General features: G+C 73.7%; 36 protein-coding genes, 1 rRNA gene and 1 other RNA gene (1 of these 38 running past the window's edge). 31 read left to right on the forward strand and 7 right to left on the reverse strand.

Annotated features, from left to right (window positions below; translation table 11 throughout):
- A 5S ribosomal RNA gene (rrf, locus tag POF43_RS25040) occupies positions 1-105 on the forward strand; the annotation flags it as partial.
- A 686-nt stretch (positions 106-791) separates the two neighbouring features.
- Here the strand turns inward: rrf and POF43_RS25045 are convergent.
- A complete protein-coding gene (locus POF43_RS25045) occupies positions 792-2,180 on the reverse strand; it encodes a DUF7847 domain-containing protein (protein ID WP_282704764.1) in 1,389 nt (462 codons plus the stop codon).
- A gap of 183 nt (positions 2,181-2,363) precedes the next feature.
- Between POF43_RS25045 and mtnA the strand changes: the two genes are divergently transcribed.
- From mtnA to POF43_RS25080, 7 genes are all read left to right on the forward strand, one after another.
- Positions 2,364-3,449 carry an S-methyl-5-thioribose-1-phosphate isomerase gene (gene mtnA / locus POF43_RS25050; protein ID WP_271324456.1) on the forward strand — a complete coding sequence of 362 codons (1,086 nt, stop codon included), beginning with the start codon at positions 2,364-2,366 and terminating at the stop codon, positions 3,447-3,449.
- 673 nt (positions 3,450-4,122) lie between these two features.
- On the forward strand, positions 4,123-4,800 hold the full coding sequence (gene mtrA / locus POF43_RS25055; RefSeq protein ID WP_271315220.1) for a two-component system response regulator MtrA: 678 nt from the start codon (positions 4,123-4,125) through the stop codon (positions 4,798-4,800).
- 32 nt (positions 4,801-4,832) lie between these two features.
- Positions 4,833-6,977 carry an MtrAB system histidine kinase MtrB gene (mtrB, locus tag POF43_RS25060; RefSeq protein ID WP_271324455.1) on the forward strand — a complete coding sequence of 715 codons (2,145 nt, stop codon included), beginning with the start codon at positions 4,833-4,835 and terminating at the stop codon, positions 6,975-6,977.
- A 304-nt stretch (positions 6,978-7,281) separates the two neighbouring features.
- Positions 7,282-9,108, forward strand: a complete 1,827-nt coding sequence (locus POF43_RS25065; protein ID WP_271324454.1) for an LpqB family beta-propeller domain-containing protein — start codon at positions 7,282-7,284, stop codon at positions 9,106-9,108.
- Positions 9,109-9,194: 86 nt separating this feature from the next.
- A complete protein-coding gene (locus POF43_RS25070) occupies positions 9,195-10,385 on the forward strand; it encodes a ComF family protein (protein WP_282704765.1) in 1,191 nt (396 codons plus the stop codon).
- 339 nt (positions 10,386-10,724) lie between these two features.
- Positions 10,725-11,417: a ribosome hibernation-promoting factor, HPF/YfiA family gene (gene hpf, locus POF43_RS25075; RefSeq protein WP_372516118.1), complete on the forward strand. Its 693-nt coding sequence runs from the start codon at positions 10,725-10,727 to the stop codon at positions 11,415-11,417.
- Positions 11,418-11,730: 313 nt separating this feature from the next.
- Positions 11,731-12,459, forward strand: a complete 729-nt coding sequence (locus POF43_RS25080) for a response regulator (protein WP_271313389.1) — start codon at positions 11,731-11,733, stop codon at positions 12,457-12,459.
- A gap of 508 nt (positions 12,460-12,967) precedes the next feature.
- Here POF43_RS25080 and POF43_RS25085 read toward each other — a convergent pair.
- A complete protein-coding gene (locus POF43_RS25085) occupies positions 12,968-14,158 on the reverse strand; it encodes a winged helix-turn-helix domain-containing protein (RefSeq protein ID WP_271313390.1) in 1,191 nt (396 codons plus the stop codon).
- A gap of 161 nt (positions 14,159-14,319) precedes the next feature.
- Positions 14,320-14,919, reverse strand: coding sequence for a GNAT family N-acetyltransferase (locus POF43_RS25090; protein ID WP_271324052.1), 600 nt, complete (start codon positions 14,917-14,919; stop codon positions 14,320-14,322).
- Between the two features lie 220 nt (positions 14,920-15,139).
- On the opposite strand from POF43_RS25090, the gene secA reads away from it, so the two are divergent.
- On the forward strand, positions 15,140-17,914 hold the full coding sequence (secA, locus tag POF43_RS25095) for a preprotein translocase subunit SecA (protein WP_271324053.1): 2,775 nt from the start codon (positions 15,140-15,142) through the stop codon (positions 17,912-17,914).
- A 235-nt stretch (positions 17,915-18,149) separates the two neighbouring features.
- Here the strand turns inward: secA and POF43_RS25100 are convergent, their stop codons facing one another.
- A complete protein-coding gene (locus POF43_RS25100; protein WP_271324054.1) occupies positions 18,150-18,632 on the reverse strand; it encodes an Rv3235 family protein in 483 nt (160 codons plus the stop codon).
- Between the two features lie 322 nt (positions 18,633-18,954).
- On the opposite strand from POF43_RS25100, the gene POF43_RS25105 reads away from it, so the two are divergent.
- The 4 genes from POF43_RS25105 (at position 18,955) to POF43_RS25120 (ending at position 27,451) form a co-directional block, all read left to right on the forward strand.
- Positions 18,955-19,461: a DUF6912 family protein gene (locus tag POF43_RS25105; protein WP_271324055.1), complete on the forward strand. Its 507-nt coding sequence runs from the start codon at positions 18,955-18,957 to the stop codon at positions 19,459-19,461.
- A gap of 443 nt (positions 19,462-19,904) precedes the next feature.
- Positions 19,905-20,567, forward strand: a complete 663-nt coding sequence (locus POF43_RS25110) for an HAD family hydrolase (RefSeq protein ID WP_271324397.1) — start codon at positions 19,905-19,907, stop codon at positions 20,565-20,567.
- 464 nt (positions 20,568-21,031) lie between these two features.
- The gene (locus POF43_RS25115; protein WP_282704766.1) at positions 21,032-26,020 is read left to right on the forward strand and encodes an NAD-glutamate dehydrogenase; all 4,989 of its coding nucleotides are present in this window, start codon (positions 21,032-21,034) and stop codon (positions 26,018-26,020) included.
- A 309-nt stretch (positions 26,021-26,329) separates the two neighbouring features.
- A complete protein-coding gene (locus POF43_RS25120) occupies positions 26,330-27,451 on the forward strand; it encodes an acyltransferase family protein (RefSeq protein WP_271316263.1) in 1,122 nt (373 codons plus the stop codon).
- Positions 27,452-27,472: 21 nt separating this feature from the next.
- Here POF43_RS25120 and POF43_RS25125 read toward each other — a convergent pair whose 3' ends face one another.
- Entirely contained in the window at positions 27,473-30,817 is a 3,345-nt protein-coding gene (locus POF43_RS25125) for an FtsK/SpoIIIE domain-containing protein (protein WP_282704767.1), read from the reverse strand.
- 405 nt (positions 30,818-31,222) lie between these two features.
- On the opposite strand from POF43_RS25125, the gene POF43_RS25130 reads away from it, so the two are divergent.
- The 4 genes from POF43_RS25130 (at position 31,223) to POF43_RS25145 (ending at position 38,034) form a co-directional block, all read left to right on the forward strand.
- Complete coding sequence (locus tag POF43_RS25130) at positions 31,223-32,992, forward strand: serine/threonine-protein kinase (RefSeq protein ID WP_282698982.1); 1,770 nt, start codon at positions 31,223-31,225, stop codon at positions 32,990-32,992.
- A 374-nt stretch (positions 32,993-33,366) separates the two neighbouring features.
- On the forward strand, positions 33,367-35,610 hold the full coding sequence (locus POF43_RS34985) for a protein kinase domain-containing protein (protein WP_308217302.1): 2,244 nt from the start codon (positions 33,367-33,369) through the stop codon (positions 35,608-35,610).
- A 23-nt stretch (positions 35,611-35,633) separates the two neighbouring features.
- Positions 35,634-36,740: a peptide chain release factor 2 gene (gene prfB, locus POF43_RS25140; RefSeq protein ID WP_271315426.1), complete on the forward strand. Its 1,107-nt coding sequence runs from the start codon at positions 35,634-35,636 to the stop codon at positions 36,738-36,740.
- A 307-nt stretch (positions 36,741-37,047) separates the two neighbouring features.
- On the forward strand, positions 37,048-38,034 hold the full coding sequence (locus tag POF43_RS25145; RefSeq protein ID WP_271323881.1) for a hypothetical protein: 987 nt from the start codon (positions 37,048-37,050) through the stop codon (positions 38,032-38,034).
- A 185-nt stretch (positions 38,035-38,219) separates the two neighbouring features.
- On the opposite strand, the gene POF43_RS25150 is transcribed toward POF43_RS25145, so the two are convergent.
- Positions 38,220-38,411: a hypothetical protein gene (locus POF43_RS25150; protein ID WP_271315428.1), complete on the reverse strand. Its 192-nt coding sequence runs from the start codon at positions 38,409-38,411 to the stop codon at positions 38,220-38,222.
- A gap of 294 nt (positions 38,412-38,705) precedes the next feature.
- Here POF43_RS25150 and ftsE point away from each other — a divergent pair, with 294 nt between their 5' ends.
- The 8 genes from ftsE to POF43_RS25190 all read left to right on the forward strand — a co-directional run bounded on the left by ftsE (position 38,706) and on the right by POF43_RS25190 (position 48,754).
- Entirely contained in the window at positions 38,706-39,395 is a 690-nt protein-coding gene (gene ftsE / locus POF43_RS25155) for a cell division ATP-binding protein FtsE (RefSeq protein ID WP_271315429.1), read from the forward strand.
- A 45-nt stretch (positions 39,396-39,440) separates the two neighbouring features.
- Positions 39,441-40,358 (forward strand): permease-like cell division protein FtsX, encoded by a 918-nt coding sequence (ftsX, locus tag POF43_RS25160; RefSeq protein WP_271315430.1) that lies wholly within the window; start codon positions 39,441-39,443, stop codon positions 40,356-40,358.
- Between the two features lie 57 nt (positions 40,359-40,415).
- Positions 40,416-41,780, forward strand: coding sequence for a S41 family peptidase (locus POF43_RS25165; protein WP_271323880.1), 1,365 nt, complete (start codon positions 40,416-40,418; stop codon positions 41,778-41,780).
- Positions 41,781-41,798: 18 nt separating this feature from the next.
- Positions 41,799-42,278 carry an SsrA-binding protein SmpB gene (gene smpB, locus POF43_RS25170; RefSeq protein WP_271315432.1) on the forward strand — a complete coding sequence of 160 codons (480 nt, stop codon included), beginning with the start codon at positions 41,799-41,801 and terminating at the stop codon, positions 42,276-42,278.
- A 306-nt stretch (positions 42,279-42,584) separates the two neighbouring features.
- Positions 42,585-42,966, forward strand: a transfer-messenger RNA (tmRNA) gene (gene ssrA, locus POF43_RS25175).
- Positions 42,967-43,876: 910 nt separating this feature from the next.
- On the forward strand, positions 43,877-46,186 hold the full coding sequence (locus POF43_RS25180) for a HelD family protein (protein ID WP_271324280.1): 2,310 nt from the start codon (positions 43,877-43,879) through the stop codon (positions 46,184-46,186).
- A 444-nt stretch (positions 46,187-46,630) separates the two neighbouring features.
- Positions 46,631-48,073, forward strand: a complete 1,443-nt coding sequence (locus POF43_RS25185) for an NAD-dependent malic enzyme (RefSeq protein WP_271324281.1) — start codon at positions 46,631-46,633, stop codon at positions 48,071-48,073.
- Positions 48,074-48,472: 399 nt separating this feature from the next.
- Complete coding sequence (locus POF43_RS25190; RefSeq protein WP_271312901.1) at positions 48,473-48,754, forward strand: HU family DNA-binding protein; 282 nt, start codon at positions 48,473-48,475, stop codon at positions 48,752-48,754.
- Positions 48,755-49,100: 346 nt separating this feature from the next.
- Here the strand turns inward: POF43_RS25190 and murA are convergent, their stop codons facing one another.
- Positions 49,101-50,435 (reverse strand): UDP-N-acetylglucosamine 1-carboxyvinyltransferase, encoded by a 1,335-nt coding sequence (murA, locus tag POF43_RS25195; RefSeq protein WP_271312902.1) that lies wholly within the window; start codon positions 50,433-50,435, stop codon positions 49,101-49,103.
- Between the two features lie 366 nt (positions 50,436-50,801).
- On the opposite strand from murA, the gene POF43_RS25200 reads away from it, so the two are divergent.
- The 6 genes from POF43_RS25200 to POF43_RS25225 form a co-directional block, all read left to right on the forward strand.
- A complete protein-coding gene (locus POF43_RS25200) occupies positions 50,802-51,380 on the forward strand; it encodes a YqgE/AlgH family protein (protein WP_271312903.1) in 579 nt (192 codons plus the stop codon).
- Between the two features lie 55 nt (positions 51,381-51,435).
- Positions 51,436-51,738: a DUF3039 domain-containing protein gene (locus POF43_RS25205; protein WP_271312904.1), complete on the forward strand. Its 303-nt coding sequence runs from the start codon at positions 51,436-51,438 to the stop codon at positions 51,736-51,738.
- A 175-nt stretch (positions 51,739-51,913) separates the two neighbouring features.
- Positions 51,914-53,530, forward strand: coding sequence for a beta-N-acetylhexosaminidase (locus POF43_RS25210; protein WP_282704769.1), 1,617 nt, complete (start codon positions 51,914-51,916; stop codon positions 53,528-53,530).
- A gap of 296 nt (positions 53,531-53,826) precedes the next feature.
- On the forward strand, positions 53,827-54,708 hold the full coding sequence (locus tag POF43_RS25215; RefSeq protein ID WP_271312905.1) for an FAD binding domain-containing protein: 882 nt from the start codon (positions 53,827-53,829) through the stop codon (positions 54,706-54,708).
- Entirely contained in the window at positions 54,705-56,693 is a 1,989-nt protein-coding gene (locus POF43_RS25220) for a (2Fe-2S)-binding protein (protein WP_271324147.1), read from the forward strand. The genes POF43_RS25215 and POF43_RS25220 overlap by 4 nt, the downstream gene beginning before the upstream one ends.
- Positions 56,690-57,671, forward strand: the start of a protein-coding gene (locus tag POF43_RS25225) for a xanthine dehydrogenase family protein molybdopterin-binding subunit (RefSeq protein WP_271324146.1). It continues 1,364 nt past the right edge of the window; only the first 982 of its 2,346 coding nucleotides appear in the window; it begins with the start codon at positions 56,690-56,692; its stop codon lies beyond the right edge, outside the window. The genes POF43_RS25220 and POF43_RS25225 overlap by 4 nt, the downstream gene beginning before the upstream one ends.

Raw genomic sequence — 57,671 nt, forward strand, 5'->3', positions numbered from 1 at the left:
GGCGATGGGGAAACGCCCGGTTACATTCCGAACCCGGAAGCTAAGCCTTTCAGCGCCGATGGTACTGCAGGGGGGACCCTGTGGGAGAGTAGGACGCCGCCGAACATTTTTTGGGCCGTTGGCTCCAACAGATTTGATCTGTTGGAGCCAACGGTCATTTTTGCGTTCAGGACTGCTGGCGTTTTTGTCCTTGGGCCTCTTCCGACAGCGGATTCTGTTGCGGGGCTACCGGGCTGTTCGGGCGCGGTGGACGCTGCTGCTGGAGCCGGGTATCGGCGGACGGGACCGGGCGCGAAGCAGTAGAACGTGCGCCCGGTGAGTCAGCCCCGGGCCCCGAGCCCTGGACCCCCGGGCGCGGTCCGCGGAGCGGCCATCCGGGGGCGATTCACAGGCACCGGAGTGATGGTGGCCGGCGGTGCCGGTGCGGTCGAGCCCGGCGCCGGTGCGGCCGAGGCGGACTCCTCCGGTGCGGTGGCCGACGCGGGTGCGGTCCAGCCGGCACCGGTGCGGTGTCGTGCGATGCGGTGCGGCGGAGCCGAGGCTGAAGCGGTCGAGTCCGGCGCCGGTGCGGTGAGGGCGTGGTCCCGGTGCCGGGCAGACGGTGGTGCCGGTGCGGTCGGAAGCGCCGGTGTGGTGCAGAGCGCCGTGTCGGCGTGGTGGAAGCGCGGGCACCGTGGGAAGCGCCGTGCCGCCGCAGCGGAGAGCGCACCGGGACGTGGAACGGCCGAGGGGCCGGCCCGTGACGTTGGTCGGGGCCGGCCCCTCGGCCGTGGTGGTGGACGCGGTGTGGGTCAGTGGGCCGGTGGGGCGGGGACGCCGGCGGCCTGGGCCAGTTCCACGTCGAGCGCCTCGCGGCGGATGCGCTGGTCCATGTAGAGCAGGGAGGTGACGCCGGCGTTCATCGGCATGACGAAGAGCGAGGCGATGACCGAGCCGATGCCCATGAGGATGATCGCGGTCCAGGACGGCACGAGCACCGTCTGATGGGCGTTGACCATGCTGAAGGGGTTGCCGCCGGCGCTCGGGCCGCTGGTGAGGGAGCCGGTGATCGCCTGGAGGACCGCGCTGACGACGTAGGTCAGCAGCAGGGAGAGCAGCTGGATCCCGGAAACCCGCCACCAGGAGTGCCGCACGAGCTTGAAGGAGCGGGCCAGGGAGGCGAACACGCCCTGGCGTTCCAGGATCAGGGCCGGTGTGGCGAGGCTGAAGCTGATCCACAGCCACACGGCCACGCACATGGTGACGAGCACGCCGAGCACCATCAGCCCGGCGCCCCCGGCCGGCGAACCGGTGACGGCCACCACGGCTCCCGGGAGCAGGCCGACGCCGATCAGGCCGCCGACGATCAGTCCGGTCATCACGACCAGCCCCAGCAGGCGGGGCATCCGCGGCAGGGCGTCGCGCCAGATCTCGCCGACGGTGGCGGTCCGGCCGAGTACCGCCCGGCTGACCAGCATGATCAGCATCGCGGTGGCGACGGTCTGGCCGACCAGCACGATGACGAACTCCAGCAGGCCGCTGACCGCCACGTGGCTGAAGTCGTTCATCAGTTCATGGGCCGTCGGCTGCCGGCCGCCGGTGATCCGGGTATAGGCCGCACTGCGCATCATCCGACCGCTGACGGCGGTGGAGACGGCGGAGGTGATCAGCGCGACCACCGCGGAGATGCTCAGCGCCGGCCGCCAGTGCCGCCGGATCGTCGCGAAGGAGCCCTCGAAGATGTCGCCGACGTTCAACGGCCGCAGCGGGATGACGCCGGGCTGCGGCGCGGCCGGCGGCGGTGTCCAGGCCCCGGGACCGCCGGGGAAGCCGTACCCGCCCGGCCCGGGACCGTAGCCCGCGCCCGGCCCGTAGCCGGGGCCGCTGCCGTATCCACCGTTCCCCGGGCCGTAGCCGCCGGTGCCCGGGCCGGGACCGGGGCCGTTGCCGGGAGGCGGGCCGTAGCCCTGGCCGGGGCCGTAGCCGTAGGCGGGGCCGGGAGGTGGCGGCGGGACCTGCGGACCGGGGGCCTGCGGTGGGACGCCGGCCGGCGGGGTGGTGCCGGTCTCCGGGGTGGAGGCCGGGGTCTCGTCGGCGGGCGGACCGGCCTGGCCGGGCAGGCCGGGGGGTTTCGACGGGCCGGAGTCCGGCGTGCCGGAGTCCTCGGAACCGGGCTTGGGCCGGCCCGGAGAGTCGTTCATCCATGCTCCTTCGTGGCTGCGCGCGGGTCGCCGCGCGTCAGTGACCGGTCAGGTCCGCCGACATGGTGTCACGCGGGTCGAGCGAGTACTCCCGTCGTGTCACGTTCGGGAGGGTTCGGGCCGCCGCGACCGAGGAGGGCGGAAGGGGTTCGGTGCGGGGCCCGTATCGGGCACACTGGGTCGATGGATGATCACGGCATAGCCCTTCCCCTCAGCCCGGCGTTGCGTTGGGAGAACGACGCGGACGGACCGGCGGTGGTGTTGCTGGACCAGACGCGGCTACCGGCCGCGGAGACGGAACTCGCCTGCCGGGACGTACCCGCCCTGGTGGCGGCGATCCAGACGCTGGCGGTGCGCGGCGCGCCGCTGCTGGGGATCGCCGGCGCCTACGGGGTGGCCCTCGCGGCGGTGCGCGGTGACGACGTGGAGGCGGCGGCGGCGCTGCTGGCGGACGCCCGGCCCACCGCCGTCAACCTGGCCTACGGCGTCACCCGGGCGCTCGCGGCGTACCGGGAGGCGCTCGGGGAGCGTGGCGACCTGGCGGCGGCCGCCTCGGTCGTGCTGGAGGCGGCGCGTGAGCTGCACGTCGAGGACGCGCGGGCGGCGGCGCGGATGGCCGGCCACGGCCGCGGGCTGCTGCGCGAGCTGGTGCCGGGCGACGGCTACCGGCTGCTGACGCACTGCAACACCGGTGTGCTGGTCTCCGGCGGCGAGGGCACGGCGCTGGGCGTCGTGCTGGCGGCGCACCGCGACGGCGCGCTGGCCCGGCTGTGGATCGACGAGACGCGTCCGCTGTTGCAGGGCGCGCGGCTGACGGCGTGGGAGGCGGCGAGATTCGGCATGCCGCACACGCTGCTGGCGGACAACGCGGCCGGTTCGCTGCTGGCGTCCGGGCAGGTCGACGCGGTGCTGGTCGGCGCGGACCGGATCGCGGCGGACGGTTCCACCGCCAACAAGGTCGGCACGTATCCGCTGGCGGTGCTGGCCCGGCACCACGGCGTGCCGTTCCTGGTGGTCGCGCCGACCACGACGGTCGACCTCGGCACGCCGGACGGCGGGGCCATCCACGTCGAGCAGCGCGACGCCGGCGAGGTCACTCACCTGCCGGTGGCCCCCCGCACCCCGGTCGCCCCGGCCGGCACGCTCGCGTACAACCCGGCGTTCGACGTGACCCCGCCGGAGCTGATCACCGCCATCGTGACGGAGAACGGCGTGGCGTCCCCGGTGAACGGCAAGACGCTGGCGGCGCTGGTCGACGCGGGGGCCTGAGGGGGGTTCCTCCGGCGGCCGGCGGGGCGGGCTCTCCGGGTGTTCGGCGGAGAGCGGCGCCGCCCGCCGGCCGCCGGCCGCACGGCGCCGCGCGGCCGGCCGCCGCTGGGGTGCGGTGACCGGCTTACCGGCTCAGGCCGTGGACGCGGCGGGCCGGGGCCGCGGCATGTCCGCGGCGTCCCCCTTGCGCCGTCACCGGGTGCGCGGCGCCTCCCCGGCACTGAATGGGCGGCCCTTCGGCGCGGGACCTTCCGCTCCCAGTGGTCGGGGATGCGCAACGGGGGGCGGGGATGCGCCAAAGTGTGCGCGTCGTCGCCGGGTAGGCGTTCCCGACCGTCGCGCCGGTGGTGAACGTCGGCGGGCCGGCGCCCGGGAGGCCGTCCCGGTCCGGGTGGCGGGGCGGGCATCCTCGCGCTCACCTGCGCGTGCCCGGCCGCGGCCGTGGGCGAGAGGCGATGCACCGGCTCACCCGGAAGGCGGATACGGTGTGAGCCGGGGCACACGGCAAGTGATGGCCAAGGGTGCCGACGTAGACGGGGGCTGACATCGATGCCTGACATCAACGGCAGTGGATCGCGGTGGACGGACGTGGACGGAGACGTGCGTCACCGCAGGTCAGTGAGCCTGGTCACGCAGGTCCACGTCTCTGAGATGAAAATGGGATGATGTCGATATGAAGGGACGCGTCCTTGTCGTCGACGACGACACCGCACTGGCCGAGATGCTCGGCATCGTGTTGCGTGGAGAAGGTTTCGAGCCGTCGTTCGTAGCGGACGGGGACAAGGCGCTTGCCGCCTTCCGGGAGACCAAGCCCGACCTGGTGCTGCTCGATCTGATGCTGCCGGGTAGGGACGGCATCGACGTATGCCGGCAGATCCGCGCCGAGTCCGGCGTGCCGATCGTCATGCTCACGGCGAAGAGCGACACGGTGGACGTGGTGGTGGGCCTGGAGTCCGGGGCCGACGACTACGTCATCAAGCCGTTCAAGCCGAAGGAGCTCGTCGCGCGGGTCCGGGCGCGGTTGCGCCGGGCCGAGGAGCCGACGCCCGAGCAGCTGACCATCGGTGACCTGGTCATCGACGTCGCCGGGCACTCCGTCAAGCGGGAGGGGCAGCCGATCGCGCTGACCCCGCTGGAGTTCGACCTGCTGGTCGCGCTCGCCCGCAAGCCCTGGCAGGTCTTCACCCGCGAGGTGCTGCTGGAGCAGGTGTGGGGCTACCGGCACGCCGCCGACACGCGGCTGGTCAACGTGCACGTGCAGCGGCTGCGTTCCAAGGTCGAACGTGACCCGGAGCGCCCCGAGATCGTGGTGACCGTGCGCGGCGTCGGCTACAAGGCCGGGCCGGGCTGATCGCCGGGATGGCGCGAAGCGGGGGGTCCGGCATGTCCGGGCCCGGGCAGGAGAGCGGTTCCGCACGGCGGAACGGCGCGCTGCCCCCTGCCCGCGAACCGGCCGCCCCGGCGCCCGGTGCGGCGCGGCGGCCGGTGGCCGACCTGCTGCGCGACCTGCTCCCCGTGCTGTCGGCCGCGTGGCGGTGGGCGCGGCGTCCGCTGCTGCCCGGCCTGCGGCTGTGGCGGCGCAACATCCAGCTGCGGGTGGTCGCCACCACGCTGCTGATGTCGGTCGGCGTGGTGCTGCTGCTCGGCGTGGTGGTCATCGGCCAGGTCCGCAACGGGCTGCTGGAGGCGAAGACCAAGGCCGCGCAGGGGCAGGCGCTGGGCGGTTTCAGCGTGGCGCAGAGCCAGGCGGTCAGCGACCAGGAGCCCGGCACCGACGGTTCCGGCGCGACCTCCGGCGGCGGTTCCGCGGCCGGCGGCACCGCCGGGCGCGGTCAGGTCGACCCCGGCACCTGGCTGACCGACCTCGTGCAGCAGCTGGCCAGCGGCGGCCAGGGCGTCTACTACGTCGTCGCGCTCACCTCCGAGTCCGACCAGCAGTCGTTGCAGTCCGGCAGTGCCGAGACCCACGGGCCGCGCGCCTCGGGCGACGTGCTGCCGGACAACAGCGTGCCGTCGGCGTTGCGCGACTCGGTCGTCCAGCGGGGCGGCGTCTACCAGCTCGACACCCGGATCATCCGGGCGGGTGACCCGGGGGGCCAGCCCGGCCTGGTCATCGGCAAGCGGCTGAACGACGAGAGCGGCCGGTCCTACGAGCTGTATTACCTGTTCCCGTTCACCCAGGAGGAGAAGACCCTCAGCCTGGTGGAGACGACACTCGCGACCGCGGGGGTCTTCGTCGTCGGCCTGCTCGGCGCGATCGCCTGGCTGGTGGTGCGGCAGGTGGTCACCCCGGTGCGGATGGCCGCGTCGATCTCGCAGCGGCTGGCCGACGGTGTCCTCCACGAACGGATGAAGGTCAGCGGCGACGACGACATCGCCCGGCTGGGTGAGGCCTTCAACAAGATGGCCCACACGCTCCAGACCAAGATCCAGCAGTTGGAGGAGCTGTCGCGGATGCAGCGGCGGTTCGTCTCCGACGTCTCGCACGAGCTGCGCACCCCGCTGACCACCGTGCGGATGGCGGCCGACGTCATCCACGACTCGCGGGAGGACTTCGACCCGGTGACCGCGCGCTCGGCCGAGCTGCTGCAGAGCCAGGTGGAACGCTTCGACTCGCTGCTGTCGGACCTGCTGGAGATCAGCCGGTTCGACGCGGGCGCCGCCGCGCTGGACGCCGAGCCGATCGACCTGCGCGACGTGGTGCACCGGGTGGTCGACGCCGCCGAGCCGCTGGCCGAACGCAAGGGCAGCCGGCTGGTGGTCCGCGGCGACGAGCAGCCGGTGGTCGCCGAGGCGGACGCCCGCCGGGTGGAACGCGTGCTGCGCAACCTGGTCGTCAACGCCGTCGAGCACGGTGAGGGCCGCGACGTCGTCGTGCGGCTCGCCACCGCCTCCGGCGCGGTGGCCGTCGCGGTGCGCGACTACGGCGTCGGGCTCAAGCCCGGCGAGGCGACCCGGGTCTTCAACCGGTTCTGGCGGGCGGACCCGGCGCGGGCCAGGAACACCGGCGGCACCGGTCTCGGGCTGTCGATCGCGGTGGAGGACGCCCGCCTGCACGGCGGCCGCCTCCAGGCGTGGGGCGAGCCCGGCGGCGGCTCCCAGTTCCGGCTGACGCTGCCGCGCACCGCCGGCGACAGCCTGCTGCGTTCGCCGATCCCCCTGGAACCGGAGGACTCCCGGCGCCGCCGGGCCGCCGCCGCCCAGCGCGACCCCTCGGGCGGCACCGGCCGGGCCGGCTCCAGGGGGTCCGGCACCGGCGCGGGTCCGGCCGGCACGTCCGGTGCGACGGGGGCCGCGGGCACCGGGCACTCCGCCCAGGCGTCGGCCGCGCTGCCGTCGGCCCGTTCGCCGATACCGCCGGTGCCGACGAAGACGCCGCGCCCGCCGTCCGCCGACCCCGCCGCGCTGCCGGGCAGCGGCGCACGCGTCGTCAGCACCCGCACCGGTGGCGACTCCGCCGTACCCGACCCGGACCGCGCGTCCACCGTCGGCCGTTCCACGCCGGGGAAGGACCGTCCCGACCGATGACCGGTCCCCGCCTGCCCGGCGCCGCCCGGCGCGAGCCATGCCCGCCGCCCGCCCCTGACCGCGCGACGCCGCACGTCACCGCCCGGCGGCACGCCGCACCGCCCGGCACCGCGCCCCACCCGAGAACCGCGGACGCCGCGGTCCCTGATCGCCCCGGAAACCGCACGGCCCCCCGACAACCGCAGACGCCCGCCGATCGCCACTGATCACGACCGATCAACGCCGATCACCACCGCTCAACGCCGATCAACGCCAACGTCCCCGACCGCCGTAACGGCCGCGAGGGCCGGAGGAGGACGACCGAATGCCGCACGCCGACCGCCGCATGCCACCGGGCGCGCGCCGGCGCGCGCTCGTCGCCGTGGGCGCGCTGCTCAGCGGTGTCCTGCTGCTGGCCGGCTGCGCCTCGATGCCGGACAGCGGTGATGTGAGCAAGGTCGGCCAGAGCCCGCGTGACGCGTCCGATCCGCAGGTGCGGGTCTTCGGTGTCCAGCCGCAGGCGGGCGAGGGGCCCAAGCAGATCGTCGAGGGGTTCCTGGAGGCGGTGACCAGCGACGAGGCGAAGTTCCAGACCGCGCGCGACTACCTGGCGGGCGCCGCCAAGAAGTGGAACCCGTTCACCAGGACGACGATCATCTCGGGCAAGCCCGACCTGTATACGCCGCGCACTCCCACCAACCGCACCGAGCCCGGTATGACCATCGCCATGTCCACCTCCCAGGTCGCGGTGGTCGACAAGGACGACTCCTTCGCCCCCGCCGCCCAGCGGTTCCGCACCGCCTTCCACCTCGGGCAGTACCAGGGCCAGTGGCGTATCGACGATCTGTCGCCCGGTCTGATCATCGAACAGTCGGACTTTCAGCGGATCTACCAGTCCGTCGGTAAGTACTACTTCGCCAAGCTGGGACCGCAGAGCGGCGACAGCCCGCAGGGCCCGGACACCATGGTCGCGGATCCGATCTACGTACGGCGCCGGATAGACCCGGTGTCCGCCTCGATCCAGGCCCTGCTGTTGGGGCCCAGCAGCTGGCTGAGCCCGGTGGTGACCACGGCGTTCCCCACCGGGACCAGGCTGGCCGGGCCGAATCCCGCCCTGGACGACAACGGCAGGCTGCGGGTCCAGCTGGCCGGGCTGCCCGCCGGGCTGTCGCAGGACGTCTGCCAGGACATGGCCGCGCAGCTGATGAACACCGTGCAGGACCAGTCGTCCGCGCAGGTCACCTCGGTCGAGATCCACCGCTCCTCCGGCGCGACGGCGGTCTGCACCCTGAACCGTCAGCAGGCGCAGGCGTACTCGCCGGCCCGGCTGTCCGGCAGCGGCGACCAGCAGTACCTGGTCGACGCCGCGCACCGGATGGAGAGCGTCCCCTCGCAGAGCGACAGCACCAAGCACGTGCTGGGCCCGTTCGGCGAGCCGCAGGCGGAGCTCCAGACGGTGGCGGTCTCGCGCGGTGACGAGGTCCAGGCGGCCGGGGTCAGGGTCGGCGGCCGGTCGCTGGAGATCGCCCCGCTGAGCGCGGCCGGCAAGGTCAAGACCGTGCTGAGCGGCAAGGCGGACCTCAGCGCGCCCAGCTGGGACGGGCTGGGCGACCTGTGGGTGGCCGGCCGCGACCCGGTCACGCCCCGGCTGTGGATGTACGACACCGAGGGCCACGTCATCCAGGTCCGGGTGCCGGGTCTCGGCGGCGACCGCGTCCAGTCGGTGCGGGTGGCGGCCGACGGCGTACGGGTGGTGCTGCTCGTGGAACGCGACGGCCACACCGTCCTGGAGATCGGCCGCGTGCAGCGGACCGGCACCGCCGACCACCCCGTCGTCTCGGTCGCCGGACTGCGCATCGTCGCTCCCTCGTACGAGGACGTCCAGGCGGTCTCGTGGGCCGGCGAGAGCCGGCTGGTCATGGTCGGCAAGCAGTGGAAGAGCGTGCAGCAGCTCCAGTACGTGGACACCGACGGATCGTCGGCCTTCACCCCCACGCTGCCGGGCATCAGCACGGTCACGTCGGTGGCCGCCTCCGAGGACCAGAGCCGCCCGCTGCTGGTCGCCGACAAGGAAGGCGTCTACCGGCTGCCGACCGATTCGTACTGGACGGCGATCTCCGGGAACAGTACGGCTCCCGTCTATCCCGGGTAACCCCGGTGGAAAACCCCCTGTGGACAACCGCGGCCGGTTGTCCACAGGGCTGGCGGAGCCGTTCGCCGCGCGGCACAGTCGACGGCATGAACGGGTGGTGGCGGGAGATCGCCGATCTGGTGCTGCCGGTCGACTGCGCGGGCTGCGGACGCCCACGCCGGGGCGGCTGGTGCGAGGGGTGCCGGGCGCGGCTGTCCGGGCCGGGCGCGGTGCGGCGCGTACGGCCCCGGCCGGTCCCGCCGGGCCTGCCCCCGGTGTGGGCGGCGGGTGCCTACCGCGACGAACTGCGCGCCGCCCTGCTCGCCCACAAGGAACGCGGCGCCCTCGGACTCGCCGCCCCCCTCGGTGACGCACTGGCGGCGGCGGTGCGGGCGGCTCTCGGGGCTTGTGCGGAGGCGGAGCGCGGGGCGGGGTACGGGGCTCTCGCGGAGGCGGGGCATGGGGCGGCGGTGGAGTTGCCGGGCGGAGGCCGGGGCGGCGGTGCAGTGGCTGGCGCCGACCGCGCCGGAGCGATGGCGGGCGCTGGTTGGGGCGCCGGTGCGGTGGGGCGGCCGGGCGGAGGCTGGGACGCCGGTGCGGTGCCGGGCGGAGGCCGGTGCGCCGGTGCGATGGCGGGCGGGGACTGGAGCGCCGGTGCGGTGGAGTTGCCGGGCGGGGGCCGGTGCGGCGGTGCGATGGCGGGCGGGGACTGGAGCGCCGGTGCGGTGGGGCGGCTCGGCGCCGGCCGTGCCGGCGGTGCCGTGGTCGGCGGCTGCCACGCCGGCGCGGTGTCGCGGATACCGGTGGTGTCGCTGGTGCCGGTGCCCTCCTCGCGGGCGGCGACCGCGGCACGGGGACATGATCCGGCCAGACGGATGGCCTGCCGGGCGGCGCGCAGGCTGCGGCGGGCGGGGCCGGCGGTGCGGATGGTGCCGTTGCTGCGGCAGCGGCGTGCGGTGGAGGACCAGGCGGGGCTGACGGCGGCGGAGCGGCTGGCGAACCTCACCGGTGCGCTGGCGGTCGTGCGCGGCGGTGAACGGCTGCTGGCGGAAGGACCGGTCGTCGTGGTGGACGACCTGCTGACCACGGGGGCGTCGCTGGCGGAGGCGGCCCGGGCGGTGCGGGCGGCCGGCGGCACGGTGCTCGGCGCTGCGGTGGTGGCCGGGCCGCCGGGGGCGTACGACGCGGCACCGGTGGCGGGCGCGCCGGAACGGTGTCAGGGGGCCATGGTGTCAGGGGGAGCGGAACGGTCCGGGGGCGGGCCCGGGGCTGGTCGTCGGCGGAAAACCGGTCGGTAACGGAGGCGGCCGCCCCGAGGGGGTGCCGGATGTCACCGGGGAGGGCTATGTTCAGTTGTGAGGAGTCTCGGGTGCTGTGTCATCGAATCTCCGGTCGCGCAGCTTTCGTTCCCCGGTCAACCCCTCGCGTCGTACGTCCTCCGAACGTGCTGGAAAAGGGGGGGTTCCGATCCTTCCCACGGGGGAGGAGGAGATGAAAGCCGCGACTCCGCAACTCCGGAGGCGTCCGGGGCTGAAGGGGGTGGCGGCGAACGCAGTGCCGATGGGCCCAGTGCCGGTCGGCCTTAGCTCAAAAGGGTGAGTCCACCCCAGGTGGGCAACCCGGGAACGGAGTTCTGCGTGGACATCGTCGTCAAGGGTCACAGGACTGAAGTGCCGGAGCGCTTCCGCAAGCACGTGGCGGAGAAGCTGAATCTGGAGAAGATCCAGAAGCTGGACGGCAAGGCGATCAGCCTCGATGTCGAACTCACCAAGGAGCACAACCCGAGGCTGCACGACCGCTGTGACCGGGTGGAGATCACCCTCCGCTCCCGGGGACCGGTGATCCGGGCCGAGGCGGCGGCAAGCGACCCCTACGCGGCGCTCGACGCGGCGACCAGCAAGCTCGACGCGCAGCTGCGCAGGCACGCCGACAAGCGGCACCTGGCGCGGCGCGGCGGCCGTGCGGCGGTGAGCGTGGCCGAGTACACCGCGCCGCTGGCCGAGGTGCCGGGCCAGGACGGCGCCGAGGCGGACGCCGACCGCGTCCCGCACACCAAGGCCGGGCCGCTGGACGTCGAGGGCGAGGGCCCGCTCGTGGTCCGGGAGAAGACCCACGTGGCGGCTGCGATGTCGCTCGACCAGGCGCTCTACGAGATGGAGCTGGTCGGGCACGACTTCTACCTCTTCGTCGATTCCGAACGGAACCAGCCAAGTGTGGTCTACCGCCGGCACGGCTACGACTACGGCGTGATCTACCTCAAGGAGGACCCGTCGGCCATCGGGCTGGTCGCCGGGGCCGCGGGCGGCGCGGGCGGCGCGCTGCGCCGGTGATCGGCTGACCCCGGCCCACGACCGCGTACGGCGCCCCCGGAGCAGCTCCGGGGGCGCCGCGCTGTCGCGGGCCGGGCCGCCGCCGGGGGCGAGATCGCACCGCCGGGGGAGCGGGCGCCGGGCGCGGGCGGACCGGGTGTCAACCGCGGTCCGGTACGGCCACCCGGCCGGGCCGGAATCGTCAGGGTGTCGTACGGGCATGAAACTATGTGCGGAGAGTCAACCGTCGGGCGGCGCGGTCGTGTTGGCCCCGGGCCGAGGGGCGCCCGTGTCGACAGGGCGGGGCGTTGTCCGGCCTGAGGGGGAGGAAACCATGCCGGACAGCTTCGAGGCGGCGGTGGTCGGATGCGACGACGTGCGGGGGCCGGGCGGGCGGTCCGCGGAGCCCATCAGGGTGCTGGTCGTCGACGATCACGCGCTGTTCCGCCGCGGGCTGGAGATCGTGCTCGCGCAGGAGGAGGACATCCAGGTCGTCGGTGAGGCGGCGGACGGCGCCGAGGCGGTGGACAAGGCGGCCGACCTGCTGCCGGACATCGTGCTGATGGACGTGCGGATGCCCAGACGCGGCGGGATCGAGGCGTGCACCGCGATCAAGGAGGTGGCCCCCAGCGCGAAGATCATCATGCTGACGATCAGCGACGAGGAGGCCGACCTCTACGAGGCGATCAAGGCGGGCGCCACCGGCTACCTGCTCAAGGAGATCTCCACCGACGAGGTCTCCACCGCGATCCGCGCGGTCGCCGACGGCCAGTCGCAGATCAGCCCGTCGATGGCGGCGAAGCTGCTGACCGAGTTCAAGTCGATGATCCAGCGCACCGACGAGCGCCGGCTGGTGCCGGCCCCCCGGCTGACCGACCGCGAGCTGGAGGTCCTCAAGCTGGTCGCCACCGGGATGAACAACCGCGACATCGCCAAGGAACTCTTCATCAGCGAGAACACCGTGAAGAACCACGTGCGCAACATCCTGGAGAAGCTCCAGCTGCACTCCCGCATGGAAGCGGTGGTCTACGCGATGCGCGAGAAGATCCTGGAGATCCGCTGACACCGGCGGTCGCGCGCCGGCGCGTGCGCTGACGGTCTCCGCCCCCGGGTCTCCGGCCCCCGGGCTCTGTCGCCGGCGGCTGGCGGGCGCCCTCGCCGCCGTCCCGTGGACGACGGCCACGCCGGGCGCGTTCGACCGCCGGGTGTCGCAGGGCGCCGGGCGTCCCAGCGTGTCGGGTGTCCCAGCGTGCCGGTTTCCGGGGTGCCCGGGCGTGACACCGTGCCGCGCGCGTCAGGCCGCCGCGCAGGTCAGGGCGCGCCCGGCGGGCGAGGGTGCGCGCGGGCCGGGCGGCCGTCATGCCGCGGGTCGACCTTTCGCGCCCGGTTCCGTGCGAACGCCCGCGGCCCTCAGGCCGGCAGCCGACCTTCCGTGGCGAGTTCCGTGGCGAGTTCCGGGCGGCCCGTCCTGCCGAGAGCCGATCCCCGCGGCCGGTTGCGTGCGGACGTCCGCAGCCGTTCTGCCGGCAAGCGATCCCCGCGGCCGGTTCCGTGCGGACGCCCCGCAGCCGTCATGCCGACAGGCGTCCCTCCGCGGCCAGTTCCGTGCGGACCGCGTCGGCGAGGCGGGCGTTGTCGGAGCGTTCCACCCGGACGGTGTCGCAGCCGACCCAGGAGGCGGCCTCCAGCAGGGCCCGGGTCATGGGGGCGACCGCGGCGGGACCCGACATGGACAACTGCCGGGCCACCAGGGTGCCGCCGTCGCGGGCCGGGTCGACGCGGCCCAGCAGCCGGCCGCCGGACAGCAGGGGCATCGCGAAGTAGCCGTGCACGCGCTTGGGCTTGGGGACGTAGGCCTCCAGCCGGTGCGTGAAGCCGAAGACGCGTTCGGTGCGGGCCCGGTCCCACACCAGGGAGTCGAACGGGGACAGCAGGGTCGTGCGGTGCCGGCCGCGGACCGGGGCGGCCAGGGCGTCCGGGTCGGCCCAGGCGGGCTTGCCCCAGCCCGCCACCTCGACCGGGACCAGGCCGCTGTCCGCGATGACGGAGTCGACCTGCTCGCCCTTGAGGCGGTGGTAATCGGCCAGGTCGGAGCGGGTGGCGACGCCGAGGGAGCGCCCCGCCAGCGTCACCAGGCGGCGCACGCACTCGGCGTCGGACAGGTCGTCGTGCAACAGCGCGCCGGGCACGGCACGTTCGGCCAGGTCGTAGACGCGCTTCCAGCCGCGCCGCTCGACGCAGACCACCTCACCGGTGTCCAGCAGCCACTCCACCGCGATCTTCGTCTCCGACCAGTCCCACCACGGCCCGCCGTTCTTGGCACCGCCGAGGTCGGTCGAGGTCAGCGGGCCCTCGGCGCGCAGCCGGTCCAGGATCGCCGCGCAGGAGCGCTCCGGGTCCTTCATCACGTGCCAGCGGTGCCCCCGGGCCCGGAAGGCGCGGCGGCGGAACGCGAAGTGCGGCCACTCCTCGATCGGCAGCACGCACGCGGCGTGCGACCAGTACTCGAAGGCGTGGCCGCCGCTCCAGTACGCCGCCTCCACCGCGGGCCGGCCGACCGCGCCGAGCCGTGCGTACGGGATCAGCTCGTGCGAGCGGGCCAGCACCGAGATCGTGTCGAGCTGGACGGCGCCCAGGTGCCGCAGCAGCCCGCGCACCCCGCCACGCCGGTCCGGCGCGCCCAGCAGACCTTGCGCCCGCAGCGCCAGCCGCCGGGCGTCGTCCGCGGAGAGGGTCGTCACGGGCGGGGCGTGCTTCGTCATGCGCCTCACCCTAAGCGCCCGCACCGACAACACCCCCGGCCCCGGAGGTCACCCTCCGCACCGGCAGCCCCCTCGCACCGCCGGCACCCTTTGCCCCGGCAGCCCTCTCGCCCCGACAACACTCCCGGCCCCGGAGGTCACCCTCCGCACCGGTGCGTTCATCACACCGCTGACTTCTCCTCGTACGGCAGGTACGCCGTCCGCTGCGGCAGGCCGAGGTCGGACGGGAGCAGCGAGCCGAGCCAGGCGTCGCGCCGGGTGCCGCGGTGGACGATGTGGGAGCGCATCGTGCCCTCCATGACGAAGCCGATCCTGCGGGCGACCGCGCGGGAGGCGTGGTTGCCGGCGTCGGCGACCCATTCCAGCCGTTCCACGCCGAGGTCCTCGAACGCCCAGCGGCAGATCTCGCGGCCGGCCTCGGCGGTGTGGCCGCGCCGGCGGTGCTCGCGGACCGTCCAGTAGCCGAACTCCGCCTGCCGTCGCGGGCCGCGCAGCGACGCCAGCCGCAGCAGGCCCATGGCGCCGACCAGCGTGCCGCCGTCCCGCAGGCAGACGGCGAAGTTGTACTCGGTGTCGCCCGCCCAGCCGCCGGGGACGACCGTGCCGACCCAGGCGCGCGCGTCCTCGGCGGTGTACGGCGACGGCACCGGCGTCCAGCGCGATATCTCCGGATCCTGGCAGGCGGCGCGGACCGCTTCGGCGTCGTGCGGGGTGAACGGGCGCAGCACGAGGCGTTCGGTATGCAGTGTTACGGGGTCCATTCGGCGATTGTTCCGGAGGGCGTACCGTCACGGACAGGGAATTTCCGTCACCGTACCGGGTGACGAATACGTCGTCCGCGGGGCCCGGGTGCTTACGGACCTCCCGATGAAGAGCCCGGTTCGCTTACGATGGCCGGTGCGGCAGGGCCCAGTAGAACGGAGCCTTGCCGGCCCAGCGCGAAAGACCGTGCCAGGCCCGACCGGCAAGGAGCCAGCCTACGTGTCCGTCTTCGGCAAGATCCTGCGCGCAGGTGAAGGAAAGATCCTGCGCAAGCTTCACCGCATCGCGGGTCAGGTCAACTCCATCGAAGAGGACTTCGTCAACCTGACGGATGCCGAGCTGCGTGCCCTCACTGACGAGTACAAGCAGCGGTACGAGGACGGCGAGAGCCTCGGCGACCTGATGCCCGAGGCGTTCGCGACCGTCCGTGAGGCCGCCAAGCGAGTCCTCGGCCAGCGCCACTACGACGTCCAGATCATGGGCGGTGCCGCGCTGCACCTCGGTTACGTCGCGGAGATGCGCACCGGTGAGGGCAAGACGCTGGTCGGCACGCTGCCGGCCTACCTCAACGCGCTCTCCGGCAAGGGCGTGCACCTCATCACCACCAACGACTACCTCGCCGAGCGCGACTCGGAGTGGATGGGCCGGGTGCACAAGTTCCTCGGCCTGGAGGTCGGCTGCATCCTGGCCAACATGACCCCCGCCGAGCGCCGCGCGCAGTACGCGTGCGACATCACCTACGGCACCAACAACGAGTTCGGCTTCGACTACCTGCGCGACAACATGGCGTGGTCGGCCGAGGAGCTCGTGCAGCGCGGGCACAACTTCGCGATCGTCGACGAGGTCGACTCGATCCTCATCGACGAGGCGCGCACCCCGCTGATCATCTCCGGCCCGGCCGACCAGGCCACCAAGTGGTACAGCGACTTCGCCAAGCTGGTGCTGCGCCTGAAGATCGACCGCGACTACGAGGTCGACGAGAAGAAGCGCACCGTCGGCGTCCTGGAGGAGGGTGTCACCCGGGTCGAGGACTGGCTGGGCATCGACAACCTCTACGAGTCGGTCAACACCCCGCTCGTCGGCTTCCTGAACAACGCCATCAAGGCGAAGGAGCTGTACAAGAAGGACAAGGACTACGTCGTCATGGACGGCGAGGTCATGATCGTCGACGAGCACACCGGCCGGATGCTCGCCGGCCGCCGCTACAACGAGGGCATGCACCAGGCGATCGAGGCCAAGGAGGGGGTGGAGATCCAGAACGAGAACCAGACGCTGGCCACCATCACCCTCCAGAACTTCTTCCGGCTCTACGACACGCTGTCCGGTATGACCGGTACCGCGATGACCGAGGCGTCGGAGTTCTACCAGATCTACAAGCTCGGCGTGGTCCCGATCCCCACCAACCGGCCGGTCTCCCGGCTGGACAAGGCGGACCTGATCTACCGCACCGAGGAGTCGAAGTTCGACGCGGTCGTCGACGACATCGCGGAGAAGTACGAGAAGGGCCAGCCGGTCCTGGTCGGCACCACCTCGGTGGAGAAGTCGGAGTACCTCTCCCAGCAGCTGGCCAAGCGCGGCGTGCCGCACGAGGTGCTCAACGCCAAGCAGCACGACCGGGAGGCGACCATCGTCGCCCAGGCCGGCCGCAAGGGCGCGGTCACCGTGGCCACCAACATGGCCGGCCGCGGCACCGACATCAAGCTCGGCGGCAACCCCGACGACCTGGCCGAGGCCGAGCTGCGGCAGCGCGGCCTGGACCCGGTCGAGCACGTCGAGGAGTGGGCGGCGGCGCTGCCCGAGGCGCTGGAGCGCGCCGAGGCGGCGGTCAAGGCCGAGTTCGAAGAGGTCAAGGAGCTCGGCGGCCTGTACGTGCTGGGCACCGAGCGCCACGAGTCGCGCCGGATCGACAACCAGCTGCGCGGCCGTTCCGGCCGGCAGGGCGACCCGGGCGAGTCCCGGTTCTACCTCTCCCTCGGCGACGACCTGATGCGGCTGTTCAAGGCGCAGATGGTCGAGCGCGTCATGGCGATGGCCAACGTGCCCGACGACGTGCCGATCGAGAACAAGATGGTCACCCGGGCCATCGCCTCGGCGCAGGGCCAGGTCGAGCAGCAGAACTTCGAGATCCGCAAGAACGTCCTGAAGTACGACGAGGTGCTCAACCGGCAGCGCGAGGTCATCTACGGCGAGCGCCGCCGGGTCCTGGAGGGCGAGGACCTCCAGGAGCAGATCCTGCACTTCATGAACGACACGATCGACGACTACATCAAGGCCGAGACCGCTGACGGTTTCGCCGAGGAGTGGGACCTCGACCGGCTGTGGAGCGCGTTCGGCCAGCTGTACCCGGTCAAGGTCACGCTGGACGACCTCGACGACGAGGCGGGCGACCGCGCCGGGGTGACCGACGACCTGATCTCGGAACTGATCAAGGACGACATCCACCAGCAGTACTCCGCGCGCGAGGAGCAGCTCGGCGAGGAGATCATGCGCGAGCTGGAGCGCCGGGTCGTGCTGTCGGTGCTGGACCGCAAGTGGCGTGAGCACCTCTACGAGATGGACTACCTCCAGGAGGGCATCGGCCTGCGGGCGATGGCGCAGCGCGACCCGCTGGTGGAGTACCAGCGCGAGGGCTACGACATGTTCAAGGCCATGATGGACGGCATCAAGGAGGAGTCCGTCGGCTACCTGTTCAACCTGGAGGTCCAGGTCGAGCAGCAGGTCGAGGAGGTCGAGGTGCCGGCCGACGCGCTGCCCGAGCAGGCCGCGCAGGAGCCGGCCGTCCCGGTCGGCGCCGGCCGTCCGGAGATCCGGGCGAAGGGCCTGGAGGCCCCGCAGCGCCCGGACCGCCTGCACTACTCGGCGCCGACCGCCGAGGGCGGGGTCGTCGAGGGCGACTTCGAGCAGGAGGACGACGGCAGCGCGGTGGAGTCCGACGGAACCACCCGCGCCGAGCGCCGCAAGGCCCAGAAGGGCGGCCGCCGCCGCAAGAAGTGACGGCCCCGCCGTCCGTTCGGCCCCGGAGCCGGGTTCCGCGTCACGCGGAGCCCGGCTCCGGGCGTTCCCGGGCCCGCCGGCACCGGTACGGGCGCCGGCGCCGGCGCGGACCACGGCCGCCGGACCGCCCCTGCGCCGGTGCCGTGCTCACGCCTTTCGCTCCTGCGCCGGTGCCGTGCTCACGCCCTCCGCCCCCGTCCCGCTCACCCGACCCCGGGCCCGTATCGCCGCCGTCTCACCAGCCGGGGCCGGTGAAGTCGAGTGCCGCGCAGCGCCAGCGCCGGTCGAGGCCGTGTTCCAGACGGAAGGCCAGCGCCCGGCAGGTGTCGCCGCAGGCCAGCAGCGCCCAGGACTCGCGCACGCCCGGAGCCGGCGTGCGGAAGCCGCAGCGGCTCACCCGGGGGGTGGGGCGGCCGGCCGGCGGGCGCAGGAGACCGGAGACCGACAGCTCCCACAGCCGGTCGTAGGCGGCCGGTCCCGCGGTGTGGCCCAGCATGCGGGAGACCGGGTGGCGTCCGGTGAGGACGTCGAGCAGCCGGTCGGCGAACCAGCGGTGCGGGCGGCGTTCGGCGGCGTCGGGCATCGCGGGAACGCGGGGACCGGTGCTGGGGCGCCGGGTGTCGCGGCGGCCGGGCGGCGCGGTGACGCCCGGCCCGCGGTGCGCCGGGCGGGGGCGGCGGCCGGGTGCGGTGAGGGTGCTGCTGACGGTGCCGGACATGGTGGTTCCCCGTTTCCTTCGGTGCCGTTCGGTGCCGGGAAGCTACTGCTCGGTAGCTCGGTGTGACTGACTTCTAGCCGGGCGTGCGCGGCCTGGACAAGGCGGAAACGGGGACGGGCCGGACCGCCGTCGTTTCACCTATCCGGATGAATCTCCGGCGTATCGGCGCTGGTGGGAGCGGGGTGCGGGGCGACCGGGGTGACGGACGGCTCCGGAGGCCGCCCCTCCGAAGGGGTACGCCCGGGCCACCCGATGATCCGGCGAACGGGTACGACCGTATGCTGAGACCGTTTCCCACCGGCTCGGCCTCGGAGCGGCAGCGATGCGCGTCTACATCCCCACGACACTGCCCCGGCTCGCGGCGGCGCACGAGGCGGGCGAACTGGGCCCGGCCCCGCTGGACGCCTTCGGGGTCACCCCGGGCCTGCGCGAGTGGTACGTCTCCGACGACATCGAGGAGTTGGAGTACGCGGCGCTGACCCGGGCCGCCGGTGCCAGCCTGCGGATGCTGGCGGGCGAGCCGGCCGCGGCCCGGCGCCGCGTGGTGCTGGTCGCCGACGTGCCGGACGCGCAGGTGTCGTTCGACCCGGACCAGCCGCTGGACCCGGCCGTGCTCGGCGCGGTCCGGCTGGCCGGCGCGATCCGGCTGGCCAAGGCCGCGGCGGTCCACGTGGACGCCGACGACGCGGAGCAGGACGTCGCCGCGGCCGCCGCCGTACTCGGCGCTGCCGACCAGGGCGACGACGACGCCCGGTTCACCGTGGACGGCGCCGAGGACCACGAACTGCTCTGGTACGGCATGCAGGAACTCCCCGGCCTGATCGCCTGATGACCTGATCGTCCGACCGCGCGGCCGGATCACGGCTCGACCTCAGCCCGACTCCGCCCGTCTGACGGTCCGATGGTTCGATGGACCAACGGTCCGGTTGTGGGGTCGGCGCCTGCTCGGGGTGGCGGTCCGATCATCTGCCTGGCGCTGGCGCTGGCGCTGGCGCTGGCACTGGCGTCGATGTCGGCTGACGGTCCGATTGTCCGACCAACGCCCGCGCCAGCCGACGCTCTCACCACCGGCCGCCCTCGCTCCGGCCGACGCTCTCGCCTCCGACCGCCCCTGCCCCGGCCGCCGGCCCGACCATCCGATCACCTGCCCGCCGCCCACCGCAGCGGCGCCTCCCACCGCGGCAGCACCCTCGCCGGCGGCGCCCCCACCCCCGCCAGCGGCACCCCCGGCGGCACCCCCCCGTTGTCACATCCGCCCGATACCGTCGTCGCATGCTGAAGCACGCGACGCACATCGTCTGGGACTGGAACGGCACGCTCTTCCACGACATCGACGCTGTGGTCGAGGCGTCGAACGCCTCGTGCGCGGAGGTGGGGCTCGCGCCGCTCACCCTGGAGCGGTACCGCGAGCTGTACCGGGTGCCGGTGCGGGGCTTCTACGAACACCTGCTCGGCCGGTCGCCGTCCGACGCCGAGTGGGCCGCGCTCAACGTCTCCTTCCACCGGCACTACCGGCGGCTGGCGGCCTCCTGCGGGCTGGCCGAGGGCGCCGCCGACCTGCTGGCCGCCCGGCGCGCGGCCGGCGGCACCCAGTCGCTGTGCTCGCTCGCGCCGCACGCCGACCTGGTGCCGCTGGTCACCGCGCACGGCATCGCCGGGCACTTCGTGCGGATGGACGGCGCCAGCGACCTCACCGGTGCCGCCAAGGCCGCCCAGCTCGCCCGGCACCTGGACGCCATGGACGGGATGGACCCGCGCCGTACCGTGGTGATCGGCGACGCGCTGGACGACGCGGCGGCCGCGGCGCACGTCGGTGCCCGGGCGGTGCTGTACAGCGGCGGTTCGCACAGCCGGGCGAGCCTGCGCAGCGCGGGCGTGCCGGTGGTCGACACGCTGGCGGAGGCCGTCGCGGTGGCCGACCGGGTGAGCGCCTGACGAGAACGGCGTAACAACTGCGTGACACGCTTCGGGGCCGGCGTACCCGCTGTTCACGTGCCGTGGGAGCCGCGTTCCGGCGCGAAGTCGTGCCGTGCCGCCGTCCAGCGGCTGTTCAGGGGCCTGCGGGGCCGTGCGGCGGTCGCCGCTACTGGCCGATGTGGCAAAGAACGGGTCGCGCGTTTAACACAATCGTCGCTCACCGGTCCGGGCCAGGAGGGATAGCCTTGATCCCGTGATCAGCGCGATATCGAGCGATGGCTGCTGTGCCCGCTCCCTGCGCCCGGAGCGGAATCCCGTCCGGCGTATCGCTGACCGCTGCATCCGGGTCGTGTCAACGAGGATCAGCCCGGAGCGGCCTCGTAGAGGCCCCAAGCCGTCCGCGAACGCGGTCAACCCGGGCCGGACGGCGCGCCATTCCATCCCGACGTCACGCAACGGCGCGCGACAGGAGTCACAGGACAATGCAGACCAAGCTGGACGAAGCCAAGGCCGAGTTGCTGGAGCGGGCGGCACGGGTAGCTGAGAACAGCCCAGCCGGGGGAAAACCTGACGCGGGCCTCGACACGGAGGGCGTGCAGACGTTCCTCCAGCGCTACTACCTCCACACCGCCCCGGAGGACCTGGCCGACCGCGACCCGGTCGACGTCTACGGCGCCGCCCTGTCGCACTACCGGCTCGGCGTCGACCGGCCGCAGGGCGCGGCCAGCGTGCGGGTGCACACCCCCTCCGTCGACGAGAACGGCTGGACGTGCAGCCATACCGTCGTCGAGGTGGTCACCGACGACATGCCGTTCCTGGTGGACTCCGTCACCAACGAGCTGTCGCGCCAGGACCGGGCGATCCACCTGGTGATCCACCCGCAGGTCGTGGTCCGCCGCGACGTCACCGGCAAGCTGCTGGAGATCCTGGGCACCAGCAACCTGGTCGATGCCGCGCACGCCGAGCTGCCGGGCGCCCAGCTGCCCGCCGACGCGCTGGTGGAGTCGTGGATCCACGTCGAGATCGACCGCGAGACCGACCGCGGCGACCTCAAGCAGATCACCTCCGACCTGCGCCGGGTGCTGACCGATGTGCGCGAGTCCGTCGAGGACTGGACGAAGATGCGCCAGTCCGCGCTGCGGATCGCCGACGAGCTGGCGGACGCCGCCGTGCCGGGGCTGCCGGAGCACGAGGACAGCGAGTCGTGGGAGCTGCTGCGCTGGCTGGCCGACGACCACTTCACCTTCCTGGGCTATCGCGAGTACCAGCTGACCTCCGAGCCCGGCGCGGACGGCGCCGAGGAGGACGTGCTGAACGCGGTGCCCGGTACCGGGCTGGGCATCCTGCGCTCCGACCCGCCGCACACCTGCGTCGACTCCGAGGGCCGGCCGATCTCGTCCGCGTTCAACCGGCTGCCGGCCGACGCGCGCGCCAAGGCCCGCGAGCACAAGGTGCTGATCCTCACCAAGGCCAACAGCCGCTCGACCGTGCACCGCCCGTCGTACCTGGACTATGTGGGCGTCAAGAGGTTCGACGCCGACGGGAACGTGGTGGGCGAGCGGCGCTTCCTGGGGCTGTTCTCCTCGGCGGCGTACACCGAGTCGGTGCAGCGCATCCCGGTGATCCGCCGCAAGGTCCAGCAGGTGCTGGCCGACGCCGGGTTCTCCCCGGACAGCCACGACGGCCGCGACCTGCTGCAGATCCTGGAGACCTACCCGCGCGACGAGCTGTTCCAGACCAGCGCCGAGGAACTGCGGCCGATCGCCACCAGCGTGCTCTACCTCCAGGAACGCCGCCGGCTGCGGCTGTTCCTGCGGCAGGACGAGTACCGCCGCTACACCTCCGCCCTGGTCTACCTGCCCCGGGACCGGTACACCACCGAGGTGCGGCTGCGGCTGACCGCCATCCTCCAGGACGAACTGCGCGGCCACAGCGCGGACTTCACCGTGTGGAACACCGAATCGGTGCTGTCCCGGCTGCACTTCGTCATCCGCGTCGAGCCGGGCGCGGAGCTGCCGGACCTGACCGACGCCGACCTGGAGCGCATCGAGGCCCGGCTGGTGGAGGCGGCCCGCTCCTGGGAGGACGGCTTCGCCGAGGCGCTGACCGCCGAGTGCGGTGAGGAACGCGCCGCCGAGCTGGCCCGCCGTTACGCGCACGCCTTCCCCGAGGGCTACAAGGCCGACTTCTCACCGCGCACCGCGGTCGCCGACCTCCAGCACCTCGAACGCCTGTCGCCCGACGGGGACTTCACCCTCAGCCTGTACGAGCCGGTGGGCGCCGCACCCGGTGAGCGCCGGTTCAAGATCTACCGCACCGACGCGCCGGTGCTGCTGACCGCGGTGCTGCCGGTGCTGGAACGCCTCGGTGTCGAGGTCGCCGACGAGCGGCCCTACGAGGTCAAGCGGGCCGACCACACCCGGGTGTGGATCTACGACTTCGGCCTCCAACTGGACACCTCGCTCGGTGAGCTGGGCGCCCTGGGCGACGACGCCCGCGAGCGGTTCCAGGAGGCGTTCGCCGCCAGCTGGACCGGCGAGGCGGAGAACGACGGCTTCAACGCCCTCGTGCTGCGCGCCGGGCTGACCTGGCGGCAGGCGATGGTGCTGCGCGCGTACGCCAAGTACCTGCGGCAGGCCGGCGCCACCTTCAGCCAGGAGTACATGGAGGAGACGCTCCGCACCAACGTCCACACCACGCGGCTGCTGGTCAACCTCTTCCAGGCCCGCATGTCGCCCGACCACCAGCGGGCCGGCGCGGAGCTGACCGACGGGCTGCTGGAGGAGCTGGACGGCGCGCTGGACCAGGTCGCCTCGCTGGACGAGGACCGCATCCTGCGCTCGTTCCTGACGCTGATCAAGGCGACGCTGCGCACGAACTACTTCCAGCGCGACGCCGACGGCAACCCGCACCCGTACCTGTCGATGAAGTTCGACCCGCGGGCCATCCCCGACCTGCCCGCGCCGCGGCCGCAGTTCGAGATCTGGGTGTACTCGCCGCGGGTGGAGGGGGTGCACCTGCGGTTCGGCAAGGTGGCGCGCGGCGGGCTGCGCTGGTCCGACCGGCGCGAGGACTTCCGCACCGAGGTGCTGGGCCTGGTCAAGGCGCAGATGGTGAAGAACACCGTCATCGTGCCGGTGGGCGCCAAGGGCGGCTTCGTCGGCAAGCGGCTGCCGGACCCGGCGGCCGACCGGGACGCCTGGCTGGCCGAGGGCATCGCGTCGTACAAGACGTTCATCTCCGGGCTGCTGGACATCACCGACAACCTGGTCGGCGGCGAGGTCGTGCCGCCCAAGGGCGTCGTGCGGCACGACGGGGACGACACCTACCTGGTGGTCGCGGCCGACAAGGGCACCGCGGCGTTCTCCGACATCGCCAACGAGGTGGCGGTCTCCTACGGCTTCTGGCTGGGCGACGCCTTCGCCTCCGGCGGCTCGGTCGGCTACGACCACAAGAAGATGGGCATCACCGCCAAGGGCGCCTGGGAGTCGGTCAAGCGGCACTTCCGCGAGATGGGCCACGACACCCAGCGCGAGGACTTCACCGTCGTCGGCGTCGGCGACATGTCCGGTGACGTCTTCGGCAACGGCATGCTGCTGTCGGAGCACATCCGGCTGGTGGCCGCCTTCGACCACCGGCACATCTTCCTCGACCCCGACCCCGACGCGGCCGCCTCGTTCGCCGAGCGCCGCCGGATGTTCGACCTGCCGCGCAGCAGCTGGGCCGACTACGACACCTCGCTGATCTCGGCCGGCGGCGGCGTCCACCCGCGCAGCGCCAAGGCCATCGCCATCACCCCGCAGGTCCGCAAGGCGCTCGGCATCACCTCGCAGGCCGCCAAGCTGACGCCGGCGGAGCTGATGAAGGCGATCTTCCAGGCACCGGTGGACCTGCTGTGGAACGGCGGCATCGGCACCTACGTCAAGTCCTCCTCGGAGACGCACGCCGACGTCGGCGACAAGGCCAACGACGCCATCCGGGTGGACGGCGCCGACCTGCGGGTCACGGTGGTCGGCGAGGGCGGCAACCTGGGCCTGACCCAGCTGGGCCGGATCGAGTTCGCCCGCAGCGGCGGCCCCGGCGGCCTCGGCGGCAAGGTCGACACCGACGCGATCGACAACAGCGCCGGCGTGGACGCCTCCGACCACGAGGTCAACATCAAGATCCTGCTCAACGCGGTGGTGGCCGACGGCGACATGACGGTCAAGCAGCGCAACGCCCTGCTGGCCGAGATGACCGACGAGGTCGGCCACCTGGTGCTGCGCAACAACTACGCGCAGAACGTCGCGCTGGCCAACAGCATGGCGCAGGCCCCCAGCCTGCTGCCGGCCCAGCAGCGGTTCATGCGCCGCCTGGAGGGCGAGGGCCACCTGGACCGGGGGCTGGAGTTCCTGCCGAGCGACCGGCAGATCCGCGAGCGGCTCGCCGCCTCCGCGGGCCTGACCCAGCCGGAGACCTCCGTCCTGCTGGCGTACACCAAGATCACCGCCGCCGACGAGCTGATCGGCACCGGTCTGCCGGACGACCCGTACCTGCGCGCGCTGCTGTTCGCGTACTTCCCGCAGGCGCTGCGCGAGCGGTTCACCGCCCAGGTCGAGGGCCACGCGCTGCACCGGGAGATCATCACCACGGTCCTGGTCAACGACACGGTCAACACCGGCGGCACCACGTTCCTGCACCGGTTGCGCGAGGAGACCGGCGCGTCGACCGAGGAGATCGTGCGCGCCCACACCGCCGCGCGGGCCATCTTCGGCCTGAGCGGCATCTGGGACGAGATCGAGGCGCTGGACAACGTGGTGTCCGCCGAGACCCAGACCCGGCTGCGGCTGCACTCGCGGCGGCTGGTGGAGCGCGCCACCCGCTGGCTGCTCAACAACCGCCCGCAGCCGCTGGCGATCGCCGAGACCATCGAGCTGTTCACCGACGGCGTGGCCTGCGTGTGGGAGCGGCTGCCGAAGCTGCTGGTCGGCGGGGACCTGGAGTGGTACCAGTCGATCCACGACGAGCTGATCGCCGCCGGGGTGCCGGACGAGCTGGCCACCAAGGTGGCCGGCTTCTCCTCGGTCTTCCCGGCGCTCGACATCGTCGCGGTCGCCGACCGGCTCGGTGCCAAGGACCCGCTGGAGGTCGCCGAGGTCTACTACGACCTGGCCGACCGGCTGTCCATCACCGCACTGCTCAACCGGATCATCGAACTGCCGCGGGCCGACCGCTGGCAGTCGATGGCCCGCGCGGCGATCCGCGAGGACCTGTTCGCCGCGCACGCCGCCCTCACCCAGGACGTGCTGTCGGTCGGCGCCGGCGAGTCCACCCCGGAGCGGCGGTTCGCGGTCTGGCAGGAGCGCAACACCGCGCTGCTGGGCCGGGCCCGCAGCACCCTGGAGGAGATCCAGGGCTCGGAGTCGTTCGACCTGGCCAACCTGTCGGTGGCCATGCGGCCGATGCGGACCCTGCTGCGCACCCACTCGTGAGCCCGGCGGCGTCGGCACCGCGACGCCGCCGGCTCCCTGTCCCGCCGCCCCCGGCCGTCCCCGTGACGGCCGGGGGCAGCGGCGTTGCGGGCGACCGGCCGGCGCCGGCCACGATCGGGTGAGGGGCGGGTCGACGGGTGTGCGACGCGTCGACCGCTGTTCGACCGGTGGGTGAACATTCCGTGAGAATACGACTCGGGGATATCCAGGCATTGGCCCCTTTTCTCCCGATCGACAACGTCACTCTTCGGGATGAAACGGGCACGGCGGCTGATGGATCACCAACGCTTTCTGGTTAGCGTCGATCCGGTGAGTACAGCGACGACGACGGATCAGGCGGCCCCGACCGCGGTGCGGGACGCGGCCGGGGACGACGGCGCGCCCCGCTCGGGCGCGACCGCCCCGCCCGGTGCGAGACGGGCCCGCCCGGCCCGGGACCCGTTCTTCGACAACGCGAAGTTCCTGCTCATAGTCCTCGTCGTCATCGGCCACAACTGGTTCCCGCTCATCGCCCACTCACGTGACGTCAAGGCCGCGTACCTGGTCGTCTACTCGTTCCACATGCCGGCGTTCATCCTGCTCAGCGGCTACTTCTCCCGCAGCTTCGACGCCCGCCCGCAGCAGGTGCGCAAGCTCGTCAAATCGGTCCTCGTGCCGTACTTCATCTTCCAGGTCGTCTACCTCTACGTCGTCGCGCGCACCGACCGCACGTCGTTCACGTTCGACCTGACCGCGCCCAGCTACCTGTGCTGGTTCCTGCTGGCGCTGTTCGTCTGGCGGCTCAGCACCCCGGTGTGGCGGGCGCTGCGGCACCCGGTGGCGGTCGCCGCCGTCGTATCGGTGTGCGCCGGTCTGATGAACGCCACCTGGGACTTCTCGCTCGGCCGCATCCTGCAGTTCCTGCCGTGGTTCGTCCTGGGCCTGGTACTGCGCCCGGAGCACTTCACCCGGCTGCGCGCCCGCCCGGTCCGGATCGCGGCCGGCGTCGTCATGCTCGCCGCGCTGCCGATCGCCTACCTGATGGCGCCCGGCACCAACGCCGACTGGCTCGACATGGAGTACGGCGTCAACCACTTCGCCGGCACCGGCGACCTGCGCTACATCGCGGTGCGGCTCGCGCTGTTCGCGGTCAGCGCGGTGCTGGCCGCCGCCGCGCTGGCGCTGGTGCCCGGCCGCCGGGTGTGGTTCACCGCGCTCGGCGCCCTGACCATGTACCCGTACCTGCTGCACGGCCTGGTGGTGAAGGTCGCCGAACGCCTCGGCGTGCACAGCGCCGCCGCGGCCGGCGGACCGCTCGCCGCCCTGGCGCTCACCGCCGGCGCGGTCTGCCTGGCGCTGCTGCTGACCACCCCGCCGGTACGCGCCGTCGCCCGCTGGGCCGTCGAACCCCGCATGCCCCACCCGCGCCGCGCGCCGGCGCCCGGCCGCTGACCCCGGCGCGCCCGGCCCCGCTCAGGGCGTGTCGGCGGCCCGCTGCAAGGCGCTGGCCAGCAACGCCAGGTCCGTCGGCCCGTTGCCCAGCTCACGCAGCGGACGCCGGGCCGGCGGATCGCCCATCCGGTCCCACTCCAGCGCCACCACCGTCGGGCGCAGCGTCGCGGTGCGCGGGATGCGCCCGCTGACCCGGGCCGCCTGGAACGCGGTCACCGCGCCGCCCGGCCGCCGCAGGTAACCCCGCCCCGGCAGCCCCTCGTCCAGCCCCGCCGCGTCCTCCACGTGGACCAGCAGCGCGGCCGACTCCGGGTCCTCGGTGCGCAGCGCGATCCGCAACCGGGCCAGCCCGTCGGCGTCGGAGCCCGCGGTCCGCTCCGGCCGCCCGGTCGCGGCCACCAGGTGCACCCCCAGCGCCACCCCGGCCCGGGCCACCGCCTCCACCGCCCGCACCACCGAACCGGCGGCCGGCCGGCCGGGCGCGCCCAGCGCGGGCGCGGTCAGCGCGTCGAAGTCGTCCACCACGACCACCAGCCGCGGCAACCCGGCCTCCGGCCGGTCCAGCGTCCCCACCGCGCCCGGGTCCGGCGCCGGCCGGTCGCCGTCCCGGCCGGGAACGGCCGCGCCGGGCTCCGCCGCGGCCCGCCCCGCCCGGCGCCCGGCGTGCCAGGCGTCGAACGTCGTACCGCCCAGCACCTCCTCACGCCGCTTCAGCTCCGCCGTCAGCGCCTGCGCGAACTCCCGCATGCGCACCGGGTCGGACGCCGCCAGATGGCCCCGCACGTGCGGCAGGTCGGTGCAGATGCGCAGCCCCTCCCCGCGGTCCGCCGCGCCGTCCACCAACAGCATGACCAGGTCACGCGGTGCGGCCGCCGACGCCATCGCCGCCGCCACCGACCGCAGCAGCTCGGTCTTGCCGGAGCCCGCCGCACCGCCCACCAGCAGGTGCGGGCCCTCGATCGACAGGTCCACCGCGACGGGGCCGTCCGCACCGGTGCCCAGCACGGCCACCGGCCCGGCCGACTCCGCCGACCAGCGTGCCGTGACCTTCGCCGGGGTGGCCAGCGCCAGGTCGAGGGCGTCCAGCAGCCGCGCCGTCTCCGGCAGCGCGCCGCGCGACCGCCGCCCGCCGCCGTCCGCCTCACGCAACGGCGCCAGCGCCCGCCCGAACCGCTCCGCCCAGGCCGCCGACACCGCGTCCACCACCGCGTCGGCCGGCCCGTCGGGGTCCAGGGCCAGCGCGGTCGCCACGTCACCGTCCAGCCGGGCGTGCGCACCGCAGGTGGCGGCCGGCCGCTCGTCCGGGCCGGCCAGGCACAGCAGGTGCACCCCGGCGCCCGGCCCGGCCTGCGCCAGCCGCTCCAGCGACTCGCGCAGCCCCGCGGAACCCGGATCGCCGTCCACCACCACCAGCGTGCGGGTGGCCGGCGCGGCCGTCTCGTCCAGCCGGCGCAGCAGCTCGCCGATCCGCGCCTCGGCCTGGTCGCGGTCGAACGCCACCAGCAGCCGGCAGTCCTGGCCGTGCGCCGGACGCAGGTGCGGCAGCCAGTTCAGCCACGCCCACTCCTGCGCCCTGGCGTCGGCCGGCCGGGACCGGTCCGCGGCGACCAGGACGACCTCCAGCGTGCCGGGGGAGTGCAGCGCGCACAGCTGCGCCACCACCGCGCGGGCCAGCCCCGACAGCCGCGGCCGGGGCCCGGACAGCGCCAGCGAGCCGGTCCGGCGCAGGTCCACCGCGACCGGCACCGAGGGCAGCACCCCGTCCCCGGCCGCCAGGTCCGCGGTGCCCAGCCGCACGGTGAACGCGTCCGGGTGCCGCGGTCCGCGCTCCCACAGCCGCGGCCCGGGGCCCAGCGCGGTCACCAGCACCGCGGCCGGGTCGGGCAGCCGGTGGCGCAGCGCGGCGGCCTCGGCCGCCGCCCGCTCCGAGCCCGCCCGCTCCACGCCGACCCGGGCACCCGGCCTGGCCTGCGCGATCCGCCGGGCCCAGGCGCCGATGGCCCGGCCCGCGGTACGCCCGGCGACGGTCTCGTCCCCCGCGGCGTCCGCCGGTCCGGCCGGCCGCGCGGCCGGTGAGCGGTCCCGGGCGGTGGGCCACGCGCGGTCCGCGTCGAGCCGTTCGCCGTCGCCGGCCGGTGGCGGGGGGACGGCGTCGTGCGTCCGCCCGGGCCCGCCGGGGGCCTGCTGCCCGGGCGCGGTCAGCTGATCCGACCACGGCGCCCGGGGCTGCGGTACGACCTGCTCCGCGCCGGCCGCCGGGCCCGCCGGGGCCGGCCCGCCCTCGCGCGACAGCGTCACCCGCAGGTGCCCTTCGGCGTCCGCGACGATCACCGGCCGGGGCAGCGGGGTGCCGGAGGCGGGGGTGGGGGTGCCGCTGTGCCGGGGGGAGGGGTGGGAGGCGTCTGCCCGAGCGCCGGTGGCGTTCGTCGCACCGGCGCCGGACCGGGTGGCGGTCATCCCACGGGTGTTCATCGCACCGGCGTCCATCGCACCGGAAGCCCCGGCACCGGAAGCCCCGGCGCCGACCGCTCCGGCGCCCATCGAACCGGCGCCCCCTGACCCGGCGCCGACCGCCCCGGCATCCATCGATCCGGCGTCCATCGCCCCGGCGCCCGACCCGCCCCCCGCGAAGGCCCCGCCCGCGGAACCTCCGCCGCCGGCGTACGCCCCGCCTCCGAATGCCCCGTCCCAGAACGCCCCGCCCGCGTCCGTCCCGTCCGCCATACCGCCGCCGGCGCCGTCCGTGCCGCCGGTGCCGTTCGCCCACGCCGGTTCCAGGATCAGCGTCGACTCGCCGATCCGCAGCAGCGCCCCCGGGGGGAACGGCACCGGGGCCGGGCCGATCGGGCGGCCGTCGAGGCTGGTGCCGTTGGTGGAGCCCAGGTCGGCGACCTGGGCGTGCCGGCCGTCGGGGTCGACGGTGACCGCGCAGTGCAGCCGGGAGACGTCGGGGTCGTCCAGCGGCACGTCGGCGTCGGCGGACCGCCCGACCCGTACCGGACCGCCCTGGAGCAGGTGCACCCCGCCGGCGTCCGGTCCGCCGGTGACGTGCAGCCGGACCGCGCCCGGCAGTGCGTGCGGATCAGCGGGGGGAAGGCCGCCGGGGCCCTCGCCGTCGGGGGCGCGCAACGCCAGCACCGCGCCCTCCACCAGGGGCGGGACGCCCAGCACCGTCTCGGGCGCCAGCCGGTCGGCGCCCGCGTAGAGCGTCACCGCCGGGCCCGGGGAACGGCCGGGCTGGCCGGCGCCCACACTCGTCGCCAGCGCGCCCGCCACCGCGCCGAGCGCCGTACCCGTGGGGGCGGTCACCAGCACGTCGCAGGCGCGGGTACCGCGCGGCCCGAGGACCGTCAGCCGGATCTGCATCGTCGTCCGCGTCCCTTCTCCCCCCGGGGAAGGCGGCCGGGAACGCGCCCCCGCCGCCTGGTCGGAACGCATCCTCCCATCCGCGCCCGGCCGTTCGCCCCCGGTATCGCAATAGTCGATCTTGACCGGCCGCTCCCGGCCCCCGCCACCGGCCGCTCCCCGCCTGCGCCACCGGCCGGTCCGCGGGCGGGTCGCCGGACGCTCGCCGGGCGGCCCGCCCCCGCCGTCGCCCCCGCCGTGCGCAAGCCCGCCGACCGGCGCGCGAGGCAACCAAGCCGTGCCCGGCGGCGTCTTCGTCAGCGGGCGCCCGGCGTTCCGGCCGCCCGCCACCGCCCCGCACTACAGTGGGGCGGACGGCCCGGCACCGGTGCCGTGGACGGGACGATCGACTGGGAGCCGATGGACGTGCGGCCGGTTGGCAGCAAATACCTGCTGGAGGAGCCGCTCGGACGGGGAGCCACGGGCACCGTCTGGCGTGCCCGGGTACGTGAGGCGACGGACCCGGCCCCGGGTGCGGCCTCCCGGCCCGGCGAACTGGTCGCCATCAAGATCCTCAAGGAGGAGCTGGCCGGCGATCCCGACGTCGTCATGCGCTTCCTGCGCGAGCGGTCGGTGCTGCTGCGGCTGACCCACCCCAACATCGTGCGCACCCGCGACCTCGTCGTCGAGGGCGACCTGCTCGCGCTGGTGATGGATCTGGTGGACGGTCCGGATCTCCACCGATATGTGCGCGAGCACGGCCCCTTCTCCCCGATGGGCGCCGCCCTGCTCACCGCCGCGGTCGCCGACGCGCTCGCCGCCAGCCACAAGGACGGCGTGGTCCACCGCGACCTCAAGCCCGCCAACGTGCTGCTCGCCGCGAACGCCGACGGCACCGAGATGCACCCGATGCTCACCGACTTCGGCATCGCCAGGCTCGCCGACTCGCCGGGCGTCACCCGCACCCACGAGTTCGTCGGCACACCCGCCTACGTCGCGCCGGAGTCCGCCGAGGGCCGCCCGCAGACCTCCGCGGTCGACGTCTACGGCGCCGGCATCCTGATCTACGAGCTGGTCACCGGCCAGCCGCCGTTCCGCGGCGACAGCGCGCTGGAGGTGCTGCACCAGCACCTGAGCGACGAGCCGCGCCGCCCGTCGACGGTGCCCGACCCGCTGTGGACCGTCATCGAGAGCTGCCTGCGCAAGGACCCGGCGCGGCGGCCCAGCGCCGAGAGCCTGGCCCGCGCGCTGCGCGTCGTCGGCCTGGGCATCGGCGTGCACGCCAGCCCGGCCGCCGCCGAGGCCGCCCTCGGGGTCGCCGCCCTGCTGGTGCCCGACCACGACCCGGCCCGGGTGCCCGGCACCGGCTCGGGCGCCGGGCCGGCCGGCGCGCGGTCCGACGCCGCCCCCACCCAGGTACTGCCGACCGGCAGCCGCCCGCCCGGCGGCTTCGGCGACGCCGACCCGTTCGGCGAGCGCCGCACCAGCCAGAACGTCTCGCCCGCCCGGCACGACCCGAACGCCACCACCAGCGCCATGCCGCCGGCCGGCCCGCCCCCCGGCGGTTCCGACGTGCCCGGCGGCACCCGGGTCATGCCGCCGGTGCCGCCGGGCACCCCGGCCGGCGGTCAGCAGACGCCGCCGGCCGGCTCGCACCCGTGGCAGTCGCAGCTCGACGCCGCCCGCAGCCGCAACGAGCAGACCGAGATCTCCTACGTCGACCCCGCGCAGGACCCGCTGCGGCACCGCCCGCACCGCCGCCCGGGCCAGCCCGAGCAGCCGCAGCAGGGGCAGCAGCGGCCGCAGGGGTCCCCGCGGCAGCCGCAGCCGTACCAGCGGCAACAGCCGCAGCCGTACCCGCAGCAGCAACAGCACTACCCGCAGCAGCAGCCGCGCTACGCCGAACCGCAGCCGAAGCGCCGCCCGGAGCCCGCCCGCCCCGAACGCGAGCCGGCCCAGCGCCGCGAGCCGCGCCCGCGCACCCCGATGCGCATCCCGGGCGCCGGCTGCCTGAAGGGCTGCCTGTTCGTGATCCTCATACTCGTGGTGATCTTCATCCTGGTGTGGAACTTCACGCCCGTCCCGGAGTGGATCGCCGACGGCAAGAGCTGGTACCAGGCCATCTCCAGCTGGACCAGCTCCGCCTGGCACTGGATCTCCGCCCTCGGCAACGGTTCGTCCACCGGCGGCAACTGACCCCGTCCCCGGCGTTCCCGGCTCCCCGGCGTCCCCGCGTCCTCGGTGCCGCCGGGGTCGGCCGGGGTCCGCGGTCGCCGTGCGGACCGTCCCGGGGGTCGGCTCGCGAAGGTCGGTCCGCCGGCCGTACGGACCGACCCGTGAAGGTCCGATCCGCGCTCCGCGAACCCCGCGCGGACCCCCTCGCGGGGGGCCGGATCGTGCTCCGCGGGCCGCGATGTGGGCGACATGTCGACTTCTCGGGGGTGATTTCCCGCGCAGAAGCCGCACTCACCACCCGCCGGTGCTTCCAACGAGCCGTCACCCGCGTAGTTTTGTCGCCAGCGCATTCCCCAACTACCCGTCGCACCACCGCCGGACGAGTCGGAGCAGCCTTGGCACGGAAGATCGGCAGCCGCTACACCGCCGAGCGGGTCCTCGGTCGGGGGTCCGCGGGCACGGTATGGCTGGGCGACGGCCCCGAAGGCCCGGTCGCCATCAAACTGCTGCGTGAGGACCTCGCCTCCGACCAGGAGCTCGTCGGCCGGTTCGTCCAGGAGCGCACCGCGCTGCTGTCCCTGGACCACCCGCGCATCGTCGGCATCCGCGACCTGGTCGTCGACGGCTGCGACCTGGCCCTCGTCATGGACCTGGTCGCCGGCTGCGACCTGCGCTCCCGGCTGGAACGCGACCGCCGCCTCGCCCCGGCCACCGCCGTGGCCATCGCCGCCGACGTCGCCGACGCGCTCGCCGCCGCCCACGCGGCCGGCGTGGTGCACCGCGACGTCAAGCCGGAGAACGTCCTGCTGGACACCGCCGCCCCGGCCGGCCCCGGCGACGCGCCGCCCGCGCTGCTCACCGACTTCGGCATCGCCCGGCTCGTCGACTCCCCGCGCCGCACCCGGGCCACCCGGATCATCGGCACCCCGGACTACCTCGCCCCGGAGATCATCGAGGGCCTGCCGCCGCGGGCCAGTGTCGACATCTACGCGCTGGCCACCGTGCTGTACGAACTGCTGGCCGGATTCACCCCCTTCGGCGGCGGACACCCCGGCGCGGTGCTGCGCCGGCACGTCACCGAGACCGTCACGCCGATCCCCGGCCTGCCCACCGCGCTGTGGCAGCCGCTGGCGCAGTGCCTGGCCAAGGCCCCCGCGTCCCGGCTGACCGCCGTCGAGCTCGGCCAGCGGCTGCGCGACCTGCTGCCGCAGCTGGCCGGCCTGCCGCCGCTGGAGATCGCCTCACCGGACGACGACCAGGACGACGACGACAGCGACGACGTGCGGGACACCGGCCGGCCACCGGCCGGCCACCCGGCCGACCGCGACCCGGCCGCCCGGCCCGGCGCCGCCAGGGACACCGCCGCGGCTCCGGCCGTCCGGCGCGGCGCGGTGCCGCTGGTGCGCGCCGCGGCGCCGGACTCCAGCCGCGAGACGCACACCAGCATCAAGCTGCCCTCCGCCGAGGAACTGGCCGCCTACCCCGGCGCCCGGCGCACCGACGGCGCCCCGAGACCGCCGGCCGACGACGAGGGCCGGCACCGCGCGGAACCCGAGCCGGTGCCGCGCCGCCGCCGCTTCAAGCTGGTCGCCGCCGCGGCCGCCGCCGTGGTCGCCGCGGGCATCGGCGGCTGGGCGGTCGCCGGTGGCAGCGACGACGGCAAGTCCAGCAGCCGCGAGGACCACGAACCGCCCGGCGACCACGCCCACGACTCGGCCACCCCGACCGCGCCCACCGCGGACGCCCCCGCCCCGCAGGGCAACATGGGCACCCCGGCCGCCGCCGTCCTGCCGCACTGGTCCGCCTTCCGCTCCGTGCCGCGCGCCCCGGTCGCGCTGACCGGCGGCCCCCGGGCGGTGCGGGTCTCCGGCGCCACCTACGTCTTCGCCCGCGGCGCCGACCAGAACATCTGGTACGTCGGCTGGAACCAGAAGGCCGACCGCTACACCTCCTGGGTGCGGCTGACCGGCATACACGTCAAGGGCGACCCGGCGGTGGTCTCCGCCCGGCCGGGCACCATCGACCTGTTCGCGGTGGGCACCGACGGCCTGCTCTACCGGCGCACCCTGACCGCGGGCGGCTGGGGGCAGTGGTTCCAGGTCGACGAGCGCACCAAGTTCGACGCCGCGCCCGCCGCCGCCTCCTCCGCGCCCGGCCGGATCGACCTGGTCGGCCGCACCGGCGGCGACCTGGTCACCGCCTCGCTGGTCGACGGCCGCTGGAACGCCTGGGCGGTGGTGCCCACCCCCGGCCGGATCACCGCGGCCCCCGCCCTGGTCTCCCGGCACGCCGACACCCTCGACGCCTTCGTGGTGCGCGCCTCCGACGGCGCGGTGCTGCACCTGCCGTTCGCCAACGGTGCCTGGCGGCCCACCCAGGTCGTCGGCCGGCTCGACGCCGACGGCCGCCCCGAGGCGGTCGGCGCCGGCGACCGGATCTACGTCGTCGCCCCGGCGCCCACCGGCGGCCTCGCGCAGGCGGTCTACGGCGACCCGGGCTGGACCCCGGCCGCCGCACCGTCGGCCGGCCGGTCCGGGCGGCCGGTGGCGCTGCTGGCCGACGGGGCCGAACTCCAGGCCTGGACCACCACCGCCTCCGGTGCGCTGGCCCACGCCACGGCCGCCGCCCCGGCGTCCTGACGCGAGCCGGTAGGCTGGGGCCCGTGGCAATCCTCGACGCATCCGAAGAGCTGAAGTCCCTCTCCTCCACCATGGAGTCGATCGAGGCCGTACTCGACCTGGACAAGATGAAGGCCGACATCGCCGACCTCGAGGAGCAGGCGGCGGCCCCGAATCTCTGGGACGACCCGGACAGCGCCCAGAAGATCACCAGCCGGCTGTCCTACCTCCAGGGCGAACTGCGCAAGACGCAGGCCCTGCGCGGCCGGATCGACGACCTGGAGGTGCTCTTCGAGCTCGCCGAGGACGAGGACGACGCCGACACCCGCACCGAGGCCGAGGCCGAGCTCGTCACCGTCCGCAAGGCGGTGGACGAGATGGAGGTCCGCACCCTGCTGTCCGGCGAGTACGACGCCCGCGAGGCGCTGGTCAACATCCGCGCCGAGGCCGGCGGCGTCGACGCCGCGGACTTCGCCGAGCAGCTCCAGCGCATGTACCTGCGCTGGGCCGAGCGGCACGGCTACAGCACCGAGGTCCTCGACACCTCCTACGCGGAGGAGGCCGGCATCAAGTCGACCACCTTCGCCGTCAAGTCCCCGTACGCGTACGGCACGCTCTCCGTCGAGCAGGGCACCCACCGCCTGGTGCGCATCTCGCCGTTCGACAACCAGGGCCGCCGCCAGACGTCGTTCGCTGGCGTCGAGGTGCTGCCGGTCGTCGAGCAGTCCGACCACGTCGAGATCGACGAGTCCGAGCTGCGCGTCGACGTCTACCGGTCCTCCGGCCCCGGCGGCCAGGGCGTCAACACCACCGACTCCGCGGTGCGCATCACCCACCTGGCGACCGGCATCGTCGTCTCCTGCCAGAACGAGCGCTCGCAGATCCAGAACCGCGCCTCCGCGATGAACGTCCTGCAGGCCAAGCTGCTGGAACGCCGCCGCCAGGAGGAGCAGGCCAGGATGGACGCGCTCAAGAGCAGCGACGGCAACTCCTGGGGCAGCCAGATGCGTTCCTACGTCCTGCACCCGTACCAGATGGTCAAGGACCTGCGCACCGAGTTCGAGGTCGGCAACCCGCAGGCCGTGCTGGACGGCGAGATCGACGGCTTCCTGGAGGCCGGTATCCGCTGGCGCAAGCAGGGCGAGAAGTAAACCCCTCTTCCCGATGGAAGTCGTTCTACTTGTGCGTGAGTTGAGCTTTTTTGTCACAGCCTGATACCCAACTGCCGGGCAAAGAGCCTCAATTCGGTCATTGAGTAGGCAATGGCCTTGACGGTGCGGCCGAAAGTGGGAAGGCTGACGCCCGGCATGCGTATGGCGGGGCGCGAGCGAGCGGGGGCGAGCGGGCCGTGTTCCTGCGGTTGACGACATTCCGCCGGGCCGCTGCTCCACCATGCTGCCTCATATTCGAGCTTGCAGCTACTGGGGGTAGTGAGTAGTGACCAACCGTAAAACTCGGGTGCGCCTGGCGCGCATAGCGGCCGGCGCGGTCTTCGCGGCCGGCGCCTCGCTGACCGCCGTGGGCACCGCCCAGGCCGTCGGCGTCGGCTCCCACAACAGCACCACGCAGACCGCGGACGACACCGCGGGTTCCTCCGACGGCGGTGGCGGCGTCCAGGGCGCCGGCGGCGGCTCCGGTGACGACGGCAACTCCACGCTGGGCGGCATCAGCATCGGCGGTGACATCAGCATCGGCGGCGACAGCTCCGGCACCACGGGCTCCGGCGACCAGGGCACCACCGGTGACGACGGCAGCTCCACGCTGGGCACCACCGGTTCCGACACCTCCGGCACCACGGGTTCGGACACCTCCGGCACCACCGGTTCCGACACCTCCGGCACGACCGGTTCGGACACCTCTGGCACCACGGGTTCCGACACCTCTGGCACGACCGGTTCGGACACCTCCGGTACCACGGGCTCGGACACTTCCGGCACGACGGGTTCGGACACCTCTGGCACCACGGGTTCCGACACCTCGGGCACGACCGGTTCGGACACCTCGGGCACGACGGGTTCCGACACCTCCGGTACCACGGGCTCGGACACCTCCGGCTCGACCGGTACCGGCACCTCCGGCTCGACCGGTACCACCGGTACCACCGGTGCCACCGGCACGTCCGGCAGCACCGGTACCTCTGGTTCCACCGGCAGCAGCGGCTCGACCGGCAGCACCGGCTCCAGCGGTTCGGGCTCGTCCGGTTCGGGTTCCTCCGACGGCGGAACCTGCACCCTGTCGCAGGACAGCGTCAACTGCGGCAACACCCCGGCGCCGGACAACAACGGCGTCCCGGAGTCCGTCGCCCCGGGCGCGGCCAAGCAGCAGCTGGCCGAGACCGGTGCCGGGGAGACGTACTTCCTGCTCATCGGCGCCGCGACCATGATCGCCGGCGGTATCGGCTTCCGCCTGATGCCCCGCCTGGTCAACCGCCGCACCGCCGCCTGACCGCTGACCCGGTCACGCTGAGTACGCGCCGCGCGCGACGAGGGCCTGGAACCGTACGCATCCGTACGGTTCCAGGCTCTCGGCGTTCGCGCGGTCCACCTGGTCCACCCGGCTCGTTCCACGGGCACACGCGTCATCCGCCGGGCACCCCGGGGCGCCCGGCTCACGTCATGCGGTGCCGGCTGCTACGCGGTGGCCTGGTGAACGACCACCACGACCGCGATCAGCGCCACCAGCAGGGCCACCAGGGTCGCGGGCGTGAGCCCGCCGAACGGGTTCTCCTGGTGAAGGCGCTCCCGGTTGGCCCGGCACACCGCGCACCGCCCCTCGGCGACGGGGCCGGCGCAGTTGGCACACACCAGTCGGTCGCACGTCATGCGATGTCCTCCTCACCCAGCTACCCAGCTCAACGCCGTCGGGCGTCCACCGGTTCCCACTGTGCCAGTATCCTGCCGATTCGGCGCGTCCCCGGACCGCGGTGCGATACCGGGGCCGCCCGCGCCGACCGGTTGAGGCGGTCTTGCGTTGTTCGTCCCCGTGTGGTGGGTGAGGAAATCCACCAACCCCATACGGCGACTGCGCGCTCATGGCCGCTTCGCGTAAGGTCGGCGCACCGGGAGAGCCGCGCGTACGGCGCTCCGTCCCCCTCCAGTCCGACTCTGGTGCGAGCTGTGATCCGATTCGACAATGTGAGCAAGACCTACCCCAAACAGAACCGTCCCGCACTCCGGGACGTGACGTTGGAGATCGAGAAGGGCGAATTCGTCTTCCTGGTGGGTTCCTCCGGCTCCGGGAAGTCGACCTTCCTGCGCCTGATGCTGCGCGAGGAGCGCACCGACACCGGCTCCGTCCACGTGCTGGGCAAGGACCTCAACCGGCTGTCCAACTGGAAGGTCCCGCAGATGCGGCGCCAGGTGGGCACCGTCTTCCAGGACTTCCGGCTGCTGCCCAACAAGACCGTGACGCAGAATGTCGCGTTCGCCCTCGAGGTCATCGGCAAGCCGCGCGCCACCATCCGCAAGACCGTCCCGGAGGTCCTCGACCTGGTCGGACTGGCCGGCAAGGACGACCGCATGCCGGGCGAGCTGTCCGGCGGTGAGCAGCAACGCGTCGCCGTGGCACGGGCGTTCGTCAACCGGCCGCTGCTGCTGATCGCGGACGAGCCGACCGGAAACCTCGACCCGCAGACCTCGGTCGGCATCATGAAGCTGCTGGACCGCATCAACCGCACCGGGACCACCGTGGTGATGGCGACCCACGACCAGCAGATCGTGGACCAGATGCGCAAGCGCGTCATCGAATTGGAGAAGGGGCGACTGGTCCGCGACCAGTCGCGCGGTGTCTACGGCTACCAGCACTGAGCCCGCCCCCAGCCGCAGCCACCACCAGAAAGGTCCCCACCTCCCATGCGCCTCCAGTTCGTCATGTCGGAGATCGGCGTCGGCCTCCGGCGCAACCTCACCATGACCTTCGCGGTGATCGTCTCCGTAGCGCTGTCCCTCGCCCTCGCCGGCGGTTCCTGGCTCGGCCGCGAGCAGGTCACCCACATGAAGGGCTACTGGTACGACAAGGTCGAGGTCTCGATCTTCCTGTGCAACAAGGTTGACGTGACCACGAGCAAGAACTGCGCCGACGGGCCGGCCACCGCCCAGCAGCGGTCCGCCATAGCGGCCTCGCTGAAGAGCAACCCGCTGGTCGACAAGTTCTACGTGGAGGACCCGGCCGAGGCGTACGTGCACTACAAGCAGCAGTTCGCCGGCCAGCCCGGCAACGACCTGCTCACCCCGGACCAGATGGAGTACTCCTTCCGGGTCAAGCTCAAGGACCCCAACAAGTTCGACGTCATCACCACCCGCTACAGCAACAGTCCGGGCGTCATACAGGTCCAGGACCAACGCGCCCTGCTGCAGAACCTGTTCGGCCTGCTCAACGGCATGACGTACGTGGCACTCGCGGTGCTCGCCTTCATGCTCACCGTGGCGATGCTGCTGATCGTCAACACCGTGCGCGTCTCGGCGTTCAGCCGTCGGCGTGAGACCGGCATCATGAGACTCGTCGGCGCCTCCGGCTTCTACATCCAGGCGCCGTTCATCATGGAAGCCGCGTTCGCCGGGCTCATCGGCGGCCTGCTCGCCTGCGGAATGCTGCTGACCGGGCGGTACTTCCTCGTCGAGGGCGGCCTCGACCTCCAGGACAAGATCAAACTGATTCAGTTCCTCGGCTGGGGCGACGTGATCCGCGTCCTGCCGCTGGTGCTGGTCGTCGGCATCCTGATGCCCTCGCTCGCCGCGTTCTTCACCCTCCGCAAGTACCTCAGGGTGTGACGCACACCGGGCGCCAACTCCCGTTGATCCGCCCGGTTCTGCCCTAGACTCCCGGACATGTCCGGCTCCACGATGTTCGGGACGCCCCGGCGGAACCGCCGCGGGCTGACCCTGACACTGGTCTTCGGCGCCGTGCTCGCGACCGGCGCCGCCACCGGCTCGTTCGGCGGCGGCCCCGGTGCGCCCGCTCCCGCCGGCCCACCCACCGTCGACCGCCCCGCCCCCGCCGCGGGTGCCTCCGGCGGTAGGTCCGGTGCGGGTGCGGGTGCGTCCGGCTCCGGTGCGGGTGGCTCCGGCGGTACGTCCGGCCCCGGTGCGGGCACTTCTGGCAGCGGTACGGGCGTTGTCGGCACCGGTGCGGGCTCCTCCGGCGCCGACACCTTCGGGACCGCCGACATCGCCTCGGCCATCGACGGCGGCCGGATCGCCCCGAGCGCGGTCTCCCGGCTGGTGACCCGCGACGGCGGACCGTGGTCGGCGTTCTACACCCCGCAGCAGTTCGAGGGCTTCCACCAGGAGCTCGACGGCGGCTACGTCGGCGTCGGCCTGTGGGTGCGCCGGGCCCCCGACGGCACGATCAGCGTCTCCCAGGTCCAGCCCGGCACCCCCGCCCGCCGGGCCGGCGTCGCCGCCGGCGACGTGCTGCGGGCCGTCGACGGCACACCGGTGTCCGGCCGGCCGGTCACCGACGTCGTCGCCCGGCTGCGCGGCGTCAACCCCGCCGACCCGGCCGACCCGGCCACCGCGCCCGCCCCGGACCCCGGCAGCGCCGTCCGGCTCGTCGTGGTCCACCACGGCCACCCGCGCACCGTCGTCCTGCGCCGCGCCCTGCTGTCGGCCCGCCCGGTCACCGTCACGCGCCCGGCGCCCGGGGTGGAGAGCATCGCGGTCAGCGCCTTCACCGCCGGCGTCGGCGGCCAGGTGCGCGCCGCGCTCGCCGGCGGCGACCACCGCGACGGCGTCCTGCTCGACCTGCGCGGCGACTCCGGCGGCCTGGTCACCGAGGCGGTCGACGTCGCCTCGCTGTTCCTGCGCGGCGGCGAGGTGGCCTCCTACGACGTCGACGGCACCCCGCACCGCCTCGACGCCCGGCCCGGCGGCGACACCGCGACCCCGCTGGTGGTGCTGGTCGACGGCGGCACGATGAGCGCCGCCGAACTGCTCACCGGCGCCCTCCAGGACCGCGGCCGCGCGGTGGTGGTCGGCTCGCGCACCTTCGGCAAGGGCTCCGTCCAGCTGCCCAGCGCCCTGCCGGACGGCTCCGTCGCCGAACTCACCGTCGGCCACTACCGCACCCCCGACGGCCACGTCGTCGACGGCCACGGCATCCGCCCCGACGTGCTGATCGCCCCCGGAAGGCCCGGTTCCGTCGCCGAACGGACCGCGATCACGGTATTGAGTGGCCTCGGCACCGCGCCTTAGTGCGACAATGACCCCGCTATGGCTAAAGAGACGGGTCGCAAGCTGATCGCGCAGAACAAGAAGGCGCGGCACGACTATCACATCCTCGACACCTACGAGGCGGGCCTGGTGCTGACCGGCACCGAGGTCAAGTCGCTCCGCCAGGGGCGTGCCTCGCTGGTGGACGGCTTCGCGCAGCTCGACGGCGGCGAGGCGTGGCTGCACAACGTCCACATCCCCGAGTACAGCCAGGGGACCTGGACCAACCACTCCGCCCGCCGCCGCCGCAAACTGCTGCTGCACCGCACCGAGATCGACAAGCTGGTCGGCAAGACGCAGGAGACCGGCCACACCCTGGTACCGCTCCAGCTGTACTTCAAGGACGGCCGGGCCAAGGTCGAGATCGCGCTCGCCAAGGGCAAGAAGGACTACGACAAGCGGCAGACCCTGCGCGAGAAGCAGGACCGCCGCGAGTCCGACCGCGCGATGTCGGCCGCGCGCCGCCGGCAACGCGCGTAGGCCGGCGGGCGGACGGGCTTCTCCGGGGGCGTGGGGTGCTTCGCGTTCCGCGGTGCGCTCTGCGTCCAGCGGTGCGTTTCGCGTCCTGCGGGTGCGTTGGTACGCCGGGACGTCGGTACGCCGGGACGTCGGTGCGTTCAGCGGCGCGCCGGTCGCCCGCCACGGCCGGCGCGTCCGTTTCGGTGCGGTACGTCACTCCCGGGGAGGACCGGCCGGGAATGCGCTGGCAGCCGACGACGTTCTTCCCGTACGATGGGACACGCATCGACCGGAGCGATCCGGCCGCGCACCTTGAGAACACCACATGGGGATGATCGGTTTCGACTGCGGTTGTCGAGGCAGAGGAAGCGAGCCGAGGAATGCGGCAATGATCTCGTAAACCACCTGTCGCAAAACAATAATCGCCAATCACAAGCGCGATTCCTTCGCCCTCGCTGCCTGATCTAATCAGCTAGCGACTCTGCGGAGTGTCAGCCCGGGACTGTTCCCGACCCGGATCCTGACATCATCAAGGGAACTAAACCACTGGGCCCGGCCACGGGGCCCGGTGGGAAATCAAACAGTGGCTGGGCCCGTCGGCAGCTTGTCCGCGTGACAGCCGGGGCCGAGAAAAGCACAGCGGACTGCGCTCGGAGAAGCTCTGGTTCCGCACCGTAGGACGCGGGTTCGATTCCCGCCATCTCCACGAATGCGATAGGCGACGTGTGCCCGCGGAAAGCGCGGGCCATGTCGCCTTCGTCGTATCTGCTCGGCTCCGCCTCGCCTGCGGGGGGCTTCGCCACCCCACACCCCCCTCGCCCCCGCTTCCGGGGGCACCCCGATCGCCCCTGCGGCGCCTTCCGCTTCTCCGGGGGCCGCTCGGCTTCGCCTTCGCTCCGGCGACGTTCCCTGGGCTTTCGGGGTCGGCCCGGTCCACTTCGCCCCGCCTGCCACCTCCCCCCGGCCCCGCTCGGCTTCGCCTTCGCTCCGGCGACGGTCCCTGGGCTTTCGGGGCCGGCCTGGTCCACTTCGGCCCGCCTTCCGCCTCTCCCGACCCCGCTCGGCTTCGCCTTTGCTCCGTCAGCGGTTCCTCTGCCTTCGGGGGGACCCCGGTCCACTTCGCCCTGCCTGCCGCCTCTCCCGACCCCGCTCGGCTTCGCCTTCGCTCCGCCAGCGGTCCCTCGCCTTCGGGGGCACCCCGATCGCCCCCGCCCTGCCTGCCGCCTCCCCCCGCTCCCGCTCGGCTTCGCCTTCGCTCCGCCAGCGTTCCTCCGCCTTCGGGGGCACCCCGATCGCCCCCGCCCTGCCTGCCGCCTCCCCCCGGCCCCGCTCGGCTTCGCCTTCGCTTCGGTGGAGCCTCCTTCGTCACTCCATCGGGTGACATCCGCACTCCTCCCCGCGCCGGGAACGATCCGCTCCCCGCGCCGGAAGCGACCCCCACCCCCCCGAACGGCCCATTCCGTCCCCGTTGCGGCCCCGTTCCGGGGGCCAATCCGGCCGTACGGCCGGAAAACCCTCGGCCGCGCTCGCACCGGCGCCGTCCTGTCGCGTACGGTTGCACGTCGCTTCGTGAACGGAGCGCGCGGAGCGCAGAGCGCAGGCAAGAAGGGGGTCCTCGCGTGGGAGCGCAGGACGCGGTCCAGCAGGCAGTCCGGGACCGGGAACTCGTCGTCGAGCAAGCACATCTGGACCGGGTCTACCACCGCCTGGAGGAGAAGATCCACGAGGCGGAGTTCCTCATGGACGACGCCGAGAAACTCGCGAAGGTCGGGACGCCCGGTGCCCTCGCCGAACGGGACGCGCAGGTCTTCCAGGCCAGCGGATACCTCAGCCGGCTCAACTCCGAGTTCGAGGACTTCCTGTTCGGCCGGATCGACCTGCTGACCGGCAAGGACGGCAAACGCGGCCCGGACGGTGCCTTCACCGCCACCGAGGTCGCCGACGACGCGATCGGCGAGGACGGCAGCACCGCCGTCATCGCCGAGACGCTGCACATCGGGCGGATCGGCGTGCTCGACACCGACTACGCGCCGCTGGTCATCGACTGGCGTGCCCCGGCGGCGGCGCCGTTCTACCGGTCCACGCCGAAGGACCCCGGCCGGGTGGTGCGGCGCCGGGTCATCCGCAGCCGCGGGCGCCGGGTGCTGGGCGTCGAGGACGACCTGATGCGTCCGGAGCTGTCCGCGACGCTGGACGGCACCGAGCTGGCGGTGGTCGGGGACGGCGCGCTGATGGCGTCGCTGGGCCGGGCCCGCAGCCACAGCATGCGCGACATCGTGGCGAGCATCCAGGCCGAGCAGGACCTGGTCATCCGGGCCCCCGCGCCCGGCGTCACCGAGGTCGGCGGCGGTCCCGGCACCGGCAAGACCGCCGTGGCGCTGCACCGCGCCGCCTACCTGCTCTACCAGGACCGCAGACGGTACGCGGGCGGCATCCTGGTGGTCAGCCCGACGCCGCTGCTGGTGTCGTACACCGAGGGCGTGCTGCCGTCGCTGGGCGAGGAGGGCCAGGTGGCCATCCGCGCGGTCGGTTCGCTGGTGGACGGCGCGGAGGCCGACACCTACGACGAGCCGGCCGTCGCCCGGATCAAGGGCTCCTCGCGGATGCTGCCGGTGCTGCGGCGGGCCGCCCGCGGCGCGCTGGAGCTGGGCGAGGCGGTTCCGGCCCGGCTGCGGGTGGTGGCGTTCGGCGCCCGGCTGGAGCTGGAGGCGGAGGAACTGGCCGCCATCCGGCAGACCGTGCTGGGCGGCACCGCGCCGCTGAACCTGATGCGGCCGCGGGCCCGCCGGCTGCTGCTGGACGCGCTGTGGGCCAGGTCGGGCCGCGGCCGGCACCTGGTCGACGCCGAGCTGATCGCCGAGGCCCGCGCAGCCTTCGACGAGGACGTCAGCGACGAGGACGCCTTCCAGGACTTCCTGCGGGCCTGGTGGCCGGTGCTGACGCCGCGCGCGGTGCTGGCCGCGCTGGCCGACGAACGCCGGACCGGCCGCTGGGCCCGCCGCATCCTGGGCCAGCGCGAGGTGCGCCAGCTGGCCCGCTCCCTGCGGCGGCTGGACCGCTCCGGCACCGGACCGCTGTCGGTGCACGACGTGGCGCTGCTGGACGAGCTGCACGTCCTGCTGGGCTCGCCCCCCGAGCCGCGCCGGCCCCGGGAGGCGGACCCGCTGGACCAGCTGACCGGGCTGGAGGAGGTCACGACCTACGCCGACCGGATGTACGAGCGGCGGCGCGACCGGGCCGAGCGCCTGGAGCGGGAGCGCACCGAGTACGCGCACGTCATCGTCGACGAGGCGCAGGACCTCACGCCGATGCAGTGGCGGATGGTGGCCCGGCGCGGCGTCGGCGCGACCTGGACCGTGGTCGGCGACCCGGCGCAGAGTTCCTGGAGCGACCCGGACGAGGCGGCCCTGGCCCGGGACGAGGCGCTGGGGTCGCGGACCCGCCGCCGGTTCGAACTGACCGTCAACTACCGCAACCCCGCGGAGATCGCCACGCTGGCGTCCAACGTGCTGCGGCTGGCGATGCCCGGCATGGCCGCGCCGCGGGCGGTGCGGTCCACCGGCGTCGAGCCGGAGTTCCGGGTGGCCGGCGACGACCTGGCCGCGTCGGTGCGCGCGGCGGCCGAGCGGCTGCTGGAGCAGGTCGACGGCACGGTGGGCGTGGTCGTGGCGATGGCGCGGCGCGAGGAGGCCCGCGGCTGGCTGGCGGGGCTGGGCGACCGGGTGGTGGCGCTGGGCAGCCTGGAGGCCAAGGGCCTGGAGTACGACGCCACGGTGGTGGTCTCGCCGGCCGCCATCGCCGACGAGTCCCCGGCGGGCCTGCGGGTGCTGTACGTGGCGCTGACCCGGGCCACCCAGCGGCTGACGGTGGTGGCCTGCGCCGCCGACCAGCCGGACGCCGCGGGCGTGCCGGACCTGTTGCGGGAGTGACGGCCCCGGGGCGGCCCGCCGGGCCGTCCCGGCACGCGGAAGGCACGCGGAAGGCGCGCGGGACACGCGGAAGGGGCGCCTCCCCACTGGGGAGGCGCCCCTTCGCGACGCTTGTGACACCGACCCGCCATGCTCGCCTCGCGGCTAGCGGTCGCTCGTAGCGACAATGGTTGGGCCCGGGGGCTTGGATCGAGCCGGTGCCGTACCCAGCCTAACAAATCCTCCGCGATCGCCATTCCTGTCCCGGAAGTTGTGCCGGATCCCACCCCGGTGGGCCCGCGCCGCGCCGCCGTCCGCGTGGCGGCCCTATACCGCACCCGGCGGTCCCAGTCCACGACGCACACGCCCCTGGTTACCGTTTACTCGCGGGTAGGTGCGACCATCGGGTGTCTCGTGCCCGTCCCATGGGCACGGCACAACCCGGAGCTACGGAGGAAAGTCGGCATGGCAACGGCGCCGAGCGTGTCCTACTCGATCACGGTGCGACTGGAGGTTCCGGCCTCCGGAACCGCGGTCAGTGAACTCACCACCGCCGTGGAGTCCTCCGGCGGGTCGGTGACCGGTCTGGACGTCACCGCCTCCGGCCACGACGCGCTGCGGATCGACGTGACCATCGCCGCCACGTCCACCGCGCACGCGGACGAGATCGTGACCCGGCTGCGCGGCATCGAGGGCGTCGAGATCGGCAAGGTCTCCGACCGTACGTTCCTGATGCACCTCGGCGGCAAGATCGAGATGAGCGCCAAGCACCCGATCCGCAACCGCGACGAACTGTCGATGATCTACACGCCGGGCGTGGCGCGGGTGTGCATGGCGATCGCCAACAACCCCGACGACGCCCGCCGCTTGACCATCAAGCGCAACAGCGTCGCGGTGGTCACCGACGGCTCCGCGGTGCTCGGCCTGGGCAACATCGGGCCGAAGGCGGCGCTGCCGGTCATGGAGGGCAAGGCGGCGCTGTTCAAGCGGTTCGCCGGCATCGACGCGTGGCCGCTGTGCCTGGACACCCAGGACACCGACGAGATCGTGGCCGTGGTCAAGGCGATCGCGCCGGGCTTCGCCGGCATCAACCTGGAGGACATCTCCGCGCCGCGCTGCTTCGAGATCGAGGCCCGGCTGCGGGAGGCGCTGGACATCCCGGTCTTCCACGACGACCAGCACGGCACCGCGATCGTGGTGCTGGCGGCGCTGACCAACGCGTTGCGGGTGGTCGGCAAGAACATCGAGGACCTGCGGGTCGTGATGTCCGGCGCCGGCGCGGCGGGCACCGCGATCCTGAAGCTGCTGATCGCGGCGGGCGTCAAGCACGCGGTGGTCGCCGACATCCACGGCGTCGTGCACCACGACCGCGAGGACCTGGTCGACGCCGACCCCGAGTCGCCGTTGTGCTGGATCGCGAACAACACCAACCCGGAGAACGCCACCGGCTCCCTGAAGGAGGCGGTGGTCGGCGCCGACCTGTTCATCGGCGTCTCGGCCCCGAACGTGCTGGACGGCGCCGACGTGGCCGCGATGGCCGACGGCGCGATCGTCTTCGCGCTGGCCAACCCCGACCCCGAGGTGGACCCGGCCGTCGCCCGCCGGACGGCCGCGGTGGTCGCCACCGGCCGCAGCGACTTCCCGAACCAGATCAACAACGTCCTGGTCTTCCCCGGCGTCTTCCGCGGCCTGCTGGACGCCCAGTCCCGCACCGTCAACACCGAGATGATGCTCGCCGCCGCCCGCGCGCTCGCCGACGTGGTCGGCGCCGACGAGATCAACGCCAACTACATCATCCCCAGCGTCTTCAACGAGAAGGTCGCCGGGGCGGTCGCCGGAGCCGTCGCCGGAGCGGCGAAGGCCGAAGGAGTGACGGTCGGCCACAGCACTCCGGCGCCTGTCCAGTAGCCTTCGATCTCACGTACGGTGACGAACCGTGGGGCAGGGCCCGCAGTCAAGGGTTCCCACGGTTGTCCCGCCGTCCGCGCGTCGTGCCCGGTCCTGGCGCCGTGACCCCCTAGGGTTGCGGCATCCAGGGCCGGACCTGCCCCCCGCCGCGCATCCAGCGGTGGACGGAGCGTCACCCGGCTGTCGCACAGGAACGTCTGGTGTGACTCTCCCGGGTGCCGGATTGGCTTTCCCGCCGCAGATAGGGGCAGGATGCGTAATCGGGCGAGAGGCTCATGCCCATGACCCGGGTACGTGGACCGTCCGACGACCCTGGCAGCATCGGCTTCAACGCGGCGGCGCCCCTTATGGGGCGGCCGGAGATCGCAATAACGGCAAGAAGAACACGGGAGTACGAATATGAACCGCAGTGAGCTGGTGGCTGCACTTTCGGAGCGCGCCGAGGTGACCCGCAAGGACGCCGACGCCGTTCTGGCCGCCCTCGCGGAGGTGACCGGTGAAATTGTCGCCAAGGGCGACGAGAAGGTCACCATCCCCGGTTTCCTGACCTTCGAGCGCACTCACCGTGCCGCTCGCACCGCCCGCAACCCGCAGACCGGTGACCCGATCCAGATCCCGGCGGGTTACACCGTCAAGGTCTCCGCGGGCTCCAAGCTCAAGGAAGCCGCCAAGGGCAAGTAACCCCAGGCGCTCCACCGCGAAGGGCGGCCACCGCGAGGGGGCCGCCCTTCGTGCTGTCCGCTCCCGAACCCGTTACGACTCGACGGGTGTGGGGAGTTCCACGTGTGCTCCCAGCGCCCGCAGCTTGTCCATGCTGTGTCTGTCCGGGGGCGACCCCCGGGCCCCCGGCCGGGTGGCGGTCGTGGGCCCCGGTGGCGTCCTGTTCGGCGTTACGACTCGACGGGTGCGGGGAGTTCCACGTGTGCTCCCGGCGCCCGCAGCTTGTCCATGCTGTGTCTGTCCGGGGGCGACCCCCGGGCCCCCGGCCGGGTGGCGGTCGTGGGCCCCGGTGGCGTCCTGCTCCGCGTTACGACTCCACGGGTGCGGGGAGTTCCACATGCGCCCCCAGCGCCCGCAGCTTGTCCATGAAGTTCTCGTAGCCGCGGTTGATCAGGTCGATGCCGTGCACGTGGGACGTGCCCTGGGCGGCCAGCGCGGCGATGAGGTAGGAGAAGCCGCCGCGCAGGTCGGGGATGACCAGGTTGGCGCCCTGGAGCTTGGTGGGGCCGGAGACGACCGCGGAGTGCAGGAAGTTGCGGCGGCCGAAACGGCACGGCGTGCCGCCCAGGCACTCGCTGTAGAGCTGGATGTGCGCGCCCATCTGGTTGAGGGCGCTGGTGAAGCCCAGCCGCGACTCGTAGACCGTCTCGTGCACGATGGACAGGCCCGACGCCTGGGTCAGCGCCACGACCAGCGGCTGCTGCCAGTCGGTCTGGAAGCCGGGGTGGACGTCGGTCTCCAGGGCGATCGCGTTGAGCGGGCCGCCGGGGTGCCAGAAGCGGATGCCGGCGTCGTCGACCTCGAACGCGCCGCCGACCCGGCGGAAGGTGTTGAGGAACGTCATCATCTCGCGCTGGCTGGCGCCGCGCACGTAGACGTCGCCCTTGGTGGCCAGCGCCGCGCTCGCCCAGGAGGCGGACTCCAGGCGGTCCGGCAGCGCGCGGTGGTTGAAGCCGCCGAGCCGGTCGACACCGGTGATGCGGATGGTGCGGTCGGTGTCCATGGAGATGATCGCGCCCATTTTCTGCAGGACGCAGATCAGGTCCTCGATCTCCGGTTCCACCGCGGCGTTGGCCAGTTCGGTGACGCCCTCGGCGAGCACCGCGGTCAGCAGCACCTGCTCGGTGGCGCCCACCGACGGGTACGGAAGGCGGATCTTCGTACCGCGCAGCCGCTGCGGCGCCTCCAGGTACTGGCCCTCCGGCCGCTTCTCGATGGTCGCGCCGAACTGCCGCAGCACCTCGAAGTGGAAGTCGATCGGCCGGCCGCCGATGTCGCAGCCGCCGAGGCCGGGGATGAACGCGTGGCCGAGCCGGTGCAGCAGCGGGCCGCAGAACAGGATCGGGATGCGGGAGGAGCCGGCGTGCGCGTCGATGTCGGCGACGTTGGCGCTCTCCACGTGCGAGGGGTCGAGCACCAGTTCGCCGGCCTCCTCGCCGGGACCGACGGTGACCCCGTGCAGCTGGAGCAGGCCCCGCACCACGCGGACGTCCCGGATGTCGGGGACGTTCCGCAGCCGGCTGGGTTCGTCGCCCAGCAGCGCGGCCACCATCGCCTTGGGGACCAGGTTCTTCGCACCGCGGACTCGGATCTCGCCCTCGAGCGGGGTGCCGCCGTGGACAAGCAGGACGTCGTCGGTCATGAGGCTCGCGTTCCTGAAGAAGGAGAACGGGGGATGCGGGAGCGGTCGCTCCCGGCGTACGGGGACGGGCTCGTACCGGTTCGGAACAAATGGTTCGGAACACATGGTAAAGCCCTGGCCCCCTACTCCCGTCAACCCCGGACACCCCTGCGCCATACGGCTGTTACGTATGACACGGGTGGCGGCTGCCGCCGTCGGCCGGGGGCTGTCGAATGGGACGGATGCGGCGCCGTACGGGTTCCACCGGAACGCGGCCCGGGTGGCGAACGTCACCGGAACGGCCGGTTCGCGCCCCCGCGGCGATCCGTGCGCGCCGGGCCCGGCCGGAACCGCCCGCGCGGCGGCGTAATGCGGGATCATGTCGGCATGACGGAGGTGTCCTCGCTCACCGGGCGGCTGCTGGTGGCGTCACCCGCCCTGGCGGACCCGAACTTCGACCGCGCGGTCGTGCTGCTGCTCGACCACGACGCCGAAGGCACGCTCGGCGTCGTCCTCAACCGGCCCACCCCGGTCGACGTCGGCGACGTGCTGGCCCCGTGGGCCGCGCTGGCCGGCATGCCCCGGGTGGTCTTCCAGGGCGGCCCGGTCTCGCTGGACTCCGCGCTCGCCCTCGCGGTGGTCCCCGGCGACCACCGCGGCGCCGACGACCCCGGCCCGCTGGGCTGGCGGCGGGTGCACGGCGCGATCGGCCTGGTCGACCTGGAGGCGCCACCGGAACTGCTCGCCGCCGAACTGGGCTCGCTGCGGATCTTCGCCGGCTACGCGGGCTGGCGCCCCGGCCAGCTGGAGGAGGAGGTCGGCGAGGGCGCCTGGTACGTCGTGGAGTCCGAACCCGGCGACGTCTCCGCCCCCGCTCCGGAACGGCTGTGGCGGGCGGTGCTTCGGCGGCAGCGCGGTGAACTGGCGATGGTGGCCACCTATCCCGACGATCCGTCCCTGAACTGAAGATCCGTCCCCGAACGGGACCACTGCCCCGGTGTGTCATTTAGGCTTGTTCGCCATGAGCACTCTTGAGCCCGAGCGCGGGGCGGGTACCGGAACCCTTGTCGAGCCCACGCCCCAGGTGTCGCACGGTGACGGGGACCACGAGCGCTTCGCCCACTACGTCCAGAAGGACAAGATCATGGAGAGCGCGCTCTCCGGATCACCGGTGGTGGCGCTCTGCGGCAAGGTCTGGGTGCCGGGCCGCGACCCGAAGAAGTATCCGGTCTGTCCGATGTGCAAGGAGATCTTCGAGTCGATGGAACTCGGCGGCGGGGACGGCAAGGGCGGAAAGGGCGGCAAGGACGGCGGGAAGAAGTAGCCCGGCCGGGGGTTGCCGGAGCCGAGTGGCGGGCGGTGCGGCCCGCCGGGGCCGGCCTGCTCGCCCCGGGCCGGTCCGCCCCCGCCCGCACCGCGGCGGAACGCGTTCGCCATCCGGGGTGACCCTGGCCCGGGACAGCGCCGGCGGGCGCTGACAGGATGGGCGTATGGAACGCATGGATCTCATCCCGGCGCCGCGGCACGTGACCCCGCACCCGGCGGCCGAGCCCTTCGTCCTCACCGCCGGTGCCACCCTGGACGCCGGGCCGGGCACCGGGGGGACCGCGCGGTGGCTGCGGGGGGTGCTGGGGGCCGCGTTCGGGACCGAGTTGGCGCCGGGGGCGGACGGCGCCGCGGTCCGGCTGCGGATCGACGCGGAGCTGGGCGCGGAGGCGTACCGGCTGGAGGTCACCGCGCAGGCGGTCACGCTGACCGGCGGGGACGCGGCGGGGGTCTTCTGGGGCGCGCAGACCCTGCGGCAGCTGTGCGGGCCGGCCGCCTTCCGCCGGGCGGCGCTGGGCGGCCCGGCGCCGTCGATCGCCGCGGTGCTCGTCGAGGACCGGCCCCGGTTCCGCTGGCGGGGGTTCATGCTGGACGTCGCCCGGCACTTCCTGCCCAAGGACGTCGTGCTGCGGTACGTCGACCTGATGGCGGCGCACAAGCTGAACGTGCTGCACCTGCACCTGACCGACGACCAGGGCTGGCGGGTGGAGATCAAGCGCTACCCGCGGCTGACGCAGACCGGCGCGTGGCGGGAGCGGACCAAGGTCGGGCTGCGCGAGTCGCCGCTGTGGGACGAACGCCCGCACGGCGGCTTCTACACCGGTGACGACATCCGCGAGATCGTCGCCTACGCCGCCGCCCGGCACATCACCGTCGTGCCGGAGATCGACGTCCCCGGCCACTCCCAGGCCGCCATCGCCGCCTACCCCGAACTGGGCAACGCCGACGTCGTCGACACCGCGGCCCTCGGGGTGCTGACGAGCTGGGGCGTCAACGTCAACGTGCTCGCCCCGACCGAGGGCGTGCTGCGGTTCTACGAGGACGTGCTCACCGAGGTCCTCGACCTGTTCCCGTCGAAGGTCATCCACCTCGGCGGCGACGAGTGCCCCAAGGAACAGTGGATGAAGTCCGACGCGGCGCAGGACCGGATCCGCGAGCTGGGGCTGCGCGACGAGGAGGCCCTGCAGAGCTGGTTCATCGGGCACTTCGGGCGCTGGCTGGCCGACCGCGGCCGGCAGCTCGCCGGCTGGGACGAGATCCTCCAGGGCGGCTCCCTGGTGCCCGGCGCGCTGGTTGCCTCCTGGCGCGGCTACGGCGGCGGCATCAAGGCGGCCGAGGCCGGGCACGACGTCGTGATGTGCCCCGAGCAGCAGGTCTACCTCGACCACCGCCAGCACGCCGGGCCCGACGAACCGGTGCCCATCGGCTTCGTACGGACCCTGGAGGACGTGCACCGTTTCGAACCGGTACCGCCGCGGCTGGCCGGAACACCCGCGCAGGAACGGGTGATCGGCGCGCAGGCCAACATCTGGACCGAGGTGCTGGACAGCGTGCGGGCCGTCGACTACGCGGTCTTCCCGCGACTTTCGGCCTTCGCCGAGGTGGTCTGGTCCGACCTGCCCGCCCCCGAGCGGCGCGACCACGAGGACTTCACCGCGCGAATGTCCACGCATTACCAGCGGCTTGACGCCTTGGGCGTCGAATACCGCCCGCCCGGCGGCCCCCACCCGTGGCAGCGCCGGCCCGGGGTCGCCGGACGCCCGATCGCCGGGCCGCCCCCGATCGTGTGAGCTGTGCCGGATTGTCCCCCCGCCGTCCCGCCGGAAGTGGCAGGCTGACCGCCGGGTAAATGGCGCAACGGGTGTCGTACGCCGCGAAATGCCAGGAGAGGGCGGGGGGATGGGCAATCGGATGATCGGCCTGTATCAGGACAGAGCCGCCCTTCGCGGGCCCTCGGGTTGATCGGGCCGGAACATGTGCCAGAGTTGCCGTCACCGCGCTGTCAGCACGTACCGTACGGCCGACAGGACGGTGAGGGCCGGGACGGTCGGCGACGACCTGCTGACGCCGTGGAAGGGACAGCTGCGTGACCACGTACGCACGGCAGACGGGACGCACGGTGACGCTGCCCGCCTCGCTCGACGAGGCGGTGGCGGCCCTGGAAGCCATGCCCGCAGCCGTGCCGGTCGCCGGCGGCACCGACCTGATGGCCGCGGTCAACTCCGGCCTGCTGCGCCCCGCCGGACTCGTCGGCCTCGGCCGGATCAGCGAGATCCGCGGCTGGCAGTACGCCGACGGCAACGCGCTGCTCGGCGCCGGACTCACCCACGCCCGCATGGGCCGCCCCGACTTCGCCGCCCTCATCCCCGCGCTGGCCGCCGCCGCCCGGGCCGCCGGCCCCCCGCAGATCCGCAACGCCGGCACCCTCGGCGGCAACATCGTCACCGCCGCGCCCACCGGTGACGCCCTGCCGGTGCTCGCCGCGCTGGAGGCCACCGTCGTACTGGCCGGCCCCGAAGGCAGCCGCGAGGTCCCGGTCAGCCACCTGCTGACCGGCATGGACCCGCTGCGCCCGGGGGAGTTGCTGGCCTTCGTGCGCGCCCCGCTGCTGCACGCGCCGCAGACCTTCCTGAAGGCCACCGGCCGCACCGGCCCCGGCCGGGCCGCCGCCTCGGTCGCCCTGGTCCTCGACCCGGCCCGGCGCGGCGTGCGGATCGCGGTCGGCGCGGTCGCCCCGATGCCGCTGCGCCCGCTGGAGGCGGAGGCCTGGGTGGCCGGCCTCATCGACTGGGACGGCGCCCGCACCCTCGACCCCGAGGCGTGCACCGCGTTCGGCGAATACGTCGCGATGTCCTGCATCCCGGACCCGCCCGATCCCGCGGAGGGCGAGTTGCCGCCCGCCGTGCTCCACCTGCGGCGCACCGTGGCCGCACTGTCCCGCCGCGCACTGGGGAGGGCGCTTTCGTGAGCGACGACTACGCCGGCGACGAGGGCCAGTACCAGCACCCGTACGAGGGTGGCTACGAGAACTACCAGACCCCCTACCAGGGGGTGTACGACGGCACGTACCCGCTCGGCGACGGCACCGCGGCCGCCGGCCACGGCGAGGTGCCGGCCGGCGGGTTCGCGCCGGGCGGCGGGGTGTGGCAACCCCTGGCGCAGAACGGCGAGTTCGACGCCGAGGCGACCATGAGCACGCAGTTCGCCGGCAACTTCGACTTCGAGGCGCTGCGCACCGGCGAACAGCCGCTGGCCGCCCCGGGCCACGGATACGTCCCGCAGCCCTACGTACCCCAGCACGACGACTACCAGCAGCAGCAGCAGCAGCCGGCCGAGGGCGGAGTGTGGCACCCGGCCGCCGAACACGTGCCGCCGCAGGCCGAGGAGCAGGCGGCGGCCGAGCAGTGGTCGGTGCCGTTCGCGCCGGAGGACCCGGCCGAGGAGTCCGGCGAGTACTCGCTCGGCGCGGTCGTCACCCCGCCGCTGGACCCCCCGGCGCCGCAGGCCGCGCACTACCCCGGCGCCTACCAGCAGCCCTACGCCCCCGAGGCGTACCAACCCCCGCCCGACGGGGGGGAGTTCGCGCCCGGCGAGCCGCAGTCCCACGCCCCGCACGAGTACGCCCCCGGCCCGGTCGCGGACCCGCTCACCGATCCGCTGCCCGACCCGCTGACCGACCCGCTCCCCGAGGACTACGCCTCCGGGGACTTCGCGCCGTCCCCCGCCGCACCGGCCGACTTCCCCCCGGCCGGGTTCGCGCCGCAGGAGTACGCGCCGGAGGACGCGCCGCGGGAGTACACGCCCGAGGACGGGCCGCAGGAGTACGTGCCGGAGGACGCGCCGCAGGAGTACACGTCCGGGGACGCGCCGCGGGAGTACGCGCCCGAGGAGGCGCCGCAGGAGTACGTGCCGGAGGACGCGCCGCAGGAGTACGCGCCCGGGGACGGGCCGCAGGAGTACGCGCCCGAGGACTACGCACCGGGCGGCTTCACCGACCCGGCCGGCCCGGACGCGGCCGGCGCCGCCGCACAGGACCTCGCGCAGGACGAGCCGCACCCGGAGTCCGAGCAGCTCCCGGAGCCGGCCGCCGGGCCCGAGTCCTACGAGCCGCCCGCCGACCTGGCCGGCCCCGAGCCCGGCACTGGCCCGGACGCCCCGCCGGACGACCCCGCGGGCTTCCCCGAGGCCTCCCCGGACGACCCCGCGGGCTTCCCGGACGACCCCGCGGGCCTGCCGGCCGCCGACGCCCCGCCGCAGGCCGCGCCGGACGTGCCGCAGGACGCCGAGGACGGCGCGCTGCCCGAACCGCACAGCGAACACCCCACCGCCTCCTACGTGTTGACCGTCAACGGCACCGACCGGCCGGTCACCGACGCCTGGCTCGGCGAGTCCCTGCTGTACGTGCTGCGCGAACGCCTCGGCCTGGCCGGCGCCAAGGACGGCTGCGAACAGGGCGAATGCGGCGCCTGCTCGGTCCAGGTCGACGGCCGGCTGGTCGCCTCCTGCCTGGTGCCCGCCGCCACCGCCGCCGGCAGCGAGGTCCGCACCGTCGAGGGCCTGGCCCGGGACGGCCACCCCTCCGACGTGCAGCGGGCGCTGGCCGAGTGCGGCGCGGTGCAGTGCGGCTTCTGCCTGCCCGGCATGGCGATGACCGTGCACGACCTGCTGGAGGGCAACCACCGCCCCACCGAACTGCGCACCCGGGCCGCCCTGGCCGGCAACCTGTGCCGCTGCTCCGGCTACCAGGGCGTGCTCAACGCGGTGGAACGCGTCTCGGCCGAACGGGAGGCGGCCCACGAGGCCGCCCAGGAAGCGCACGAGGCGGAACGCCAGGCGGCCGGGCACGATCCGGGCCACGAGCCGGCCTTCGCCTCCGGCAACGAGCTGTTCGCCGCCGGGACCGCCCGCATCCCGCACCAGTCCACCGGCGACCCGGACGGAGCCTCGTCATGACCGGACCCGACGCGGCGACAGCCACCCCCTCCCTGGCCGGGCCGGCCGCACCGGCCGACCCGCCCGCCGAGGGCGCCGAGGACAGCCGGCACGGGCTGGGCAGCTCGCTGCCGCGGACCGACGCCGAGGCCAAGACCAAGGGCGTCTTCCCCTACGCCGCCGACCTGTGGGCCGAGGGCCTGCTGTGGGCCGCCGTGCTGCGCTCACCGCACCCGCACGCCCGCATCCTCTCCCTCGACACCGCCGCCGCGGCCGCGATGCCCGGCGTGCACGCCGTCGTCACGCACGCCGACGTGCCCGGCGAGACCACCCACGGCCGCCGCAGCACCGCCGACCGCCCGGTCTTCGCGCACGACGTCGTCCGCTTCCACGGCGAGCCGATCGCCGCCGTCGCCGCCGACCACCCCGACACCGCCCGGCTGGCCGCCGCCGCCATCGCGGTCGAGTACGAGGTGCTGCCACCGGTCACCGACCCGGAGAAGGCCTTCTCCGCCGACCCCCTGCACCCCGACGGCAACCTCATCCGCCACATCCCGCTGCGCCACGGCGACCCGGACGCGGTCGGCGACATCGTCGTGGAGGGCCTGTACCGGGTCGGCCGCCAGGACCCCGCGCCGGTCGGCGCCGAGGCCGGCCTCGCGGTGCCCCGGCAGGACGGCGGCGTCGAGCTGTACCTGGCCTCCACCGACCCGCACGCCGACCGCGACACCGCCGCCGCCTGCCTGGCGCTGGAGACGGACCGGGTCAAGGTCGTGGTCACCGGGGTGCCCGGCGCGATGGGCGACCGCGAGGACGCCGGCTTCGGCCTGCCGCTGGGCCTGCTGGCGCTGCGCACCGGCTGCCCGGTCAAGCTGGTCGCCACCCGCGAGGAGTCCTTCCTCGGCCACGCCCACCGGCACCCGGCCCTGCTGCGCTACCGCCACCACGCCGACGGCGAGGGCCGGCTGGTCAAGGTGGAGGCCCAGCTGCTGCTGGACG

The sequence above is a fragment of the Streptantibioticus silvisoli genome, from assembly GCF_027947535.2.
GTDB classification, from domain to species: Bacteria; Actinomycetota; Actinomycetes; order Streptomycetales; family Streptomycetaceae; genus Streptantibioticus_C; species Streptantibioticus_C silvisoli.

Coding starts and splice junctions, on each gene's coding strand:
- mtrB (WP_271324455.1), top strand. CDS start 4,833: ATGTCCGGGCCCGGGCAGGAGAGCGGTTCCGCACGGCGGAACGGCGCG.
- POF43_RS25090 (WP_271324052.1), bottom strand. CDS start 14,919: ATGGACCCCGTAACACTGCATACCGAACGCCTCGTGCTGCGCCCGTTC.
- POF43_RS25185 (WP_271324281.1), top strand. CDS start 46,631: ATGGCAACGGCGCCGAGCGTGTCCTACTCGATCACGGTGCGACTGGAG.
- mtnA (WP_271324456.1), top strand. CDS start 2,364: ATGGATGATCACGGCATAGCCCTTCCCCTCAGCCCGGCGTTGCGTTGG.
- POF43_RS25150 (WP_271315428.1), bottom strand. CDS start 38,411: ATGACGTGCGACCGACTGGTGTGTGCCAACTGCGCCGGCCCCGTCGCC.
- ftsX (WP_271315430.1), top strand. CDS start 39,441: ATGCGCCTCCAGTTCGTCATGTCGGAGATCGGCGTCGGCCTCCGGCGC.
- POF43_RS25165 (WP_271323880.1), top strand. CDS start 40,416: ATGTCCGGCTCCACGATGTTCGGGACGCCCCGGCGGAACCGCCGCGGG.
- mtrA (WP_271315220.1), top strand. CDS start 4,123: ATGAAGGGACGCGTCCTTGTCGTCGACGACGACACCGCACTGGCCGAG.
- POF43_RS25200 (WP_271312903.1), top strand. CDS start 50,802: ATGACGGAGGTGTCCTCGCTCACCGGGCGGCTGCTGGTGGCGTCACCC.
- POF43_RS25045 (WP_282704764.1), bottom strand. CDS start 2,180: ATGAACGACTCTCCGGGCCGGCCCAAGCCCGGTTCCGAGGACTCCGGC.
- smpB (WP_271315432.1), top strand. CDS start 41,799: ATGGCTAAAGAGACGGGTCGCAAGCTGATCGCGCAGAACAAGAAGGCG.
- POF43_RS25105 (WP_271324055.1), top strand. CDS start 18,955: ATGCGCGTCTACATCCCCACGACACTGCCCCGGCTCGCGGCGGCGCAC.
- POF43_RS25085 (WP_271313390.1), bottom strand. CDS start 14,158: ATGACGAAGCACGCCCCGCCCGTGACGACCCTCTCCGCGGACGACGCC.
- POF43_RS25080 (WP_271313389.1), top strand. CDS start 11,731: ATGCCGGACAGCTTCGAGGCGGCGGTGGTCGGATGCGACGACGTGCGG.
- POF43_RS25205 (WP_271312904.1), top strand. CDS start 51,436: ATGAGCACTCTTGAGCCCGAGCGCGGGGCGGGTACCGGAACCCTTGTC.
- POF43_RS25070 (WP_282704765.1), top strand. CDS start 9,195: ATGAACGGGTGGTGGCGGGAGATCGCCGATCTGGTGCTGCCGGTCGAC.
- murA (WP_271312902.1), bottom strand. CDS start 50,435: ATGACCGACGACGTCCTGCTTGTCCACGGCGGCACCCCGCTCGAGGGC.
- POF43_RS25190 (WP_271312901.1), top strand. CDS start 48,473: ATGAACCGCAGTGAGCTGGTGGCTGCACTTTCGGAGCGCGCCGAGGTG.
- POF43_RS25065 (WP_271324454.1), top strand. CDS start 7,282: ATGCCGCACGCCGACCGCCGCATGCCACCGGGCGCGCGCCGGCGCGCG.
- POF43_RS25110 (WP_271324397.1), top strand. CDS start 19,905: ATGCTGAAGCACGCGACGCACATCGTCTGGGACTGGAACGGCACGCTC.
- POF43_RS25100 (WP_271324054.1), bottom strand. CDS start 18,632: ATGTCCGGCACCGTCAGCAGCACCCTCACCGCACCCGGCCGCCGCCCC.
- POF43_RS25125 (WP_282704767.1), bottom strand. CDS start 30,817: ATGCAGATCCGGCTGACGGTCCTCGGGCCGCGCGGTACCCGCGCCTGC.
- POF43_RS25115 (WP_282704766.1), top strand. CDS start 21,032: ATGCAGACCAAGCTGGACGAAGCCAAGGCCGAGTTGCTGGAGCGGGCG.
- POF43_RS25210 (WP_282704769.1), top strand. CDS start 51,914: ATGGATCTCATCCCGGCGCCGCGGCACGTGACCCCGCACCCGGCGGCC.